General features: G+C 64.4%; 57 protein-coding genes (2 of these 57 only partly in view). 34 read left to right on the forward strand and 23 right to left on the reverse strand.

Features of this window, described 5'->3' with window-relative positions; all coding sequences use genetic code 11:
• On the forward strand, positions 1-230 hold the end of the coding sequence (locus CH286_RS14785; RefSeq protein ID WP_032401941.1) for a DNA-directed RNA polymerase subunit beta'. 3727 nt of this gene lie to the left of the window's left edge; the window shows 230 of its 3957 coding nt (coding positions 3728-3957); its start codon lies beyond the left edge, outside the window; its stop codon occupies positions 228-230.
• A 200-nt stretch (positions 231-430) separates the two neighbouring features.
• On the forward strand, positions 431-820 hold the full coding sequence (locus tag CH286_RS14790) for a VOC family protein (protein WP_094609538.1): 390 nt from the start codon (positions 431-433) through the stop codon (positions 818-820).
• 4 nt (positions 821-824) lie between these two features.
• On the opposite strand, the gene CH286_RS14795 is transcribed toward CH286_RS14790, so the two are convergent.
• The gene (locus CH286_RS14795; protein WP_094609539.1) at positions 825-1196 is read right to left on the reverse strand and encodes a nuclear transport factor 2 family protein; all 372 of its coding nucleotides are present in this window, start codon (positions 1194-1196) and stop codon (positions 825-827) included.
• Between the two features lie 74 nt (positions 1197-1270).
• Here CH286_RS14795 and CH286_RS14800 point away from each other — a divergent pair, with 74 nt between their 5' ends.
• Positions 1271-1768: a MarR family winged helix-turn-helix transcriptional regulator gene (locus CH286_RS14800; RefSeq protein WP_032401944.1), complete on the forward strand. Its 498-nt coding sequence runs from the start codon at positions 1271-1273 to the stop codon at positions 1766-1768.
• Positions 1769-1817: 49 nt separating this feature from the next.
• Here the strand turns inward: CH286_RS14800 and CH286_RS14805 are convergent, their stop codons facing one another.
• Together CH286_RS14805 and CH286_RS14810 are read right to left on the reverse strand one after the other, a co-directional pair.
• Positions 1818-2240, reverse strand: a complete 423-nt coding sequence (locus CH286_RS14805) for a VOC family protein (protein WP_094609540.1) — start codon at positions 2238-2240, stop codon at positions 1818-1820.
• 64 nt (positions 2241-2304) lie between these two features.
• Positions 2305-3690 carry an MFS transporter gene (locus tag CH286_RS14810; protein ID WP_094609541.1) on the reverse strand — a complete coding sequence of 462 codons (1386 nt, stop codon included), beginning with the start codon at positions 3688-3690 and terminating at the stop codon, positions 2305-2307.
• A gap of 67 nt (positions 3691-3757) precedes the next feature.
• Here CH286_RS14810 and soxR point away from each other — a divergent pair, with 67 nt between their 5' ends.
• Together soxR and CH286_RS14820 are read left to right on the forward strand one after the other, a co-directional pair.
• Positions 3758-4195: a redox-sensitive transcriptional activator SoxR gene (gene soxR / locus CH286_RS14815; protein WP_217902931.1), complete on the forward strand. Its 438-nt coding sequence runs from the start codon at positions 3758-3760 to the stop codon at positions 4193-4195.
• Positions 4196-4268: 73 nt separating this feature from the next.
• Positions 4269-5882: an alkaline phosphatase D family protein gene (locus tag CH286_RS14820; protein WP_094609543.1), complete on the forward strand. Its 1614-nt coding sequence runs from the start codon at positions 4269-4271 to the stop codon at positions 5880-5882.
• 10 nt (positions 5883-5892) lie between these two features.
• Here CH286_RS14820 and CH286_RS14825 read toward each other — a convergent pair whose 3' ends face one another.
• Positions 5893-7533: a GMC oxidoreductase gene (locus CH286_RS14825; RefSeq protein ID WP_032402119.1), complete on the reverse strand. Its 1641-nt coding sequence runs from the start codon at positions 7531-7533 to the stop codon at positions 5893-5895.
• A 133-nt stretch (positions 7534-7666) separates the two neighbouring features.
• On the opposite strand from CH286_RS14825, the gene CH286_RS14830 reads away from it, so the two are divergent.
• Positions 7667-8602: an endonuclease/exonuclease/phosphatase family protein gene (locus tag CH286_RS14830; protein ID WP_176458242.1), complete on the forward strand. Its 936-nt coding sequence runs from the start codon at positions 7667-7669 to the stop codon at positions 8600-8602.
• Here the strand turns inward: CH286_RS14830 and CH286_RS14835 are convergent.
• Together CH286_RS14835 and CH286_RS14840 are read right to left on the reverse strand one after the other, a co-directional pair.
• Complete coding sequence (locus tag CH286_RS14835) at positions 8599-8973, reverse strand: VOC family protein (RefSeq protein ID WP_094609545.1); 375 nt, start codon at positions 8971-8973, stop codon at positions 8599-8601. The two genes, CH286_RS14830 and CH286_RS14835, sit on opposite strands and share 4 nt — an antisense overlap.
• A 39-nt stretch (positions 8974-9012) precedes the next feature.
• On the reverse strand, positions 9013-9660 hold the full coding sequence (locus tag CH286_RS14840; protein WP_094609546.1) for a type 1 glutamine amidotransferase: 648 nt from the start codon (positions 9658-9660) through the stop codon (positions 9013-9015).
• Here CH286_RS14840 and CH286_RS14845 point away from each other — a divergent pair.
• On the forward strand, positions 9659-10699 hold the full coding sequence (locus CH286_RS14845; protein WP_441347119.1) for an MsnO8 family LLM class oxidoreductase: 1041 nt from the start codon (positions 9659-9661) through the stop codon (positions 10697-10699). The genes CH286_RS14840 and CH286_RS14845 overlap by 2 nt on opposite strands.
• Here the strand turns inward: CH286_RS14845 and CH286_RS14850 are convergent.
• Positions 10639-11574 (reverse strand): LysR substrate-binding domain-containing protein, encoded by a 936-nt coding sequence (locus tag CH286_RS14850; protein WP_094609548.1) that lies wholly within the window; start codon positions 11572-11574, stop codon positions 10639-10641. The genes CH286_RS14845 and CH286_RS14850 overlap by 61 nt on opposite strands.
• Before the next feature lie 131 nt (positions 11575-11705).
• Here CH286_RS14850 and CH286_RS14855 point away from each other — a divergent pair, with 131 nt between their 5' ends.
• Positions 11706-13028 carry an NAD(P)/FAD-dependent oxidoreductase gene (locus CH286_RS14855; RefSeq protein ID WP_094609549.1) on the forward strand — a complete coding sequence of 441 codons (1323 nt, stop codon included), beginning with the start codon at positions 11706-11708 and terminating at the stop codon, positions 13026-13028.
• On the opposite strand, the gene CH286_RS14860 is transcribed toward CH286_RS14855, so the two are convergent.
• From CH286_RS14860 to CH286_RS14870, 3 genes are read right to left on the reverse strand one after another with little or no spacing between them, the layout of a single operon-like run.
• Complete coding sequence (locus CH286_RS14860) at positions 13025-13678, reverse strand: response regulator (RefSeq protein ID WP_094609550.1); 654 nt, start codon at positions 13676-13678, stop codon at positions 13025-13027. The two genes, CH286_RS14855 and CH286_RS14860, sit on opposite strands and share 4 nt — an antisense overlap.
• 13 nt (positions 13679-13691) lie before the next feature.
• Positions 13692-14966 (reverse strand): histidine kinase, encoded by a 1275-nt coding sequence (locus CH286_RS14865; protein WP_176458243.1) that lies wholly within the window; start codon positions 14964-14966, stop codon positions 13692-13694.
• Between the two features lie 53 nt (positions 14967-15019).
• Complete coding sequence (locus CH286_RS14870; RefSeq protein ID WP_037153599.1) at positions 15020-15610, reverse strand: hypothetical protein; 591 nt, start codon at positions 15608-15610, stop codon at positions 15020-15022.
• Between the two features lie 166 nt (positions 15611-15776).
• Here CH286_RS14870 and CH286_RS14875 point away from each other — a divergent pair, with 166 nt between their 5' ends.
• Positions 15777-15977 (forward strand): membrane protein, encoded by a 201-nt coding sequence (locus CH286_RS14875; protein WP_027498199.1) that lies wholly within the window; start codon positions 15777-15779, stop codon positions 15975-15977.
• A 34-nt stretch (positions 15978-16011) separates the two neighbouring features.
• Here the strand turns inward: CH286_RS14875 and CH286_RS14880 are convergent, their stop codons facing one another.
• The 3 genes from CH286_RS14880 to CH286_RS14890 are packed head-to-tail and all read right to left on the reverse strand — an operon-like array spanning position 16012 to position 17731.
• A complete protein-coding gene (locus CH286_RS14880) occupies positions 16012-16536 on the reverse strand; it encodes a SixA phosphatase family protein (protein WP_094609636.1) in 525 nt (174 codons plus the stop codon).
• A complete protein-coding gene (locus tag CH286_RS14885) occupies positions 16523-17065 on the reverse strand; it encodes a GtrA family protein (protein WP_032380483.1) in 543 nt (180 codons plus the stop codon). The genes CH286_RS14880 and CH286_RS14885 overlap by 14 nt, the downstream gene beginning before the upstream one ends.
• Before the next feature lie 60 nt (positions 17066-17125).
• Positions 17126-17731 carry a TetR/AcrR family transcriptional regulator gene (locus tag CH286_RS14890; protein ID WP_094609552.1) on the reverse strand — a complete coding sequence of 202 codons (606 nt, stop codon included), beginning with the start codon at positions 17729-17731 and terminating at the stop codon, positions 17126-17128.
• A 66-nt stretch (positions 17732-17797) separates the two neighbouring features.
• On the opposite strand from CH286_RS14890, the gene CH286_RS14895 reads away from it, so the two are divergent.
• The 3 genes from CH286_RS14895 to CH286_RS14905 all read left to right on the forward strand — a co-directional run bounded on the left by CH286_RS14895 (position 17798) and on the right by CH286_RS14905 (position 19817).
• A complete protein-coding gene (locus CH286_RS14895; protein ID WP_094609553.1) occupies positions 17798-18454 on the forward strand; it encodes a GAP family protein in 657 nt (218 codons plus the stop codon).
• A 35-nt stretch (positions 18455-18489) separates the two neighbouring features.
• On the forward strand, positions 18490-18756 hold the full coding sequence (locus tag CH286_RS14900) for a hypothetical protein (protein ID WP_094609554.1): 267 nt from the start codon (positions 18490-18492) through the stop codon (positions 18754-18756).
• A 113-nt stretch (positions 18757-18869) separates the two neighbouring features.
• A complete protein-coding gene (locus CH286_RS14905) occupies positions 18870-19817 on the forward strand; it encodes a CPBP family intramembrane glutamic endopeptidase (protein ID WP_176458244.1) in 948 nt (315 codons plus the stop codon).
• A 25-nt stretch (positions 19818-19842) separates the two neighbouring features.
• On the opposite strand, the gene CH286_RS14910 is transcribed toward CH286_RS14905, so the two are convergent.
• Positions 19843-20424, reverse strand: coding sequence for a TetR/AcrR family transcriptional regulator (locus CH286_RS14910; protein WP_094609638.1), 582 nt, complete (start codon positions 20422-20424; stop codon positions 19843-19845).
• 74 nt (positions 20425-20498) lie between these two features.
• On the opposite strand from CH286_RS14910, the gene CH286_RS14915 reads away from it, so the two are divergent.
• From CH286_RS14915 to CH286_RS14950, 8 genes are all read left to right on the forward strand, one after another.
• Entirely contained in the window at positions 20499-21338 is an 840-nt protein-coding gene (locus CH286_RS14915; protein ID WP_094609555.1) for an alpha/beta fold hydrolase, read from the forward strand.
• 113 nt (positions 21339-21451) lie between these two features.
• The gene (locus CH286_RS14920) at positions 21452-23659 is read left to right on the forward strand and encodes an HNH endonuclease signature motif containing protein (protein ID WP_094609556.1); all 2208 of its coding nucleotides are present in this window, start codon (positions 21452-21454) and stop codon (positions 23657-23659) included.
• A 154-nt stretch (positions 23660-23813) separates the two neighbouring features.
• Positions 23814-24365 carry a biotin transporter BioY gene (locus CH286_RS14925; RefSeq protein ID WP_170944753.1) on the forward strand — a complete coding sequence of 184 codons (552 nt, stop codon included), beginning with the start codon at positions 23814-23816 and terminating at the stop codon, positions 24363-24365.
• Positions 24362-25498, forward strand: coding sequence for an AMP-binding protein (locus tag CH286_RS14930; RefSeq protein WP_094609557.1), 1137 nt, complete (start codon positions 24362-24364; stop codon positions 25496-25498). The genes CH286_RS14925 and CH286_RS14930 overlap by 4 nt, the downstream gene beginning before the upstream one ends.
• Positions 25495-26613 carry a thiolase family protein gene (locus tag CH286_RS14935; protein WP_094609558.1) on the forward strand — a complete coding sequence of 373 codons (1119 nt, stop codon included), beginning with the start codon at positions 25495-25497 and terminating at the stop codon, positions 26611-26613. Before CH286_RS14930 ends, CH286_RS14935 begins: the two co-directional genes overlap by 4 nt.
• On the forward strand, positions 26610-27290 hold the full coding sequence (locus CH286_RS14940; RefSeq protein ID WP_094609559.1) for an energy-coupling factor ABC transporter ATP-binding protein: 681 nt from the start codon (positions 26610-26612) through the stop codon (positions 27288-27290). The genes CH286_RS14935 and CH286_RS14940 overlap by 4 nt, the downstream gene beginning before the upstream one ends.
• Positions 27287-27928, forward strand: a complete 642-nt coding sequence (locus tag CH286_RS14945) for an energy-coupling factor transporter transmembrane component T family protein (RefSeq protein ID WP_094609560.1) — start codon at positions 27287-27289, stop codon at positions 27926-27928. Before CH286_RS14940 ends, CH286_RS14945 begins: the two co-directional genes overlap by 4 nt.
• A complete protein-coding gene (locus tag CH286_RS14950; protein WP_255182659.1) occupies positions 27897-29381 on the forward strand; it encodes an AMP-binding protein in 1485 nt (494 codons plus the stop codon). The genes CH286_RS14945 and CH286_RS14950 overlap by 32 nt, the downstream gene beginning before the upstream one ends.
• Here CH286_RS14950 and CH286_RS14955 read toward each other — a convergent pair.
• The 5 genes from CH286_RS14955 to aroQ form a co-directional block, all read right to left on the reverse strand.
• Positions 29285-30076, reverse strand: coding sequence for an acyl-[acyl-carrier-protein] thioesterase (locus CH286_RS14955; protein WP_080737168.1), 792 nt, complete (start codon positions 30074-30076; stop codon positions 29285-29287). The genes CH286_RS14950 and CH286_RS14955 overlap by 97 nt on opposite strands.
• Before the next feature lie 21 nt (positions 30077-30097).
• On the reverse strand, positions 30098-31594 hold the full coding sequence (locus CH286_RS14960; protein WP_094609561.1) for a C40 family peptidase: 1497 nt from the start codon (positions 31592-31594) through the stop codon (positions 30098-30100).
• Between the two features lie 166 nt (positions 31595-31760).
• The gene (locus CH286_RS14965; protein WP_094609562.1) at positions 31761-32333 is read right to left on the reverse strand and encodes a vitamin K epoxide reductase family protein; all 573 of its coding nucleotides are present in this window, start codon (positions 32331-32333) and stop codon (positions 31761-31763) included.
• Between the two features lie 20 nt (positions 32334-32353).
• Positions 32354-33106, reverse strand: a complete 753-nt coding sequence (locus tag CH286_RS14970) for a DsbA family protein (RefSeq protein ID WP_242640202.1) — start codon at positions 33104-33106, stop codon at positions 32354-32356.
• 63 nt (positions 33107-33169) lie between these two features.
• Positions 33170-33604, reverse strand: coding sequence for a type II 3-dehydroquinate dehydratase (aroQ, locus tag CH286_RS14975; RefSeq protein WP_170944754.1), 435 nt, complete (start codon positions 33602-33604; stop codon positions 33170-33172).
• 91 nt (positions 33605-33695) lie between these two features.
• Here aroQ and CH286_RS14980 point away from each other — a divergent pair, with 91 nt between their 5' ends.
• Entirely contained in the window at positions 33696-34967 is a 1272-nt protein-coding gene (locus CH286_RS14980) for an MFS transporter (RefSeq protein WP_176458257.1), read from the forward strand.
• A 92-nt stretch (positions 34968-35059) separates the two neighbouring features.
• Complete coding sequence (locus tag CH286_RS14985; protein WP_037153574.1) at positions 35060-36751, forward strand: MDR family MFS transporter; 1692 nt, start codon at positions 35060-35062, stop codon at positions 36749-36751.
• A gap of 252 nt (positions 36752-37003) precedes the next feature.
• Here CH286_RS14985 and CH286_RS14990 read toward each other — a convergent pair whose 3' ends face one another.
• On the reverse strand, positions 37004-37687 hold the full coding sequence (locus CH286_RS14990) for a TetR/AcrR family transcriptional regulator C-terminal domain-containing protein (RefSeq protein WP_052058688.1): 684 nt from the start codon (positions 37685-37687) through the stop codon (positions 37004-37006).
• Positions 37688-38089: 402 nt separating this feature from the next.
• Here CH286_RS14990 and CH286_RS14995 point away from each other — a divergent pair, with 402 nt between their 5' ends.
• From CH286_RS14995 to CH286_RS15005, 3 genes are all read left to right on the forward strand, one after another.
• Complete coding sequence (locus CH286_RS14995; protein ID WP_094609565.1) at positions 38090-39556, forward strand: ice-binding family protein; 1467 nt, start codon at positions 38090-38092, stop codon at positions 39554-39556.
• Between the two features lie 180 nt (positions 39557-39736).
• Positions 39737-40243: a class F sortase gene (locus CH286_RS15000; RefSeq protein ID WP_052058662.1), complete on the forward strand. Its 507-nt coding sequence runs from the start codon at positions 39737-39739 to the stop codon at positions 40241-40243.
• A 102-nt stretch (positions 40244-40345) separates the two neighbouring features.
• Positions 40346-42478, forward strand: a complete 2133-nt coding sequence (locus CH286_RS15005) for a glycosyltransferase family 39 protein (protein WP_176458245.1) — start codon at positions 40346-40348, stop codon at positions 42476-42478.
• A 92-nt stretch (positions 42479-42570) separates the two neighbouring features.
• Here CH286_RS15005 and CH286_RS15010 read toward each other — a convergent pair whose 3' ends face one another.
• Positions 42571-44406 carry an HNH endonuclease signature motif containing protein gene (locus tag CH286_RS15010; protein ID WP_094609643.1) on the reverse strand — a complete coding sequence of 612 codons (1836 nt, stop codon included), beginning with the start codon at positions 44404-44406 and terminating at the stop codon, positions 42571-42573.
• A 189-nt stretch (positions 44407-44595) separates the two neighbouring features.
• Between CH286_RS15010 and CH286_RS15015 the strand changes: the two genes are divergently transcribed.
• On the forward strand, positions 44596-45111 hold the full coding sequence (locus CH286_RS15015) for a VOC family protein (RefSeq protein WP_094609566.1): 516 nt from the start codon (positions 44596-44598) through the stop codon (positions 45109-45111).
• A 2-nt stretch (positions 45112-45113) separates the two neighbouring features.
• Here the strand turns inward: CH286_RS15015 and CH286_RS15020 are convergent, their stop codons facing one another.
• Both CH286_RS15020 and CH286_RS15025 read right to left on the reverse strand, forming a co-directional pair.
• A complete protein-coding gene (locus tag CH286_RS15020; RefSeq protein ID WP_094609567.1) occupies positions 45114-45512 on the reverse strand; it encodes an ASCH domain-containing protein in 399 nt (132 codons plus the stop codon).
• Positions 45513-45519: 7 nt separating this feature from the next.
• Complete coding sequence (locus tag CH286_RS15025; RefSeq protein WP_094609568.1) at positions 45520-46587, reverse strand: endonuclease/exonuclease/phosphatase family protein; 1068 nt, start codon at positions 46585-46587, stop codon at positions 45520-45522.
• Positions 46588-46687: 100 nt separating this feature from the next.
• On the opposite strand from CH286_RS15025, the gene CH286_RS15030 reads away from it, so the two are divergent.
• The 8 genes in view from CH286_RS15030 to CH286_RS15065 are tightly spaced (at most 25 nt apart) and all read left to right on the forward strand, a layout consistent with a single transcriptional unit that may run on beyond the window.
• The gene (locus tag CH286_RS15030) at positions 46688-47485 is read left to right on the forward strand and encodes a TIGR03084 family metal-binding protein (RefSeq protein WP_094609569.1); all 798 of its coding nucleotides are present in this window, start codon (positions 46688-46690) and stop codon (positions 47483-47485) included.
• Positions 47482-49176 (forward strand): acyclic terpene utilization AtuA family protein, encoded by a 1695-nt coding sequence (locus tag CH286_RS15035; RefSeq protein ID WP_037153570.1) that lies wholly within the window; start codon positions 47482-47484, stop codon positions 49174-49176. The genes CH286_RS15030 and CH286_RS15035 overlap by 4 nt, the downstream gene beginning before the upstream one ends.
• Positions 49173-50321 (forward strand): acyl-CoA dehydrogenase family protein, encoded by a 1149-nt coding sequence (locus CH286_RS15040; RefSeq protein WP_032401973.1) that lies wholly within the window; start codon positions 49173-49175, stop codon positions 50319-50321. Before CH286_RS15035 ends, CH286_RS15040 begins: the two co-directional genes overlap by 4 nt.
• Positions 50318-51916, forward strand: coding sequence for an acyl-CoA carboxylase subunit beta (locus CH286_RS15045; protein ID WP_094609570.1), 1599 nt, complete (start codon positions 50318-50320; stop codon positions 51914-51916). Before CH286_RS15040 ends, CH286_RS15045 begins: the two co-directional genes overlap by 4 nt.
• A gap of 4 nt (positions 51917-51920) precedes the next feature.
• Complete coding sequence (locus tag CH286_RS15050) at positions 51921-53894, forward strand: acetyl/propionyl/methylcrotonyl-CoA carboxylase subunit alpha (protein ID WP_094609571.1); 1974 nt, start codon at positions 51921-51923, stop codon at positions 53892-53894.
• Positions 53891-55051 carry an acyl-CoA dehydrogenase family protein gene (locus CH286_RS15055; RefSeq protein WP_032401976.1) on the forward strand — a complete coding sequence of 387 codons (1161 nt, stop codon included), beginning with the start codon at positions 53891-53893 and terminating at the stop codon, positions 55049-55051. The genes CH286_RS15050 and CH286_RS15055 overlap by 4 nt, the downstream gene beginning before the upstream one ends.
• On the forward strand, positions 55051-55803 hold the full coding sequence (locus tag CH286_RS15060) for an enoyl-CoA hydratase family protein (protein ID WP_094609572.1): 753 nt from the start codon (positions 55051-55053) through the stop codon (positions 55801-55803). Before CH286_RS15055 ends, CH286_RS15060 begins: the two co-directional genes overlap by 1 nt.
• Before the next feature lie 25 nt (positions 55804-55828).
• Positions 55829-56344: the 5' portion of a TetR/AcrR family transcriptional regulator gene (locus tag CH286_RS15065; RefSeq protein ID WP_032380839.1), read on the forward strand. Its footprint extends 111 nt past the window's final position; 516 of the gene's 627 nt are visible here — the first part of the coding sequence; the start codon lies at positions 55829-55831; the stop codon falls past the right edge of the window.

Here is a 56344-nt window from a genome sequence, read left to right on the forward strand (position 1 = left end):
ACAAGCTCATAGGTCTCAAGGAGAACGTCATCATCGGTAAGCTCATCCCGGCTGGTACCGGCATCAACCGGTACCGGAACATCACGGTGCAGCCGACCGAAGAGGCACGTGCCGCGGCATACGCGGTGCCGTCGTACGACGATCAGTACTACAGCCCGGACGGCTTCGGCCAGGGAACCGGTGCTGCAGTGCCGCTCGACGACTACGGTTTCTCCAACGAATACCGCTAGAGCGACTTCGTCGCACGTGCGCGGCTGAGTTGTGGGTCGTTCCGCAGGCTCCACTCCTGCCTCGTAGCCCACTACGAGTTTCCGCTCACGACGACAGAGCCTGCAGACACAAGCCCCGCATCGACTTCGGTCGGTGCGGGGCTTTGTTGTTGTGACTCTGGGAGCGATGAGTTTTCGATGCGCCTCGAGTCGTTACCGGTATGACCAACCAAACATCCAGCTCTGTCGTGAACATCGGCGTGGCCATGTTCTCCGTGGCCGATCAGGATGCGGCTCTCGATTTCTACTCGCGTGTGCTCGGGTTCGAGGTTCGCGGTGATTCGCGTTTCGGCCCCGAGGGTGAGTACCGGTGGCTGGAGGTGGCACCGCCCGGTTCGACCGCGCGGCTCGCCCTCAACCCGCCGATGGGAGGCACGCCCGGCGGTGGGTCCATCGGTGTCGAGACAGCTGATGTCGCGTCCGAGCATGCGCGGCTCAGCGCCCTCGGCGGCGTCGATCTCGACGACTTGATGGAAGAAGTGGACGGCGTACCGCCCATGTTTGCGCTGCGAGATCCCGACGGCAATTCGGTGTGGGTCGTGCAAGCCTGACGGGTCAGCCGGGCTGTTTCTGATCGACGAACGTGTATAGCTCGGCGATCGTGCCGTCCTTGACGACGGCGAAGTCCTGGCCGGTGACGACGGCCGGGGCGTTGGGCGGCGAGAGTGCCCAGGAGATGCGGGCAACGTCGCCCAGCACGGCGGGTTCGACGGTGACGGAGAAGGACAGGCCTGCGGAGTCCGCGAGGAGCGCGGTGATGGCGTCGATGACGGCTTCGCGTCCGGTCGCGGTGTGCTCGGCGTCGTAGAACACCGCGTCCGGGTGGTACATAGCTTCGATCAGCTCGCGTCGTAGTTCGGCGTCGGTGGCGTTGAACACCTCGACGACGTTGCGACGTACCAACTCGGTATGAGACGTGCGATCCATTTGTGCCCCTAAGGTTGGTTATCGGGGTCTACTGCGTCTGCACCCCGGATCAAGCATCTCAGAAAGAACATGACATGTCACGTAATCGGTCGACGGCCGACTCTCCCTGGCTGACGCCGTCCCAGGAATCGGCGTGGCGCGCCTACATGGGGCTGTCGCTGCAGATGACCTTCGAGATGAACCGCCAGCTGACCGAGGATCACGGTCTATCCCTGGCCGACTACTCGGTGCTCGTCGCGCTGGCGGACAGTCCCGATGGACGTCGCCGGGTGACCGACCTGGCCGCCGAGATCGGCTGGGAGCGCAGCAGGGCCTCTCACCACCTCGCCCGGATGTCCGCACGAGGGCTGACCGATCGCACGGTCTCGACTACCGACGCGCGCGCCACCGATGCAGTTCTCACCGAAGCAGGCAGGGCAGCTCTGGACGCGTCGGCAGCGGGTCACGTCGACGTGGTGCGTCGATTGTTCTTCGACGGGCTTGCACCCGACGAAGTCTCCACTCTCGAATCGATTCTCACGCGTCTGCGTGACCACATCCGAATCAACGGGACACTGCCTCAACCGCAGTGACTGCCCCGACCGCAGCGACGACCTCCACCTCGGACTACGACAACGTCGTTCATCCGTGGTGACAGACAGCCTCGAGGTCTATGCCGTTGAGGTCCCGCACGAAAGATCCGTAGTACGTCGCGTGGTATTCGGGCTGTAGTCCTGGAGGTCGGAGTTCGATCGCTCCTGCCGACAGCGCTGCGGTGTGGAAGGCATCGACCGTGGCGCGGTCCGGGGCACTGAACGCGAGATGGGTGTGCGGTCCGACGGCCGACCCCGGGGCGTCGACGATCCAGAAGAAGGGCTTCACTTCCTCCCAACCGAAGGCGATCATGGCGAGCTGGTTCGCCTCGGGGGTGTGCGGTACTCGCATGATCTCGGTGATCCCGAGCGGTGCGAGTGCAGCGCCGTAGAACTCGGCGCTGGCGGCGAGATCGGCGACGCCGATGTTGAGGTGGTCGATTTGGGATCCTGTGCGGTCGGTGTTCGTCATGACTGTGAGCTTCGTCGAGATCGCGGACGGCTTCGGTCCTGAATCGGATGGATCCGCCCCGCACCTATGCCCGCTGCGATCGCGCCGCCGCTGCCACGCCGATCAGTGCCACGGCTGCGAAGGTGAACAGCAGCAACTGAGCCGATCGCAGCGTCGACGATTCCCCGAGGTTCACCAGCACTCCCGCAAGGGCTGCGCCGAAAGCGTTGGCTATCAGTTGGACGGTATTGATGGCGGCCGAGGCTCGTGCGCCTTCACCCGGTTCGGTGACCGATGTCATGGCACCCACCGCCAGGTGCGGCCATGCGATTCCTATTCCTACTCCCGCAATGATCAGGCCCACCACCCACACGGTGATCAGGCCGGCACCTGCTCGATCGGTGAGAAACGTTGCCATGGTGCACAATCCGACAGCGACGAGTATCGGTCCGCCGATGACGATGCGTCGTACGATGCGTGGAGCCGTGGCCGACGCGCTCGGTATCTCGCCGAGAGTCCAGCCCAATGCCAGTGCGGCTCCGAGGAATCCGGCCGCCAACGGTGCCAATCCGGCAAGTCGTTGGCCGAACAGTGGGATGAACGTTTCCACTGTCGATGCAACGGCGAGGACGACGATGGTCAGGTACACCCATTTCAGGGACGACGCGCTGAAGGTCGACGGCGGGAGGACGCCGTACCGTGCGCGACGGTCCGCTGCGACGAAGGCGATCAGCAGCAGCACTCCTGCCGCAACCATGGCTGCAGTGATCGCTAGACTCGGCATCACGCCGGCCACGCTCACCAGCAGTGCGGCCGTGGTCAGCAGGGTCAGCGACCATGTCGGTACCGGGCTGGAGTCGGTGGGCTCGCTGGTGTGGGCGGGAAGCGCCTTGGGGACGAGGGTGGCCACCGCGAGTGCTGCGACGACGAGCACGCCGAAAGCCCACCGCCAGGCTTCGAATTGAGCGAATATGCCACCGATCGCCGGGCCTGCGAACGTTCCCACGCCCCACATGGCGGAGACCAGCGCAGCTCCGTGAGTCCAGAGATGCTGCGGCAGAGCTGCATTGATGACGGCGTAACCGAGTCCGGCCAGTAGTCCACCTCCCGAACCCTGGATCGTTCGGCCCACCAGTAGGAGTTCCATCGTGGGGCTGACGGCGCACACCACGGTTCCGAGGGCGAAGATCGTCAGGCCGATGAGGTATGCACCGCGAGGTCCGCGGGCAGCCAGAACATTGCTGACCAGCATCGAAGAAATGACGGACGCAATCAGGAAAACCGTTGCAGTCCAAGCGTAGTAGCGTTGGCCGCCGATCTCGTCGATGGCGGTGGGCAGCAGGCTCGTGGTGAGATAGACGTTCGTGGCGTACAGCGCTACGCCGCCGGCGAGGACAGTTGCGGTGCCGACGTAGCGGGCGCTGAGCAACTGTCGCCAGGTTCCGGTCGTGGGTTCGGTGGAGGGGTGCATGTTGACGAAGGTTAAGATCTAAAGTGCACTTTAGGTCAAATCGATGGACCCGCTGGGAGGCAGCATGATCCGCATCAGCGATGAGCTGCTCTCGATCGGTGAGGTCGCGGCCAGAACCGGTGCCGCGGTGTCCGCGGTCCGGTACTACGAGACCCTCGGTCTCGTTCCCGCCGAGCGGACGGCCGGCAACGTACGAAAGTTCCCCCGTCACGCGATTCGTCGGATCTCGCTGATTCAGGTGGCGGTGCGGTTCGGAATACCGCTTTCCGAAGTGGCCGAGGTCTTTGCGTCCCTGCCGTCGGGCCGCACCCCGAACAAACGTGACTGGGCAAAGATCTCGGCGGCATGGAACCAGAGGCTGGAGGATCGCAAGCAGTCGATTGCGCGGATGCAGGAGGAACTGACCGGCTGCATCGGTTGTGGATGTCTTTCGCTCAGCGGGTGCACCTTGCTCAACCCCGGCGACGAGCTGGGCAAGGCGGGCCCAGGAGCTCGACGCATCTGAAGGCCGCATCGTGTTCACCTCTGTGTCGAGTCGATGACGGGCGCAGTTTGCCCGGGCACGACAGTCTCGACCAATGGTGAGACGGGGTAATGAGATTCGGATCGGTCAGGACATCTCCTTGCGGGCGGGGGCCACGCGCCGACAGTTTCTGACGTGGAGTGCGTTGGTAGGGGCGCTCGCCTTCACTCCTGGACTCGCGGGAACCACGGCGCACGCACAGTCCGTCGTGACCCCCGACTACCCCTTCCGTCTCGGCGTGGCCTCCGGGGATCCATTGCCCGATTCGGTGGTGCTGTGGACGAGGCTCGCCACCGATCCCTTTGCGCCGGTGGGCGGAATGACGCCGGGCGTGGTGCCGGTGCGGTGGCAGATTGCGGCCGATGAGCACTTCGCACACATGAGCCGTGAGGGCATCGAGCTCGCCACCGAGTTCGACGGCTGGTCGATTCATGTCGACGTCCGCGGGCTGGAGCCGGCCCGCGAATACTTCTATCGCTTCCTCGTCGGCCCACACGCGAGCCCGGTCGGACGTACCAAAACTGCGCCGGCAGTGGGTCAGTCGCCGAGCAAGCTCGATTTCGCCTGGGCGTCGTGCCAGAAATGGGAGGACGGGTTCTTCGGCGCTTACCAGGACTTGGCGGCCTCGAATCTCGACGTGGTGTTCTTTCTGGGCGACTACATATACGAGTACGCGATCAAGGACGAGGGTGCACGAAAGGGCGAGCCACGTACCGAGTCGGCGGCTCGAGAAACCATGGTGCTCAGCGACTATCGCGACCGATACGCGATGTACAAGGCAGACGAGAATCTGGCTGTCGCGCATGCGTCGGCACCGTTCGTCTCGACGTTCGACGACCATGAAGTGGACAACAACTGGGCCTCGCAGATCAGTCAGGACGACGACGATCCGCGAGAGTTCCTGTTGCGCAGAGCCGATGCGTTCAAGGCGTGGTGGGAGAACACTCCGGTGCGCGCAAATCTGAAGCCCGTCGGCCCGGACATGAAGGTCTATCGACGGTTCTCGTTCGGTGATCTGGTGGACTTCTCGGTACTGGACACCCGGCAGTACCGCAGCGATCAGGCGCACGGAGACGGCGAGCATGCTCAGGATGCCGAGACGGCCGATCCGTCGCGCACCATCACCGGTGCGGCACAGGAACAATGGATCCTCGACGGGTTCGCGTCACCGTCGAAGTGGAACTTTCTGGCGCACCAGACGGTCATCGCCGATCTCGCGCGTGGGCAGGGCAACGATCGCAAGGTCGGTATGGATCCATGGAGCGGGTACGAGGCCTCGCGTCATCGCATCCTCGACGGAGCCAGGGATCGCGGCACGAAGAACGTGGCGTCGATCGTCGGCGACATTCACCGCACGATCGTGTCGGAACTGCGTCGCGATTACCAGGATCAAGTGTCGCCGATCCAAGGTGTCGAGATCGCGACCACATCCATAGCGTCGGGCAAGGACGGTGCCGATGTCGACTCCACCGGAGCCGCCATCGCCGACGGTTCGCCGCATGTGAAGTACGGCAACGCTCGTCGCGGCTATCTTCGCAGCACGCTGACCAACACAGAATGGCGTTCGGAGGTAAGGGTTCTCGACCGCGTTTCCGCACCGGGCGCATCGGTGCGAACCGCAGCAACGGTCACCGTCCCCGAAGGCCGCCCCGAGATCCAGCTCGGCTAGCGCCCGTGTCTCAGCGCCCGTCGGCGATGATCTGTGCGACGTTGCGTTCGGCCAGTGCGGTGATGGTCAATGACGGGTTGGCCGCTCCGGTGCTTCCCGGGATCAGTGCACCGTCGACGACGTAGAGACCGGGGTGACCCTTCACGCGGCCGTAGTCGTCGGTGGCGTCGCCCAGTACCGCGCCGCCGAGGGGATGGGCGGTGAAGGTGTCGTCGACGTCACGGGTGAACGGTTCGGCTGCAACGATGGTGCCGCCGGCCTGCGCCATCCGATTCTGCACTGCGCGTAGGGCTTCGACGGTGTCGCGGCTGCCACCCTTGGGCCAGTTCAGGGTCAATTTGTTTGCGGCGGAATCGAATCCGAAGTTTCCGCGCAGTGGGTCGATGGTCATGCCGAGGGATCCGATGAATCCGAGGTTCACGGGAACGCCTGGCACGTACCAGTTCTCGACGGTCAGGGGCAGCCCGGAGTCGTCGACGATGCGGGATGCGCAGGGCGCACCCTGCGGTCCGGCGGACATCGGCCCGAGCGACCGCGTCATCGAGGCGTCGCCGTTGGTACCCCAGCCGGTGCCGACGAACTCGTTGAGATTCGCCAGTGCTCCGGTGGTGCGGGCGCGCATCAGCAGTTCGGTGGTACCGATGGATCCGGCCCCGAGAACGAGGGTGTCGCAGGTGACGGTGCGAGTCTCGACGACGTTGCCGAACGGGTCGAGGCGTTCGATCTCGACGCGGTAGCGGCCGCCGGATTCGGTGCCGATCGCCGCGACGCGGTGGCTGTGGCAGACGGCCGCGCGGCCGGTGGCCTCTGCCTGGGGGATGTAGTTCTGAGTCAGGTCGTGCTTGGCACCGTTGGAGTTGCCGAACGTGCTCGCGCCGACGGTCGCGGACGGCCGAGACCGGCCGGCGATCTCGTCGCGCACGACGTTCCAGTTCCAGTTTCCGTCGACCGCTTCCGGGGTGAATCCTGCCCGTCGGGCGTGGTCGTCCCAGGTGCGCGAGTGCGCGAAGTTCGGGCTGTTGTACACGTCCTCGGGCATCGCCGACGGCCGGAGCATCGAACGGGCCTTGGGGTACCAGGTGGCGGCCATCTCGTCGTAGCTCAGGCGTCCGCCGAAGGAGAGGTCGAAGAATTTCTTGTCCGGTGCGATGGTCACACCGGTGTACACGATCGAGCCGCCGCCGACGGCCGCTCCGCGCCACACCGAGAGGTTCTCGTAGCGGGTGGTGTCGAGGACTCCGCCGAAGAGGTCGACCGGTCCGACGGGCATGCCGGTGATGTTGGTGAACGAGCTCTGCTGCCACAGGCCGCGTCCGTCGGCGGTCATGTCGGCGGTGAAGATCTCGCGCCAGGGGTCTCGTGGCCAGCGCAGTCCGCGCTCGAGCACGGTCACCTGGGTGCCGGCCTGGGCCATACGCAGCGCGGCGGCGCTGGCACCGAATCCGGAGCCGACCACGATGACGGACGAGTGGTCCGGTGGGCGCGGCGGGTCCGCGAACAGTTCGGGAACGAGTGACCGGATTCGGTCGGCACCGAGGGGGAGTGCGCCGGCGGGGGCGGAACCCGGCAGGCCGGCGGAGCTCAGGGCCGGAGCGGCGGCAGCGCCGAGCATTCCGGCAGCGGCCAACCGCAGCAATTGCCTTCGGTTCACGGAAAGTCCCCCTACTTGACTCACGGACAGCGTTGTCGATTCTGTCGTGTTTGCCGCGAGAAAGCGAACGGTTCGGTCGGTCTCGAGGATGCTTCCCAGCTCGGCCTCAGGTTTGCCTGTCAGACTTCCGCTCATGGTTTCGGCTTCGGTGGCTCTGTTGTTGCTTGTCACGGCGGTGGTCGGCATCGCGGCGCACCTCCTCGACTCGCGAGGACAGGGGATGCTCGTGGCCGCTGCGTTGGCACATGTCCTCATGCTCGCCGCTGTGCCCGGCACCGTGGTCGCAGGTTTCGCGTTCGGTTGGTGGGGTGTGGCGGCCGGCGCGGCGATAATGGCGAGCGCCGCCGCAACGCAGATGCCCCTACTGCGGCGAAGATCGACAACGAACTCCGACGCCTCGATTCTGACAGTGCTGCATGCCAACATCTGGCTGGGGCAGGCCGATCTCGACGCGGTGGTCGCGCTGGTCGACGAGCACCGCCCCGATGTGCTCACCCTCGTCGAGTTGACGCCCGAGGCGGACGCGCAACTTCGCCCCAGGCTCGCGGGGTCGTTGCCGCATACGTACGTGAGCGCTGCCGCGGGCGGCGACGGAACCGGCATCTACAGCCGCTTCCCGCTCGTGGACCAGCAGCGCCACGACGGCTTCGTGACCGAGTTGCTCTCGGCGCGCGTGGAGATGCCGGGCCGCCCGCTCGTGTTCGCGGTGCATCCCGTGCCGCCGTGGCCGCGGGAACCGTCCGAATGGGTCCGCGAGCTGGGGCTGCTGCAGCAATTGCTGGCCAAGATTCCCGCAGACGACGGTCCCGTGGTGGTGGCGGGCGATTTCAATGCGACGCAGGATCATCGGCGATATCGAGACCTGCAGGACGGGCGTTTCGTCGATGCCGCGGTGGCCACCGGAGCCGGCATGCTCAGGACGTACCCGGCGCACACCTGGCACCCGCCGGTCATTGCCATCGATCACGTTCTGGTGGCCGACATGGCGGTGCGTTCGGTCGAGGCCGTGACGATTCCCGGCTCCGACCACCGCGGCATCCTGGCTCGGCTGGCCTTCGGTCCCAATTAGGGCTGTGCGGGCAACTGCTGCACCGACCACTTGTTGCCGTCGGGGTCGGCGAAGTACACGAACGTCCCCCAGCCCTCGTCCTTGGGCGGGTCGATGGTCAGTCCGGCCGCGGTGAGGTGTTCGTAGGCGTCCTGGACGCTGTCCACGACCATCAGGATTCCGGCTCCCTTGCCCGGTTCGGCATCGGTGATGTTCTCGCCGATCGCGATGGAACACCCCGAGCCCGGGGGAGTGAGCTGGACGTACCGGATGCCGTCCCAGGGCCGCGCATCGTGGTCGGCATTGAAACCGATCGAGACGTAGAAGTCCTTGGCACGGTCCACGTCGGTGACGGCGAGGGTGACGAGTTCGATCTTCATGGTGAGGTTCATGAAGCAATGATGAGCGCCATTGCGGACGTATTCGGTCCGCTATGACGCCTCGTCGAAGAATGTTCCGAGAATTCTTCGCCCGCCCTCGGCGACGCGACCGAGGACCTGTGCGTTCGGTGCCGTTCCCGCAGGCATGTGTGCGTCGAGCATCGTCTGTTCGGCAGGTGTGAGCTCGACGTGGAACTGCAGGCCGAGACCGCTGCCGAACCGGAACGCCTGATTGCGGTAGAGATTCGAGCTCGCCAGGAGCACCGCCCCGGCGGGCAGGTCGAAGGTATCGGTATGCCAGTGCACCACCGAGACCGAATCTGCTCCGAAGAGCGATACACCGGCATCGGTTGCGGTGACCTCTCCGGCACCCAGCTCCGCGACAGGACCCCGGTACACCGCACATCCCTGCGAGGCCGCGAGTAGTTGCGCACCGAGACACACCCCGAGCACGGGAATGTTCCGGCGCAGACACTCGGCAATCAGTTCCCGTTCGGTCCGCACGTGAGGGTGAGCGACATCGCCCCACGCGTCCATGGGTCCGCCCATCACGATCAACCCCGTGACCGCATCGGCTGTGGGCAACGAGTCCCCACTTCCCACCGCGGCCACCGTGTACTCGATTCCGCGCTCGGCCATGATCGTCCCGATCAGCGCCGGACCCTCGACATCGACGTGCGTCAACACCCACCAACTCATGACGAGAAATATGCCCGACGCCCCGGCGGTTGTCCTAGCTGTGCTGCTTTCCCTTCTCGACAGATCCCGCACTCGATCCGGTACGGACGACGCCTCGGCGCTGCGTCATACCGTCGAACGGGCGGTGCACGCGGAGAAGACAGGGCTGCATCGGTTCTGGGTGGCCGAGCATCACGGTGTACCCGGCATCGCGTCGGGCGCTCCGGCGGTACTGGCTGCGGCGGTGGCGTCGCACACCTCACGCATCCGCGTCGGATCCGGGGGAGTGATGCTGCCCAACCATCAGCCTCTGATCGTTGCCGAGCAATTCCTGATGTTGGAGTCCCTCTTTCCCGGCCGGATCGATCTCGGCGTCGGCCGTTCGCTCGGGTTCACCGAACCGGTACGCGCAGCTCTACGCAGCGCGCACGCCGATACCTTCGATACCGACATCGCCGAATTGCGTTCGTATCTGGACGGTTCGGCATCGGTGACCGCGCGCCCCGTCGCCGCGCCTCCGCCGGTGTTCGTTCTCGCGACCGGTGCGGGCCTCGAGGTTGCCGCCCGCGCCGGTCTTCCAGTCGTCGTCGGTGGACCGGTGTTGCACAAGACCGACCCATTGGCGATGTATCGCAAGAGTTTTCGACCCTCGCCCGCCAATCCTGAACCGTACGTGATCATCTCGCTCGATGTGACGATCGCAGCCGATACCGCCGACGCGCGCAGGCTCGCGTTGCCGGAGGCGTGGGCCATGGCCAGGTCGCGGCGCGAGGGCGAATTTCCGGCCCTGGAGCCGGCGTCGGCCATCGACGACTCGCAGTGGACGCCGCGGACGAGGGGCCGCATCGAGGACTCGCTCGCGTCGACGATTCTCGGCACCGCGGGGGAGGTGCGTCCGCGGCTGGAGGAGTTGATCGATCGCACAGGCGCGAACGAGATCATGGCTTCGACATCGACGTACGATCGCGCCGAGTTGTTCGATGCGGACGCCGCTTTCGCTCAGCTCGCCGGTCTCTTGGGTTCAACAGGTGTCGTTGGTTCAACAGGTGCCGTCGGCTGAACCGGTGCCGTCGCCGCCAGGGCTGCCACGAGGTCGCGTTGGACGTCGGTGACTGGCTCGGTGGCGTCGACCACCGCCGAGACCGGTAGTTGCAGTCTTCGGTCGGCCTCGGTGCGGAAGACGAGACCGGTCTTGGGAGTGCTGTCGGCGGTGCTGGCGTACAGAATCGTCCAACACTGCGGATGGTTGAGCAGTTCGGCGCTTGCGGTGTGATCCGATGCGACAGGCGGCCCGAACGTCAGTGGAAGCCCGCTGCGTTTCATCTCGCGTTCGATCACCCGGTGCAGCAGGATCTGTTCGCTGCGTTTGGGCAGCAGTAGCGGGTAGTCGGCGAGTTGGCTCAGGCTCGGATTGTCCTCGACGGCCAGCGGATGACCCTCGGCGAGCGCGACGACGAGGTCCTCGGTCCACAGTTCGGTCACGTGCAGTCCCGAACGTTCGACGCTGCCGCGAATGAGCGCCACCTGACAGTCTCCGGACGTCACCGCTTCGATCTGTTCTGCGAATCGTTTCAGCACGAAGTCGATCTCGGCGTCGGGATGGTGTTCGCGCACCGAGACGATGGCGGCGATGGCGTTCGCGGCGAAGGTCATGTTTCCGGTGAGGCGTAGTTGGTTTCGGCGGCGCGCCGTCAATGCCAGGGCGGCTTGCTCGAGCTCCACCATGTGCCGCGCGATGGAGACCAATTGTGCTCCCACAACGGTCAATCGAACGACGCGTGAGGTTCGCTCGAACAGCGGCTCGCCGATTTCTCGTTCCAGCTTGCCGATCTGCAGACTGATCGCGGACTGCGAGACGTAGCAGCGCTCGGCGGCACGCGAGAAGTTCAGTTCTTCCCCGACCGCGAGGAAGTACTTCAGCTGTCGCAGTTCCACGCGCGTCTCCAATCATGAGTTCTACTCATGGATGCTATTCCAACTTTCGCGTTGATAGACCACCGAGGTCGGAGTTTCATGGAGGTAGTTCTTCGTTTGGGAAAGGACTTGGGCTCAGAAAGGGATGTGCTGTGAAAACGTACGACGTCGTCATCGTGGGATCGGGATTCGGAGCGTTGGCTGCTGCCAAGTCTCTGGGCAAGGCCGGTGTGACGTTCTCGCTCATCTCCAGCACCACCGAGCACCTCTTTCAGCCGCTGCTCTACCAGGCCGCAACCGGAATGCTCTCGACGGGTGAGATCGCCCCGCCGATCCGACGCATCCTCGCGCAGTACGACTCCGCCGACGTCCGTCTGGGTCGCGTCGTCGACGTCGATCCCGAGGCACACCAGGTCACCTACATCGGTGCCGGGCAGAGCCACACCATCGGCTTCGGTCGGCTCATCGTCGCAACGGGTGCCACGCAGGCGTACTTCGGTCGCGACGAATTCAAGGACCGCACGTTCGCGCTCAAGACCGTGGACGACGCGATTGCGCTCCGTGAGCAGATCTTGAGCTGCTACGAGACCGCGCACATGACGACCGATCCCGCCGCCCGCAAGGAGCTGTTGAGCTTCGTCGTCGTCGGTGCAGGCGCGACGGGCGTCGAATTGGCCGGCCAGATCAGGGATCTCGCGCACCGCTACTTCGCCGGCTCGTTCCCCGACATCGAACCGGGCGACGTCACGGTCACCCTCGTCGACGGTGTGAAGGAAGTATTGCCCGCATTCGGCGGCAAGCTCAGCGCGTACGCCCGCACGAAGCTCGAGAAGTCGGGTGTCGACGTCGTCACCGGGGCCATGGTCACCGACATCGCCGATGACGTCGTGACGGTGCAGGACGTCGACACCAAGACGTCGCGTACCTACCCGGCCAAGACCGTCATCTGGTCGGCCGGCGTTCAGGCGAGCGAGTTGGCGGCCACGATCGCCGAGCGGACCGGATGCGAAACCGACCGTGCCGGACGCCTTCTCGTACACGAGGATTTGACGGTCGGCTCGGCGAAGGACATCTACGCGATCGGCGACGTGACGTCGTTGAACAAGCTCCCCGGACAGTCACCCGTGGCGATGCAGCAGGGCAGGCACGTCGCGAAGATGATCATCGGGAAGGTCGACGCCGGGACGCCGTTCAAATACACCGACAAGGGCAGCATGTCGATCGTCGGCCGATTCAGTGCTGTGGCACGGCTGTTCGGCAAGGTCGACATGTCCGGGCCCATCGCCTGGCTCATGTGGCTCGCGGTGCACCTGATGTACCTGGTCGGCTTCCGAAACCGCTACGTTGCTGTGGTGTCGTGGATGACCTCGTACATCGGCGACAAGCGACCACACTTCCAGTACACCGACCACTCGGCCTCGCTGGTCGAGCGCGCCGATGAGACTGTGGACGACGAGGAGCGGAAGGCAGCCTAGCTGCTCACCAGGCCGTTGCGGTAGGCCCAGATCACCACGTGGACTCGGGTGTTGACGTCGAGTTTGCGACAGATGTTCCCGACGTGAGTTTTCACCGTGCTCTGTTCGAGGTGCAGGGCCCGGGCAATCTCGTTGTTGCCCAGGCCCTGCGCCAACAGTTGCACCACTTCCATTTCGCGCAGACTCAGATCATGTTGCGGTGCAACGGAAGTAGGTGGACGCGGGGTGCCCCGGCGGGCGAACTCCGTCATCAGACGCGGAGTCAGGCGGGGTGAGAGCACCGCACCGCCGCCGGCCACGGTGACCACCGCGTCGGCGAGCTCGTCCGGATCGGTGTCCTTGAGCAGAAAGCCGGATGCACCGCTGTCGAGCGCCGCGAACACGTACTCGTCGAGGTCGAACGTGGTGACGACGATGACGCGTACGGTGTCGAACCGCGCCAGAATCTCCCGTGTTGCTGTCAGTCCGTCTCCGTTCGGCATCCTGATGTCCATCAGTACGACGTCGGGGCGAAGGTCCGTAACCTGTTGCACGGCATGCTTGCCCGAGGTTGCCTGTCCGATGACGTGGATGTCGGGATGGCCGGCCAGGAACAGCTCGAACCCCTGTCGAACCACGGGCTGATCGTCGGCGATCAGGACGGTGATCATGCCGGCACCTCGATCATGCAATCAGCTCTGTGGGTCGGGAGATCTTTCCGCCGACAGGCAGCCGAGCGCGTACCGACCATGTGGTTCCGTCGGCCGACAATCCGGCGTCGAGGGTTCCTCCGAGCAGTGCGGCTCGCTCCTGCATTCCCGGGATGCCGAAACCCTGCCCCGCCGATTCACGCCGGCCGGAGGCGTCCGAGGTGATCGTGTTGCTGACGGTCACCTCGATGACCGACGAACGATCGGATACCTGCACGGTCACATCGCAGTTGGGCGCATGGCGTCGGGCATTGGACAACGCCTCCTGAACGATGCGGTAGCACGTCAATTGCACAGCGCTGTCGGTGTCGCCTGTGTCTCCGGCGGTGTTTACCCCGATGTCTACCGTGATGGACGCGAACGACATTCGTGATTGCTCGATCAGACCGGGGATGTCGGCGATCATCGGCTGCGGTGCGTTCTGGTCGGTGGTGCTCGGGCGCAGGATGCCGACGATCTGGCGCAGGCTGTCGAGGGTGCGCTGGCCGTGTCCGATTGCACCGGTGAGCAGTTCGCGTGCCTGCTCGGGGTCGCTCGTGATGAGAGTCTTGGAAGCCTTGGCTTGGATGAGCATTCCGGTCAGGTGGTGGGCAGCGACGTCATGGAGCTCGCGAGCCATGGTTCTTCGCTCGTTGTCGAGTGCCGCATCCAGTTGTTGCCGGTGTTCGAGTTCGGCTCGGTCCAGTGCCGCCTCGTTCTCGAGTTCTTGGGCCCGGTTGCGCGCGATGTATTTTCCGAGTGCGATGAGCACCGTGTAGTTGATGATCAGATTCGCCACCTGCTCGGCCACCACGCCGATCGTTCCACCGGGGCCTGCTGTGGCATCCGGGAAAGACAGGCGGGTGTCGACGCTGACGGCGATTTCGAGGATCAGCCCGACTGTGAGGGGTGCGAACAGGCGTAGCCCGGTCACCCGAATTGCCAACGCGGCGATGGCAAACCAGTACAGCGGGGTGAATCCGAGAGTGCGGTCGGGCAGAACCAGAATCAGCGCCACACTGATGGCTACCACCGTCAGATAGGACGTGACGGGAAACGACCGGCGTGCACACGTCACAGCAGTCATAGCGATGATGGCAACGACACTCACCGCGATCAGGGCTGGGCTGCCGACGAGTTCGTCCCTGGTGTCACCGACCATGCCCGTGGAGAGCTGGAACCCGGCATAGACAACGGTGGCAAGCAGCATTTCGATCGGCAGTACGGCGGGATTGAGCGGCCGCCACGCGGGTCTGAACCTGCGCAGCATCGTGGAACCAGCTAGCATCGTGGAACCGGCCGGCACCCGCGAACCTCCCAGCATCAGTGTCGACTCCGTTCTCCTGCAGTATCTTTCGAGCTCGCATCTTTCGAGTCTGTGTTCTTGGAACCCAGCACCCACAGTGGTCCGGTCACGAACCAGAAGAACGTGATGACGCCGAGTGGTTGGATCACGGTCTTCAGCGCTGCTGCCTGCTCCGAGTCTGCCACGGTGTATGCGAGTCCGTAGGTGATCGCCAGAGCGATCGCCGCTGCGCACAGCCACTTCACGAATCCTCGGATCTCGTTGCGGTAGGCCTGTGGGCCGCTCTTGGGAGGCTTCACCGGTGCGGGGCCGCCGGCGAATCGGTGCGCGAATCGCACATCGAGCCAAGCCACGGTGGAGTGTGCAAATACGACGGTCCAGCCGAGGTAGATGCCGGCGAGGCGGTGGGCGAATTCGACCTCGCCGCCGCGATGTAGATCCAGGGCCACCGCCGCGACGAGGACAAGATCGAGTACCGGGAGGAGGGCGAGCGTGATCGTGCTGGCGCGTCTCATGCGTGCCAGGTAGCGCAGGCTCAGTCCGCCGATCACCAGTACCCAGAAGCCGACTTCGCAGACCGCGATCGTGAGCAGAATCGGATTGTTCATGGACCCGATCTCACCGCAGCCGACGTGCGCGCGATACCCCCGCAGTGGCGTCGTAGCTGGTGGTTCGGCCGAAGGTACGACGCTGCGCTCCACCGAAAGTCGTAGCCGAACGCGCTACTGTGGAATCACGCATACAGGACACGTAGGCAATACCAGGGAGTCCGCCATGGCAGGCAAGAAGATCGACAGAGTGCACGCACAGTCCGCGTTGGAGACGGTTCGTGAGAATCCCGGCATCGCATTGATCGCCGCGGCACCTGCACTGGTGGTGCTGGCAGTGGTGTGGTGGCTGCTCGGGTTCCCCGCCGCGTTGATTCTGCTGATCGCAGCAGGCGGTGCCGGCTATCTGTACCTCAGGAACCGCTGACTACCGATAAACACTGACTACCGATTGACACTGACTACTGATCAGCGCGGGGGATGCAGAACTCGGTGATCGTGGCCGAGCTTGCTGAGATCTCTGCCCACGTTTTTTCGGTGGTGAGCACTGCTATCGCAGAAGTGGGGAAGCGGTGCCGAACCTCGCGGGCGACGTCGGTGTCGTCGTCTGCCGCCAATTCGAGTGCAGTCCAAGGGATTCCGGGCTCGTGCCCGACGACCAGCAAGGTCGTTACCGTGACGTCGTCGAAGTACGTGTCGGCGAGGCGGATTTCGTCGATGATCTCGTCGGCGGATCCGCCGTAGATGTCGCGCTCGAAGCGGGTGGGAGCATCGCCCAGACCGGTGGCGGCGAGGGTCTCGCGAGTGCGCAGGGCCGTCGAACACAGCACGGCGTCGACGCGGCCGACGTGCTCGGCAATCCAGGCTCCGGCAAGGCCCGCCTCGCGTTCGCCGCGCGGCGCCAATGGTCGCTCGTGGTCGGGAACGCCGTCGGGGTAGCCGGATTTGCCGTGCCGCATCAGCACGAGGGTCCTAGAGGTCGCCATGCCGTCCACCGTAAACGGTCAGAGGCGCAGAATCGGGGACAACATTCACCGGTTCTGGGAAGACGAACTTGCGCATTGCCCACCATCGGAACGCGGTCGCCAGCAGTGTGCCGATGATCGAGCCGCTGACGAAGTCGGCGATGTTTTCGGTGAGGAAGGACACGTTCGGGGCGCGCAGATCCAGCATGTAACTGGACACCCACAGCGGTAGCTGGTTGATTGCCAGGCCGGTTCCGGCGACGGCGAAGAACAGCGCTGCCTCGTGGTGCCGGCGACGTCCTCCGCGGGCGGTGAAGGACCATTCCCGGTTGAGGATGTACGACACGATCGTCGCGATCAGCACCGCCAGAACGTTCGCTGTCACCGGCTTGTCCTGCAGGATCGTCCACTTCAGGCCGAAGAACAGTACGACGGTGACGACGAAGGTGATCGCTCCGACGATGAGGAACTTGAGGGCCTCGGCGTGCTTGACGAGGGGCTCGAGCCATCGCTCGGGAACGTGGTCGGTGAGACGGTCGGACACATGCATCCCATCGACGTTACCTCGAGTAACGGATCTGGCCGGATTCGTCGCGGCTGCGAAGACCGGCTAGAGCCGCGTCGTCAGGTAGTACCGCAGCAGTCGGCGCACCTCGTCGGATGGGAGTTGTTCGGGATACGTCACTGCGTGCAGCGTGAGCCCGTCGACGTAGATGTGTAGTTCGGCGACGGCGTTCTCGTCCGCGTCGCTTCCGAACGAGAATTGCGGCGAGTTCGGCAGATCCAGATCGCGTAGGTGCGCCCACGCGAGTCGGCACAGGTACCGGCTCCCGAACCATCCCGCGGTCTTGAGGGCGGCCAACCGGTCGTCGAATCGGGCTCGGGCGATCGCCTCGAGCCATACCGACGCCTCGACGCGGCGGTTCTCGTCGAGTGGGAGCATTTCTTCGAGGACTCGGACAGCGCGGGCCAGTCCGTCACCCTCGGTCGGGTGTGCTTCCAACCGATGCACGATGCGCTGCGTCATGGCCTCGGCTGCGAACAGCACCAGTTCTCCTTGGTCGGAGAAGTAGTACCGCAGTGATCCGGGGGAGACGCCGGCCTCGGCGGCGACGCTGCGCACGGTCGCCCCGTTCATCCCCGCTCGCTCGATCACGCGCCAGACGGCGGCGACGATCTCCGCTCGGCGAGCTTCGTGGTCGACGATCTTCGGCATCGGTCTGTTCTAGCACGTGTGGATTTTTCCGACACGGATGTGTGAAATAGATGTTATGGTACAGCTGTGTTTTTTAACGTGATCGGGCTGGCGCTGGTGGACAGCATCGGCGTCGGCACGCTCGTCGTCCCGCTGTTGATGATGGTGCGGCCGTCGTTCCGTGTTCGAGGGGTTTTGTTGCACCTGAGCGTGCTGGGGCTGCTGTATCTCGGAGTCGGGATCGCGCTGCTGACGGTGTCCGAAGATCTGAATTTTGGCTTTATTACCGATGCCGTACCCGGAAATGCGTGGGTGCGGATCACTGTGGGTGGTGTCGTTCTGCTCGCGGGGCTCGTCTGCGACCGACGGCGTCGACGCCCGAGTGGTGCGTGGTGGATGCGGGCACCGGCGAGTGCTCTAGGTGTGGTCCTCCTCGCTGTTGCAGTGGGCGCGGTCGAGGTGTCGACGATGCTGCCTTATTCAGCCGCGATCGACGCGGTGGCCGCGTCCGGACGGGGATGGGCATTCTCGGTCTCGATTCTGGCGGTCTACGTACTCATCACCCTGCTACCGGCTCTGGTTCTGCTCACCGCCAGAGTCGCTGCATCGCAACTCGTTTCGTCACTTCTCTGGCGTCTGATGCACCGCGCCGAACGCTGGAGCCAGGACGTGGTGGGAACGGTACTGATCGTCGTGGGTGCGCTGCTGGTCGCAGATGCGGCCATCGAGATGAACCTGGTGTGACGTCGGCCCCGGTCGACCCGAGGAAAGGATGCGTCATGAGGGCCGGAAAATTTCGGGCAACCGATGCGCGCAGCATAGTCATGATTGTTGTCGGCGCAGTGTTGGCGCTGTTCTTCTGGGACCTGCGGGTGTTCTGGTTCCAGGGCGGCCCACTCGGCTGTGTCCTGATGGTCCTCGCTGTGGTGGACGTATGGGACTCGCGGCGCGCCACCGACAGGCGCGGAATTGTCGGGGAATTACGCGACGACATTTTCGGACGCGAGGATTCGACCGACACGCCGGATCGCGATGGTCGACGGTGACCGACGTCGCTGCGACGGTACTGAATTTTCGGCCTCCGCATGATAAACAAGTCCGGGGGTCGACAGCTGTTCGATGACAGGCGATGCGGTGCTGAGTGGATGGTGGTGACCTGGTGGCGAGCAGTCTGGATGCGAATGCCGCGGCTCATTCGCGTCGACGTGGCTTGACCGCAGTCGGCACGGCCGTGTCGATTCTGGCTCTGGTAGCCGGATGGGGCGTCGTCTACTTCGTCGGTCTGGTGGGTGCGCTGTGGCGTTTCCGCGAGCCGAATGCGCCTGCGCCCGTACTCACACTGTCGGATCAATGGATGGACCTTGCGGTCGGCGTGGTTCAGGTGGCGATCGGGGCGGCGGCGATCGCTGCGGTGTATTTCGTTCGGCGTCGCACGTTGCCCGCGGTATGGCCGATGCGTCGCGGTACTGCGCTCGAGGCGGCGATCACCTGGTGCGCTGCGATCGGTGCTGCGTCGGCATTGCTGCTCGTGCTTTCTCGGATGGATGTGCTCCGCTTCAGCTTCTCGGTTCCGGCGTCGGTCGAATCCGATTGGCTTGCAGTGGTTTCCGCGCTGGCCGTCGGTCTGCGTGAGGAGCCGATCCTGGTGGCGCTTCCGGTGTTGCTGCTCGTGGGCAGGTTGCCGATCTGGGCAATCATGGCGTTGTCGGCGACGATGCGGGGCTTCCTCTATCTGTACTTCGGCGGTGGCGGTTTTCTCTGGGCGCTGTGCTGGGGTGCGGCGGCGGTGTGGGTGTTCTATCGCTACCGACGGCTGTGGGTGTTGATCGCAGTGCACGGTCTGGTGATGAATGTGCAGGTGTTCGATCGAGTGATTCCGTCCGACAATGCCGCAACGATCATGCAGTGGGTCAACATCCTGATCCTGTTCACCGCGCTGTTGTGGTGGCTGACCCCGAGGGCTCTGGAGGCGTTTCTGCCGAACACGGTGGCCGTTCGTTACGGCGATTCGACTGTCGAGACAACGCCGATGGTGGCCGAGGTCGTGCTCAATCCCGAGAAGCTCGATCCGGATACACCCAGAAGAAACCCGCCCGTCAAGCCCTGACCCGTACAACCTTGACCCGTACGAACTAGGTATCCGCGTGCACAGCGGCGCGCGTTCGATCCTGGACGGCCAGGCCGGCGGCGATCATCGGTTCTGTGGACCGCAAGCTGCGGCACAACACGAAGGCACCTTCGAGGCTCGTCAGGCATCCCAGTGCCAGGCTCCGACATACTTCGTTCGGCAAGCCGGTTGCGGTGAACCACTGTGTGAGGCTGTCGATCCAGCCGGTGAACACGGCTTCGGTTGCGAGACGCAATCGTTCGTTGGTACTGGCCACCTCGAGTGCGATGGTCTCGATGGAGCACGCCTCGGTGTAGTCGAGTTCGATCAACATCGTTGCTGCCGAGGCGAAGATCTCGGGTATCCCGTCCACCACATCGGTGACGGCGGCCAACTGACGGCCGACAAGGAGGCCATAGCGCACGCCCTCGGCATGGATGACTTCTTCGCTGATCTGTTCTTTGCCACCGGGGAAGTGGTGATAGATGGACCCGAATGGGGCGTTGGCCGCCGCGGCGATCTGTTTGAGTCCGGTCGCGGTCATCCCTTGACGCCGGTACAGCTCGGCGGTGGCTTCGAGTATTCGCGCGCGAGTGTCGTTGGCCATGAATTGTCCTTGCATCCGAGAAAGGCCCAGAGTACCTTCCGATTCACTAGAACGATCTATCCAGTGGAGGATCTGTGAAGCGAATCGACCTGGCGGCTGGACCGATCGACTACCTCGACACCGGCGGTGACGGTCCGGTGCTCGTCTTCGGGCACGGTCTACTCATGAACGAGACGCAGTGGCGCAAAGTAATCCCACTCCTCGGGGGATATCGCTGCATCGCTCCGACGCTGCCGTTGGGCGGACATCGGAGCGCGATGAAACCGGAGGCCGACCTCACGCAGCGCGGCATCGCCAGGATCATCGCCGACTTCCTCGAGGCGCTGGACCTCGCCGATGTCACGTTGGTGCTCAACGACAGCGGCGGCGGACAATTCATCGTCTCCGACGGTCGCGCCGATCGAGTCGGACGTTTGGTCCTTGCGTCATGTGAGGCCTTCGACAATTTTCCGCCGCTGCCTGCCCGGCCCGCAGCGGCGCTGTGCCGAGTGCCCGGGGGCACTTCGCTGTTCATGCGACTGCTGGCCACGAAGTTCGTTCGACACAACAAGCGCGCATGGGGCGGGCTCAGCAAGCACGGGATCCCCGACGAGGTGCTCGACGACTGGTTCGCGCCTGCAACGCGCAACGCGGAGATCCGCCGCGATCTGCGTAAGTTCGCCACCGGCACACCATCGCGAAAGACGTTGCTGGCGTGGGCCTCTCGGCTCTCTGAGTTCGATCGCCCGGTCCTCGTGATCTGGGCAACAGAGGACACGATGATGCCGCTCATCCATGCCGATCGGCTGCGAGAGTTGTTTGCCGATGCACGTCAGGTGCTCATCGACGACTCGTGGACACTCATTCCGGAAGACCAGCCCGAACGGTTCGCGGCTGCCCTGCGAGAGTTCGTCCGGCCGACCCGACACACGTGACCTCTCGGTGACTCCATGATTGCCGAGGCTGGGATTACGTTGTAGTCGTACCGATCCTGAGCCCGAATGCGCTTGAGATTTTCTTGTCGGACCCCTCTCGTAAGATCGAATACATGTTCGATACCGGGGGGTGGGGCGTGGCGGAAACGCCACCGGTCGATGACTGTATTGCGGGGTTTCTCGACGTCATCGCGCTCAACCGCGTCCACGAGAACCTTGCCAGGGCAGGGACCGTACTCGCGTACTGCGACGTACTCGAGATGCGACTGGAGGCTGCCGAAGCCGCCGGTGGCGATCCGGGCGAGACGGTCCGCGGCGCGTTGTGCGACTTGGCCGTGACGATGACCGGCACGCGTCGCGATGCGTCGGTGGTGCACGACGTCGCGGAGCGTCTACATCGAATGCCGTTGACGGCCTTGCGTTTCGTGACCGGAAGCTTCGACTGGTCGACGGTGGTCACCATCACCTCGGTGTTGCATCGCGCCACTGACGAGACCATCTCGAAAATCGAATACGAGGTCTGCGCGGCAGGGGGCAGAATGCGTCCGCAGGCCTTGCGGAACCGAATCTGGCGGTTGTGGATGAAGGCCGATCCGGACGGCGCTGCGCAGGCTCGCGAGACGGCGAAGTCGGAGGAAGTCGGAGTGCGGATCGTGCGAACCGGTCCTGGCGGTATTTCGTCGCTCATCGCGAAGATCACGGATCTGGAATCGGCCGAAGCAGATGCACTCATCGTCGAGATCGTCGGCACGGTCTGCAAGGACGATCCGCGGTCGACGGGGATGCTGCGGGCCGCCGGACTGATGGCGTTGCTGCACGGCGAGCATTCGCTCGTCTGTCAGTGCGATCTCGGTGACGAGTGCCCGGTTGCCGGTGCCGCCGACGATCTCCCACCGAGGCGCGGACATCTCCTGCAGATCGTGGTGGCGGTGGAGACGCTGCTGGGACTGTCCGCGGAGCCCGCGACCTTGGCGGACGGAACTCCGATCGATCCCGAGGTGGCGCGCATCGTCGCCGCCGACGCGAAGTGGCAGGCAATGCTGACCGAGCTGGTCGGCATGCTGAAGCCCGAGCACGGCAGCCCCGACGAGCGCTGCCCGAAGGATAAGAGCCCGAACGACGAGAGCCCGAACGACGAGAGCCCGAAGGGCGAGAGCCCGAACGACGACGATCCGGATGAAGACACCCCGGATGACGACAGTCCGGACGATGACGGCCGGGACGGCGATGGCCCGGACGCCGATGGCCCGGACGACTACAACCTGGACGACGACGGCCCGAATGATGACGGCCCGGACGACGACGGCGGTTCTGGCGACGATGGGCCCGGCGGTTCTGGCGACGATGGGCCCGGCGGTTCTGGCGACGATGGGCCCGGCGGTTCTGGCGACGATGGGCCCGGCGGTCCTGGCGACGATAGGCCCGGCGGTCCTGGCGACGATGGACTCGGCGATTCTGGCGACGATCGACCCGGCGATGAGGGCGGTGGTTCCACCGGAGGCAATGCCCCGGTCGGTCCGTCTCCACCCGGCTTCCGTCTGTTGCGCACAGTGGTGGGCATCGGCCGGGTGCGCAGTGCCGCTCAGCTTCCGCCGATGCGCGGCGCATGCGCCCAAGGTTGTCGGCCGGCCGATCAGATTCTGGGGGAGGAGTCTGTCCGCGATGGGCTTGTCGCACGCTGGCTCGGTTGGATTGCCGAACAGCCCGAGCGTGCGCGCGGGATTTTTCCCGACGGCCATGGCGGCGAATGTGTTCAGTCGCGAGCCGCGGTGACCTATCGGCCGAGCGCGCGCGTTGCCGCTGTCGTGCGGGCGGCCTATCGCACGTGCACGTTCCCCAACTGTGACGTGCCCTCGGCCCGGTGCCAGATCGATCATGTGGTCCCGTTCGACAAGGACGATCCGGGGCGTGGCGGCTGGACGATCGTGACCAATCTTCAACCGGTGTGCGTATTTCACCATCAGGCGAAGACCTCGAAAGCGTGGTCGGCCGTGATGCTCGCCGGAGGGGCAATTCTGTGGTCGAACTCTCTCGGTCTACGCGCGGTCACACTGCCGGAGTTCTCGATCGCGTCTCCTCCTCGACGTCGCCGTCGCCGGAAGAAGTCGGCCGACAATGCGCTGTCTCCGTTCGAACCCACCCGATGGGAGCTCGAGTACAGCGGCTCTGCACCGCCGACACTCGCGGATTTCCGTTCTGCGTCATCGGACATTGCACGGAAGAAACTGGCGGATAAGAGACGTGCCTACCTCGACCACTGCCGCGTCGTACACATGCGCATTCGACTCGACCGGAGCAGATACGATCCCGCCCCCTTTTGAACAAAAGACCGTCCAGGGTGTGGTCAGAACCGCACACCTGCTACCTTGAACGCCGTTCAAGTCTCTGGGGCAGGTGACCGCCCCACTCCTCGAGGAGCCACCCGTGTCAGATGTCGACAGCAGTACCCGTCCGCCGAGCCGTAAGGTCAGCCGAATGAACGTCTCCGCCCGCGACATGGCGCAGATCGCAGTGTTCGCAGCGCTCATCGCTGCGCTCGGCCTGCCGGGATCGATCACGGTCGGCTTCTCCGGCGTCCCCATCACCTTGCAGACCCTCGGCATCATTCTGTCCGGCGCGATCCTCGGTGCCAGGAAAGGCACTGCTGCGGTCCTGGTGTTTCTCGCGCTGACGATGATCGGCCTCCCATTGCTGGCGGGTGGACGTACCGGTCTGTCTGCGATGGCCGGGCCCACCGTCGGGTACCTCATCGGCTGGATACCGGCAGCATTGCTGATCGGCTGGCTCACCGCCCGCATCCTGCCGAAGTACTCGATCGCGCTCGGTCTTGCGATCAATGCCGTCGGCGGCATCGTGGTGGTGTACGTCTTCGGGATCATCGGCCTGATCCTGCGTACCGACGTCGGAGTCTGGGCTGCGATCACGTCCAACGGCCCGTTCCTGCCCGGTGACATCGCCAAGGTCGTCGTCGCGACCGTGGTCGCCAAGAGCGTGCACCGTGCATACCCGGGCCTGATCAAGGCGTGACTCTCGAGCTGGGAGGTCGAGGCGGCGACAACGGCAGCGTAAATGACCGGGCCGACAACCCGGCCATCGTCTGGTCGGGTCGTACGCTCACCTACGCCGACCTCGACGCAGCCGTCGAGCAATGGCCTCACCTCCCGGTGCACGACGCCTCAGCGCTCGAGCTACCCGAGGCGCTGATCTGCGTTTTTGCGGCGGCGCGGCAGGGAAGTGCGGTGCGAGTCGAGGATCCGGCCACCAGGCCGGATCGTGCGGAGGGGCCGAGTCCCGACGCTTTCCTGCTGGTCGCGACCTCCGGCTCCACCGGACGCCCCAAGCCGCTCGAACGCACTGCCGCGTCGTGGGTCGACAGCTTTCCCGAGTTCACCGAGATCACCGACATCCGCCCCACCGATTCGGTGCTGATCGCCGGACCACTGCACGCCACGATGCACCTGTTCGCCGCCGTGCACGCACTGTGGCTGGGGGCCTGCGTCACCGACGACCCGGCCGAGGCCACGGCGGTGCATGCGGTACCTGCGGTGCTTCGCGACACGGTCTGTCGGATGCCCGGTGCGCGGGTGGCGGTCGCAGCTGGTGCCGGACTCGATCTCGCAGCAGCGCAGACGATCTCGGCCATGGGTGTCAGGTTGGTGGAGTACTACGGATCGGCGGAACTGTCGTTGGTGGCGGCACGGGTGACAGGCGAGCACGCGGCACTGCGATTGCTCCGCGATGTCGAGGCGCGTACCGAAGACGGGTATCTGGTCGTCCGTTCGCCGTACTCGGCACTCGGCACCACTGGCTGGTGCGGCGTCGGCGATCTGGCCGAGCTCAGCGGCCGCGAACTGCTCGTCCACGGTCGGGGGGATGCGGCGATCAATGTCGGCGGCACCACCGTCGTCGCAGAGGACGTCGAGCGAATCCTGACCGCACTCGACGGTGTTCGAGCCGCGGCTGCCATCGGATCTCCCCATGCGGTGTTGGGTGAAACGGTCTCTGCCGTCATCGAACTCGACGGATCCCGCGATCTCGACCGCATCCGCGCCGACGCCCGCTCGATCATGACCAAGGAGGCACTGCCGCGACGGTGGACGGTGGTGCAGCAGCTGCCCCGTACCTCGAGCGGCAAAATCGCCCGGAAAGCCCTGCTATGAGTACTCCCGTGATCGTTGCGGCCAAACGAACCGCGATCGGTATCGCTGGTCACGGCTTCGCCGATGTGACCGCCCCGAACCTCGCTGCACCGGTGCTGAAAGCTGTTGCAGCAGCAGTTAGTTCGCTCGGACTCCCGATCGACGACGTGATCCTCGGCAACTGTCTCGGCCCCGGCGGCGACGTTGCGCGTGTGTCGGCCCTGCTCGCGGGACTCGGTGTCGACGTCCCCGGCGTTACCGTCGACCGCCAGTGTGGATCCGGACTCGACGCCGTCATGCAGGCTGCGTCGCGCATCCGCAGTGGCGACGAGACGTTGATTCTCGCTGGTGGCGTCGAATCGGCCAGTACGAGTCCGTGGCGGTTCTGGCCGCCGGTCGACGGCGGCGAACCGGTTCGATACACCCGAGCGCCGTTCGCTCCCGAGGGTTTCGCCGATCCTGACATGGGCGTTGCGGCAGACGATCTCGCGCGTAGGCGTGGAATCGACCGGCAGCGGCAGGACGAGTACGCCGCACGGTCCTTCGCACGAGCTGCGGCACACGACTTCTCCGCCGAAATCGTCCCGATCGGAGAGCTGAGCGCAGACGAACGCATCCGCCCCAACATGACTGCCCAGCGCCTGGGCAGACTGCGTCCCACGTTCACCTCCGCCGGCACCGTCACCGCCGGCAATTCCTGCGGAATCTCCGACGGTGCCGCAGTTCTGGCGGTCACCACGGCCGAACGTGCTGCCGGTATGCCGGCACTGCGCATTCTCGGCAGCGCGGTGGCCGGGTCCGATCCGGCACTTCCCGGTCTGGGCCCGGTACCTGCGATCGAGAAGCTACTCACGCGTACCGGTGTGTCACTCCACGACATCGGGGTCATCGAGATCACCGAGGCGTTCGCATCGGTGGTGCTCGCGGTCTCGGATGCACTGGGCATCGACGAAGCGCGCATCTGCCCGGACGGTGGGGCCATCGCGATGGGTCACCCGTGGGGCGCATCGGGCGCAATTCTGCTGGTGCGATTGGCGTCTCGAATGCTGCAACCGAGTGGTCCAGCGTTGGGATTGGCGGCCTGCGCCATCGGCGGCGGGCAAGGAATAGCGATGTTGGTGGAGCGAGTGACATGAGCAGCATCAAGTTCGAGAACATTTCCCACTCCTTCGGGGAGCGGCAGGTACTGCATGACATCGACATCGAATTCGACGAGCGACGCATCGGCATCATCGGATCGAACGGGTCGGGGAAGTCGACGCTGGCTCGGATGATCAACGGTCTGATCAAGCCCGACTCCGGCCGCGTCACCGTCGACGGCGTCGACGCGGCGAAGAAGGGTGCGCAGGTTCGCAAGAAGGTCGGGTTCGTCTTCACCGACCCCGATTCGCAGATCGTCATGCCGACTGTCGCCGAGGATCTCGCGTTCTCTCTGCGTAGGTCCGGGCTGAGCAAAAGAGAGGTGGCCGACCGCGTCGACGAAATTCTCGTCCGCTTTCGACTGGATCAGCATCGCGATCACCCGGCGCATCTGCTTTCCGGTGGGCAGAAGCAATTGCTCGCGATCGGTGCCGTACTGATCAGGCGGCCGGAGGTGGTTGTTGCGGACGAGCCGACCACGTTGCTCGATCTGCGCAACGGACGCGTCGTCGCTCAGGCTCTGGATTCGATGGATCAGCAAGTCGTCGTTGTGACTCATCAGCTCGCTCTGCTGGACAGCTTCGAGCGTGTCATCGTCATCGACGACGGCCGCGTCGCGTTCGACGGTGCCCCCGCCGCAGCGGTTCCGGCGTATCGGGAGCTGATCGGGTGATCGGTCTCTACCGCCCCGGTACATCGCCGCTGCACCGAATGAGCCCGGGCTGGAAACTGTTGTCGCTCATAGTTGCAATTGTGGCGACCGTGATCTTCGCGCGCACCCCGCTCGAGGTCGGCGTGGTGGCTCTGGTGGTCGCCGCCCTGTTCGCTGTGGCCGGTATTCCGGCGAAAGTCGCTCTGGCGCAACTTCGTCCGGTGCTCTGGATGTTGCTGATCATCGGCGTGTTCCAGATACTGATCACCACGTGGCAACGCGCGGTGGTGGTGTGCGGGGTGCTGGTGATCTCCGTTGCCCTGGCGGCACTGGTCACGCTGACCACCCGGGTGACCGACATGCTCGACACCGTCACGAGAGCACTCGGGCCGATCCGACGCTTCGGCGTCGACCCGGATCGCATCGGGCTGCTTCTGGCCCTTGCCATTCGGTGCATCCCGCTGCTGGCGTCCATCGTCCAAGAGGTGTCCCAGGCTCGCAAAGCCCGCGGACTGCAGTGGTCCATGACGGCTCTGGCAACCCCGGTTCTGGTGCGCGCCCTCCGCACTGCGGATGCGATGGGTGATGCCCTCGTCGCGCGCGGTGTGGACGACGACGGTGAAGACGATGGTGAAGACGAACCACGCGATGACCAGTGAGCTTCTTGCCGCCCGAACAGCGCGGCATTCCGACCGCGAAGACATCGCAATCGTCGATGCGACCGACCGAATCACGTACCGTGAATTCTGGGATCGGGTGATATGCGCGGCGACCGCATTGGCAGGGAAGCGTCGCATCGCGGTACTGCCGACGTCGGACATCGGGTCGCTGGTCGTGGTTCTGGCGGCAATGCATGCCGGTGTGAGTGTCGTTCTGCTGCATCGACATCTGTTGGCTCGAGAATTCGCCGATGTCACGGCGGTGTGTGAGCCCTCGCTGGTTGTCGCGCATCCGCGCCAGCACGCACGAGTGCATCGTTGGGGTGCCGACACAGTGCTGGCACCCGAGGAGCTCACCACCGGCCGTGCCGCGCCGCTCGATCCACCCGCACGCAGCGCTGAACTCCTGGTCGGCATCACCTCGGGGACGACCGGACCACCCAAATTGTTCGTTCGAGATCAGGCGTCCTGGGCTGCCACGCTGGACCGGTCCGATGCACTGTTCGAGCTCGGGCCGGGCGATCGAGTGTCTGCATCCGGCACCCTCGATCACACGCACTTTCTCTACGGTGCGTTGCACGGGCTCACCCGCGGTGCGACGGTGGATCTACGGAAGGCGGCGGTCGCTCTCGAAGATGATCCGACACATCTCTATTCGGTACCGACCATTGCCTGGGACATCGCTCGCTCCAACGCCCGGTATCCCTGCGTCCGCGAGGTGCTCTCGTCTGCGGCGCGATGGCCGCAGTCTGCCCGCACGGCATTGGCGACAGTGTTCCCGAACGCAACCATGACGCACTTCTACGGTGCATCGGAACTGAGCTTCGTCTCGTACGACCGTCGAACTCCTGGCGGCACGGGCGTCGAGGCAGCGAGTGTGGAGGGCGCGTTGTTCGGCGGGGTGGAGGTGGAGACCAGGAACGAACTGCTGCACGTGCGCAGCGACATGCTGTTCGACGGTTACCTGAGCCGAGTCGGCGACCACACCACCCTGACGAACGGGCCCGTCGACGGGTGGATGACGGTCGGCGATCGCGGCAGTGTCGACGAGGGTCGACTGACGTTGCTCGGCCGCGGCAGCGAGACGATCGTTCGAGCCGGGCTCACGGTCGAGCTGGCCCCGATCGAGGCGGCACTGTTGTCGATCCCTGGTGTTCTCGATGCCGGAGTTGTCGGCGTTCCCGACGATCGCACCGGTGAGGTGCCGGCAGCGGGAGTGGTTGTAGCCCAGCAGAACTCACCCACAGTGGCGCAGATACGTCGGCGCGTTCGCTCGATGTTGCCGAGCCCGAGCCTGCCCGTGGTGATCGCCGTCGTGCACGCCTTACCGCGCACCCCGCGCGGCAAGCTCGACCATCAGGCCTTGGGTGCCACCTTGGCCACGGTACGCACCGTCGGCTCGCCCGATGCGCCGGTGACAACGAACCAGACGGTCAACGCGCCGCCTTCGTAGCGGTGGCGCAGAGTCACGCGTTCGCCTGCCAGCACAGGGCTCAGGTACTCGATCACGGCGCGGTGCGGCGACGCGGCCAGCGCGGGTACGTCGACCAACAACTCCTCGATCGCATGCCAGTAGGCCGCATTGTTGAGGTGGTTGAAGGGGTCGATATCGGTTGCGCGCAAAGGGAACTGAAGGTCGGTGTGCGATTCCGCGGGCACCGGCTCGGTCAGCCATGCCTTCCATCGCAACCGGTGTTGATCGGTGGTTCGGGCCAGCATTTCCAGTGCGCCGTCGCTGATGCGGGTCGGCATTCCGGTGTCCTTGCTGATGTTGATCCAGAAGCCCTCGGTTTCGATGCGACCACCCTTCGGGGTCGTCAGTGCCACGCGCATGTTCGACCACCGCGTCGACATCGACGAACACCACCGACGCATGTGCACATGGTCCGGAAAGTGGATGGGCTCGAAGACGTCGATGACGGTGCGCCGCACGATCCACATCGGATCGGTCTTGCCCAGCGGCGTGGCATCGAGGTTGTCGGTACCGATGTCCTGCAGGTAGCGGGCGACTCCGTCGAACCGCAGTCGGTTGGTCGGATCGATGTCGCCCGTCCGCACCGGCCAGTTGTTCTCGAAGCCCTCACCGGGCGGCGGCTCCGGTGCCAGCTCGTCGTCGAAGCCGGCCGGTTCCACGCGTGCATTGGTCACGTTCGCACTGTACGCGCGCACCTAGACGATGTGACGGGCGCGCATACCGTCGAACACCGGTGCCACTCGAACCACGTCACCGGTGGTGGGAGCATGCACCATCTGGCCGTTCCCCATGTAGATCGCCACGTGTCCGGGTCCCGCAGGTCCCCAGTTCCCGAACAGCAGATCGCCGGGCTGCGCCAGTTCCATCGGAACCTCGGTGCCGACGTTCCATTGTGTTTCGGAGGTCCGGGGCAGCGTCACCTTCCCGCCCGAGGCCTTGAACAGGGCGTACGACGTCAGACCGGAGCAATCGAATCCACCACCGGACGGACCGTTGATGTTTCCGCCACCCCATACGTAGGGCAGCCCCAGGTAGTCCATCGCCAATTGCACTGCCCGGCCGCCCATTCCGGTGAGGTCGAGCCCCGCGAACGGGGTCAGTATCGAGGCGAACTGCGCCTCGGTCGCCCTGATGCGGGCCACATACGGCTTGGTCTGTGTCTCGTAATCGACTGTGCCCGAGGGCATACCGCCTGATCGCAGCACCGCTCCCGCGCCCGCGTTGTATCCGGCGAGGGTCAGGTCGAGTGTGTCACCGGAGACCTTGCCCTCTCGCTTCCAGCCGTCGACCTGCCCGTAGATGTCGCACAGCATCGTGCCCGACGCCATTACTGCGTCTCCGACGCTGTTGACGTCGACCACGCCGTTGCCGTCGTAGTCCTTGCCGTAGGTCGCCCACGTGCCCGGCATGAATTGCCCCGGTCCCTGTGCGCCGGTGCTCGAGACAGGCGCCGTCGGACCGTACCGAAAGCCGTTCTCGGCGGCATAGAGTGCGGCGATCGTGGTGCCTTTGACGCCTCCGCAGATGTTGCCTGCTTTCTGCAGCCACGGCACGAAGGCGGTGATGGCTCCCACCGCCCCCAAGCCGATCGGGCCCACATTGATACCGGTGAACGTAACGGGCAGCCCGGGAAAGAGTGCGCGCCGAATGGCCTCGGCCGACGCCATGAACGCCGTCTGGGTGGCGATATCGGCTGCGGTGTACGTGCGGCCGGCGAACTGGACTGCACCGGCACCGAGTGCGGCTGCAGTTGACGAGAGAGCACTCGGCGCGAACACGCTGAACGGAAGTGGGGCAGACGGGGAGCCGGCAGCAGGTACAGCCGCAGCGGCAGTGGGGAGGGCAGCCAGTGCATCTTCCGCCGCGGTCGGCACCGCTACATCCTCGGCCGCCTCGATGTCTTCCACCGTCGGAAGGTTCGGGAGCATCGGCTCGACGGCAGTGTGCAGGCCGTCCGCGGCGTCGGACAACGTGCGATCGGCGATGTCGGCGGCAGGCTCGGGCATGGTGCCCAGGAGTTCAGTCCACTGATCGCTCATCGTCTTCGCCTGATCCTCGGCGTTGGCGGCAATTTCTGCGGCCTGATCCGTCACTGCCTGATCGGGAATCGGAGCCGGGGCGTCGGTTCCGGCGACAACACCGGCGGCGGACACGATGACGGCAACGATGACTGCGAATGGATCGCCTGCCATGTATCGACTCCTGCTACTCGAACGATCTTCCCCGAGCCAGGAGCTGTGATCAGTCTCACTCGGGTGCTGTACCCATCATGCACGGTGCAGTCGATCGACTCATGAGTTTTGCGAAACTGTCGGAGCGGCGAAACTCAGAGCGGCGAAACTGTCAGAGCAGCGAAACTCAGAGCAACGAGGTCCAGTAGTCCGAGAAGCGGATTCCGATGAGCGCGATGACGATTGCGTACCACACGGCGAGCAGCGTCCACCGCCATTCGAGGAAAAGACGGCCGATCGTGCCACCGTCGTTCGGGCCGGTGCTGATCAGGCGGCTCAGAGCCAGCACGAACAGCGGCATCGTCACGGCCCACACCACCATGCAGTAAGGGCACAGTGCGCCGATCTCGTACAGGCTCTGGACTATCAGCCAATGCACGAACACTTCACCGAGCAGCAGGCCGCCACTCATGCCGAGCCAGAACCAGTGCGGCAGTTCGACGCGGCCGAGCCACAGCACCCCGGCGACGAGCGCAACCGAGAACGCGACGATGCCCAGGATGGGGTTCGGGAAGCCGAAGAGCGCAGCCTGTTTCGTCACCATCACCGATCCGCACGAGAGCACCGGATTGAGGCTGCACGACGGTACGTACGACGCGTCCTCGAGCAACTTGAATCGCTCGATCGTCAGGGTCAGCGCAGCGAGTAGCCCGATCGCGCTGAAGACGGTGAAGACTGCGGCACCGACGCGGGTCCTCATGCTCTGGTACCGGCTGCCGCTCAGTTACCGGCTGCTGCAGCGGCGGAGAGGATGTTCTCCGGAGTCGGGTTGGAGACGTCGGTACCGTTGACGCGCACGCTCGGCGTTCCGTTGATGCCTTCGCCGATGACGGACTGCGTCTGGCTGGTGACCCAATCGGTGTAGCTGCCGTCGGTGATGCACGACGCGGTGGCGGGGGAGTCGGCACCGGCGGAGGTGGCGATCTCGACGAGCTTGTCGTCGGTCAATCCGGTGCCGTTCTCCGCGGGCTGCTCCGCGAACATGGAGTTGTGCCAGTCCATCCAGCTGTCCCGGTCGTTTTCGGCGACGCAGATCGAGGCGCTCGCGGCACGCGTCGAGTACATCGTGCCGTTCGAGAAGCGGTCGAGAATTGAGATGGGTCGGTAATCCACCGCGACGTTGCCCGCGTCGGCCAGCTGCTGCAACGTCGACCCGCTGATGGACTCGAAGTTCTTGCACGCCGGGCACTGGAAGTCCTCGACGACACTGATGACGGTGGTGGCGTCGGGATTACCGAAGCGGATGGCACCGGTGTCGGTCAACGACGTGGGCGTCAGCTGCTGGCCCGGTGACGAGCTCGTGGCGGGAGATGCCTCACCCGACGTCGAGTTCCTGTTGACGATGAACAAGGCAATTGCTGCAACGAGCGCGATGAGAACCACAGCCACGACGATCTGGATCAGCGTTCGGCGATTCTTGTCGCCGTTCTGCATAGCCCTGATGTCTTTCGATGCCTTGTTGCTGGTGTTCACGGCGACCAGTTTATGCAGGGCAACCTGAGTGTCAGATGAGAGCAGTGTCGGAGAAGGGCTGTGTCAGATGAGAGCAGCCAGTCGTTCGATGGCGAAGCGGTATCCGTCGATGCCGAGTCCGGCGATGACGCCACTGGCGATAGGCGACACGAAGGAGTGGTGTCGAAACTCCTCACGGGCGTGCACGTTGGAAATGTGCACCTCGATGATCGGGACCTCCGGGATGACGAGTGCGTCGCGCAGCGCCACCGAGGTGTGCGTCAGTCCACCGGGGTTGATGACGATGCCCGACGCCACCCCGCGGGCCTCGTGGATCCAGTCGATGATCTGACCCTCGTGGTTGGACTGTTCTGCTTTCACGGTGAGTCCGAGGTCGGCGGCGGTCTTCTCGCACAGGGCGACGACATCGGCGAGGGTGGCGTGGCCGTACACCTCGGGCTGCCTGGTGCCGAGCATGTTGAGATTCGGACCGTTGAGCACCAACAGCTGCTTGGCCATGACGTCACTCACTTTCTTGCTCCACGAACTACCGGGTCTGATCATTCCACAGCGTGGTTGACACAATCGTCTCGTGACTACAGGGAGAACCGTGTGGGTGGTGTGGGGCATCGGTGTCTTCGCCTACATCATCGGGGTGCTGCATCGCACGTCGTTCGGAGTCGCTGGTCTCAGTGCGGCGGATCGGTTCTCGGTGTCGCCGTCTCTGCTGTCGTCGTTCGTGGTGTTGCAGGTGATCGTGTATGCGGCGATGCAGATCCCGGCCGGCGTGCTGTTGGATCGGATCGGTTCGCGCAGGATGATCGCCGCGGGCGCGCTGATCATGGCGTCGGCTCAGATCACCCTCGCACTCACCGAGTCGCTCCCGGTCGCGGTGGCCGCTCGCGCGTTCGTCGGCGTGGGCGACGCTCTCACCTTCATTTCGGTCTTGCGGTTGGTGCCGCGCTGGTTCTCCCCGCGGCGGGTGCCGATCGTCTCGCAGCTGACAGGTCTGCTCGGCCAACTCGGTCAGGTGCTCTCGGCGGTCCCGTTCCTGATTCTGTTGAACGGGCCGGGTTGGACGGTCGCATTCGGCAGCGCGGCGGCATTGGGGCTGCTTGCTGTTGTGCTCGTGATCGCGCTGGTTCGAGATCGCCCCGGTGACAGCATCACTCCCGATACCGAGCCCACGTCACTGCGGCAGACCATCGCGTCCATCGCGGAGGTGTGGCGACGCCCCGGCACCCGCCTCGGATTCTTCTCCCACATGGGCACCCAGTTCTCGATCACGGTGTTCGCGTTGCTGTGGGGTGTGCCGTATCTGACGTCGGCGCAGGGCCTGTCCGCGTCGACGGCCGGAGCGTTGTTGACGGTGTCGGTGGCGGCCGCGGTGGTGTCGGGCATCGTGGTCGGTCTCCTCACCGGGCGCTATCCGATGCGACGGTCGTGGCTGGTGCTGGCGATCATGATCAGCAATGCCACGATGTGGGCCATCGTGCTGTCGCTTCCCGGGCCTGCGCCGCTGTGGTTGCTGGTGCTGCTCGTGGTGGTGATCTCGGTGGGAGGTCCGGGTTCGGTGATCGGTTTCGATCTCGCCCGCACGTTCAATCCGAGTGCAAATCTGGGGACGGCTCAGGGGATGGTGAACATCGGCGGGTTCCTGGCGTCGCTGTTGGTGATAGCGGGGATCGGTTGGATTCTCGACGCCATGGGCGGCTACACGTTCGACGGTTTCCGGGTCGCCTTGCTCGTGCAGTTCCCGGTGTGGATCGTCGCGATCACCGGCGTTCTGCTGACGCGCCGCAAGACCAGACGAGTGCTCGCGGCGGAGGGAATTCATCCGCACACGATGCGTGAGGTGCGAGACAGGATTCGTCGCAAATAAACCTTTGCTTAGACAGCTTTCTGCGAGCATGCTGGTGGTCCGAATAATGTTGTAGGACACAAGCAAACGCTACGTAAAGGTGCACTAAAGAGATGGTAACCGAGCGAGAAGTGACTCCCGCCAGCGGCGAGTATTCGCACCGCGAGATCATGACCATTCTGTCGGGCCTGATGATGGGCATGTTCCTTGCTGCCCTCGACCAGACCATCGTGTCGACGTCTGTGCGTACCATCGCCGACGATCTCAACGGGTTCTCGGTTCTGGCCTGGGTGACAACGGCCTACCTCATCACCTCCACGGTCTCGACCCCGCTCTACGGCAAGCTCTCCGATCTGTACGGGCGCAAGCCGTTCTTCATGACGGCCATCTCGATCTTCGTCGTCGGGTCCATGCTGTGCGGCATCGCGACGTCGATGTACGAGCTCGCCGCCTTCCGCGCTATCCAGGGCCTGGGTGCGGGTGGTCTGATGTCGATGGCGCTGGCCATCATCGGGGATATCGTGCCGCCGCGTGAGCGCGCCAAGTACCAGGGCTACTTCCTGGCCGTCTTCGGTACCTCGAGTGTGCTCGGGCCGGTCATCGGTGGGCTGCTCGCCGGGCAATCGTCGATCCTCGGAATCACCGGCTGGCGTTGGGTTTTCTACATCAACGTGCCGCTCGGCATCATCGCACTCGTCGTCGTGTGGCGGGTGCTGAACCTGCCGGTGTACCGACGCGAAGCGCGCGTCGACTGGTGGGGCGCAGTGCTTCTCAGCGTAGGCCTCGTGCCGCTGCTCATCATCGCCGAGCAGGGTCGTGTGTGGGGCTGGAGCTCGCCACGCGCGTTGCTGTGCTTCGGAATCGGCATCGTCGGCGTCATCGCCTTCGTGCTCGCCGAGATCAAGATGGGCGACGACGCCCTGATCCCCATGCGATTCTTCCGAAACCCGTTGTTCTCGTTGTGTATTGCCGTCAGCGTCATCGCCGGCGCAGCAATGTTCGGTGGCATCTCGCTGCTGCCGCAGTACCTGCAGGTGGTCAAGGGATCCTCGCCCACTCTGGCCGGCTACCAAACCCTGCCGCTCGTGGGTGCACTGATGATCGCGTCGATCGTCTCGGGCCGGATGATCTCGAAGACGGGGCGCTACAAGATCTTTCCGATCGTCGGTACCGCGTTGATGGCGATCGCGATGTTCACGTTCCACTACGTGCACGCCGATACTCCGCTGTGGCAGACCATGGTCGTGATGGGCGTGTTCGGTCTCGGTCTCGGTTCGATGATGCAGCCGCTGACGCTCGCCATCCAGAACGCGATGCCGCCCAAGGACATGGGTGTATCGACCTCTGCCGCCACGTTCTTCCGCCAGATCGGTGCGACGGTGGGTGTGGCGGTGTTCCTGTCGATGCTCTTCACTCAGCTGACCCCGAAGACGGGCGATGCACTGATCGCCGCGAGCTCGACGCCGGCCTTCCAGCAAGCGGTGCAGACTGCGGCAAGCAGTTCCGATCCACTGGAATCCGGGTTCGCCCGGGCCATTGCGTCGGGTGACGCCTCGGTCGCCGGGAGTGCGCTGCAGGACAGCTCGTTCATTCAGAAGCTCGAACCCGCACTTGCCGAACCGTTCCGGATCGGCTTCTCGGATGCCATGGACTACGTGTTCCTGGCCGTATCGATCCTGATGGTCATCGGGTTCGTGCTGGTGCTCTTCCTGAAAGAGGTGCCGCTGCGCACGATGTCGGGGCTGGCTGCAGCGCAGCAGCAGCGAGACGAAGAGAAGGCGAACGAGACCGGGCCTGTGCTGTAAGTGCGGTGACTTCGGATGCGGTGACTCATGGACACGGACACCATCGCGTTCATCGAGCAAATGGTCGGCGAACCGACAAGGCTGACGGGATGCAGAGACGGCGGCGTGGTGACTCTACTGGTTGCGCTGTAGCGACCGGATCCGGTGGAGCGCTTCGTCCGTGCGTCGCGATCCTGCTCGACTTCACCTGAGACGCCGCACAGGCTCTTGCGCCCATTCGCCGGGTCCGAGCTGTGATGTCGTGGGTCGGAGTCAGGTGTTCGGGATGTGGCGCAGGCCGTTGAACAGGATGTCCAATCCACGGTTCAGTTCGTGGGCACCGTCGTATTCCGTGATGAGCGGGGGGATGACGGACATGATGGGAAAGTCTTCGATCGGCAGTCTGCGCAGCGCGAGGCGCAATCTGTCCCCTGTCTCGTCCGGGTGTTCTGTTGTTTCTTGGGTCTCGCTGAGCACGTGCCCGCGTAGTAAGGACATCAGCAGCCGGTAGGCCGAGAGTGCTTCGGGGACGGTGAAACCGCCAGTGGCCAGTAAACCGAGGATGCCTTCGAGTGACACCAGCGACCTCGTGGTGCCCAGTCCGAGTGGCGTAGCCCGCGGCCGCGTCGCCAGAAGAACTGCCGCCCGCGGGTGTTCGAGGGCGAGCTCGCGGTAATGCCGAGCGAAGATAGTCAGCTGACGTCTCCAGTCGGTGTCGGACTCGTCGACCGCTACAAGGCCTCCGAGGATCGAATCGGCGACCGCGTCCAGCAGGGCCTCTTTGGTCGGAACGTAACGGTAGATGGTCATCGGGTCGCGATCGATCGACGCGGCCAGGCTGCGGATGGTCAGGCTGTCGAGTCCGGTGCCATCGATGATGGCCAACGCGGCTGATACGACGTATTCACGATCGATCTTGTCGCGGGGAAGTTGATCGGAACGGTCCGAGGGTGTCATGAAGTGCTTCACCATTTTCGGTAAATCAAGGTAAGCGGCACGCCAGTCGGCTTTCGGTCCACAAACAAACTTGTTGTTCATCAACGCTTTTCGCTTGACCCATGACCATACACGTGGTCAGCTGTAGCTCTACACCGTAGAGATACGGGGAAACTCTTTGTTGCGGAGTGGGCCATGAGCCTCCGCTGGTCTTCCATCTCATTCGCTCGGTTGCAGACAGTCGGCCGGCGATCCACCGAACTACGGACTCTGCGAGACCTCGACGCCCCTGGTGAAATCCAGTGAACATCGTCGACCGTCGCGGAATCTCACAGTCGACTCTCGTCGGGGGAATCGATACCCATAATTCGCTGTGCGACAACAAGTCTCACTCGAACTTCCTCCATCAGATCGGTACACAACATGTACGTTCCGCAAGACCGTCCTGCGCCGTCCACATCCCGACGCAAGGGCTCTGCGTTGATTCCTCTCGTCGGCACCGTCGCGCTGGCCACCAGCGCGCTTATGCTGGTCAATGCCCCTCTGGCCCTCGCTCAGCCCACAACCGTCGAACTCGGCACCGCCGAGAGCTATGCCGTACTGGCCGGTTCCAAGATCACGAACACCGGACCGTCGAGCATCAGCGGCAACGTCGGAGTGAGCCCAGGCGTCGGTGTCGAACCGTTCATCACAGGATTCCCACCGGGAGAGCTCACCAGCGGAGTCATAAATGACCGCAATTCGGTTGCAGCGCAAGCAAAAGCGGACCTGAGTACCGGATACGACGACGCGGCCGGACGCCCGGGAGCAACCTCGACCGGAGTCGAACTCGGCGGGCAGACTCTGCTGGCCGGGTTGTACGGTTCTGGCACGCTCGGCCTCACCGGAACACTGACACTCGATGCGCAGGGCCGATCCGATGCCGTGTTCATCTTCCAAGCTGCATCCACGTTGATCACGGCGTCCGACAGCAGTGTCTCGCTGATCAACGGGGCCAACCCCTGCAATGTGTTCTGGCAGGTCGGAAGCTCGGCCACTCTCGGTACCAACACCGATTTCGTGGGCACGATCATGGCGCGGGCGTCGATCACCGCGACCACGAATGCCGATGTACAGGGACGGCTACTGGCTCTGGATGGTGCCGTCACCCTCGACTCGAACACGATCACCAACCCGGGTTGCGGAACCACAGAGCCTCCCGTCACCACTACTCCTCCGGTGACCACGACTCCGCCGGTGACCACTACTCCGCCGGTGACCACCACGCCTCCGGTGACCACTACTCCGCCCGTGACCACGACGCCTCCGGGTGATGGTGGCGGTTCCCCGGGTGATGGTGGCGGTACCCCGGGCACTCCGGGCGATGGTGGCGGTACGCCGCCGATTGTCATCGAAGTGCCCCCGATTCCGGGCCTACCCCCGATCCCCGGCATCACGATCCCGCCGATCCCCGGTGTCCCGAACGTGCCGAATCAGCCGAACGTGCCGAATCAGCCGAACGTGCCGAATCAGCCGAACGTGCCGAATCAGCCGAACGTGCCGAATCAGCCGAACGTGCCGAATCAGCCGAACGTCCCGAACCAGCCGAACGTCCCGAACCAGCCCAACGTCCCGAACCAGCCCAACGTCCCGAACCAGCCGAACGTGCCCGATCAGCCGAACACGCCCGGTGTTCCGAATCAGCCGAACACTCCCTCCGGCCCGGATCAGCCGGGTACGTACAACCCGGGTGGGCAGATCACGCAGATTCCTAACGGTGGCGTCGATACCGGTGACGGCAGCACGGTCACGCAGTCGACCAGTGCGTCGGCCGTGACGATGTGGACTCTTCTCGCTCTGCTCACGGTCGGGGCAGTATCGGTCACGATGATGACCCGACGTCGGCGCTGATCTGTGAGATCCGCAGTCACGGAGTGCGCACCTCCGGCTGAATCTGCTCGCACCGCGACCCTTTCCCGGGTCGCGGTGCGAGCAGTGGCCGCTGCCTGCTTCATGCTCCTGTTGCTTCTCACCGGTTGTGCAACGCCTTCGGACGAAGCGCCTACGGAACGCACTTCAGCGTCTCCGGCCGTGTCCACTCAGGCACCCGATACTTCTACCGGTGATGTTGCAGCGCAAACGAACTCACCGGCGGCCGGATCACCTCCCGCCCGCATCGACATTCCAGCGATCGACGTCGGTTCCGACGTGATGGGTCTCGGTCTACGTTCGGACGGTTCGATGGAAGTTCCGCCGGGTGGTTTTCCCGCAGGCTGGTACACGGGGTCGCCGATTCCGGGCCAGTTGGGGCCGTCGATCGTTGCCGGACACGTGGATTGGGGTGGCAGCCCGGGAGTCTTCTATCGACTTCGGGATCTCGCGCAGGGTGACGAGGTTACCGTCACGGACCAGGAGGGCGGTACCGTCCGCTTCGTCGTCAGCGCGGTGGAGCAGTATCCGAAAGACGCGTTTCCCACCGACAAGGTGTACGGCGACATCGATCATGCCGGTCTGCGCCTGATCACCTGTGGCGGCGAGTTCGACTCGGACATCTCCAGCTACGACGACAACATCGTCGTGTACGCCGATCGCGTCTGACCGAGCCCACGCGTTCACAGCAACCTCGCAGGCTGCTCCCAGCCGGGCCGACGGTCCATCGCACACTCTCGTAGTCGACAACTTCGACGAACAGGACTTGCGATGACTGCCCAAATCGACCGACCGGCCGCGATACCCCCGTCGCACGCCCGCCAGCCGTCCTGGCAGGACACGTGGTGGTATCGCCGCCGGCACCTGCTCGGGCTGCTGATTCTGCTCGCGGCCACCGCAACCCTGTATTTGTGGAATCTGACCGCAAGTGGTTACGCGAACACGTTCTACGCCGCGGCGGTGCAGGCAGGCACCAAGGACTGGACGGCGTGGTTCTTCGGATCACTCGATTCCGAGAACTTCATCACCGTGGACAAGCCACCGGCCGCACTGTGGGTGATGGGACTGTCGGCCCGTCTGTTCGGGTTCTCGAGCTTCAGCTTGCTTCTTCCGCAAGCCTTGATGGGTGTCGCCGCAGTGGCGACGGTGTATGCCGCGGTCAAGCGGGTCGCAAATCCCACTGCCGGCTTGCTCGCCGGCTTCACTCTGGCGTCCGTTCCTGCCGCCGCGCTGATGTTCGACTTCGACAATCCCGACGCGTTGCTGGTGCTGCTCATGACTCTCGGCGGCTACTTCGTCGTGCGCTCTCTGCAGACATCGGCCGGTCGACGGGCCGCGATGTGGCTGGCCTTCGCCGGCGTGGCGCTCGGGTTCGCGTTCCTGACGAAGATGTTGCAGGGGCTGCTGGTGTTGCCGGCGTTCGGTCTCACATATCTGGTTGCTGGACAGGCACAATTGCGCGCAAGACTGCTGCATCTGGTCGGTGCGTTCGCGGCATTGGTCGCCGCCGCCGGCTGGTGGGTGGTGACGGTTCAGCTGTGGTCGGAAAGTGCGCGCCCGTACATCGGCGGGTCCACCGACAACACCGTGATGGATCTGGTGCTCGGCTACAACGGGCTCGGTCGTATCTTCGGTAACACCGGTGGAGGCGGCATGGAGGCTCCAGCCGGAATGAGCGCGGGGGCAGCGGGATCGAGCTTCGGAGGGTCGACCGGCCTGGACCGCCTGTTCGGCAGTGAAATGGGAATCCAGATTTCGTGGCTGATCCCTGCTGCTCTGGTGGCGCTGGTCTTCGGTCTGATTGCTCGTGGTCGAGCGCCGCGGACCGACCTGCTGCGTGCGTCCCTGATTCTGTGGGGCGGTTGGTTCTTGGTGACGGCGCTGATCTTCAGCTATATGTCCGGCACAATCCACCCGTACTACACGGTCGCGCTCGCCCCTGCACTTGCGGGCATGATCGGAACCGGCGGCTACGCACTGTGGCTTCGACGCGAATCCATTTGGGGCAGAGCGGGTATGGCGGCGATGATGATTGCGGCCGGCACCTGGAGTTGGGTGCTGCTGCACCGCAACGCGGATTGGCTGCCGGCGTTGAAGTGGATTCTGTTGACGGGAACCATCGTTGCGGCCGTGATGATTCTGCTCGCCGGGCGGTACCGAAAGCTCACTGCCGCTGCGTTGATCCTCGGAGCCGTGGCCGGTCTCGGCGGTGGCGCTTCCTATGCGATCGCCACGACGACGAATGCGCACAGTGGATCGGTTCCGACCGCGGGCCCGACAGGTGCTGTCGCCGACGGCGGTATGGGGGGCATGGATGGCGGAATGCCGCCCGGCGGAATGCCGGACGGTGCTGCGGCTGACGGTGCTGCGGCTGACGGTGCTGCGATGCCGGACGGTGCTGCGGCTGATGGTGCGATGCCGGGTGCTCCTGCAGCTGATGGTGCAGCGGACGCGCCTGCCGGTGCGGCGGATCTGCCGGCCGGATTCGGCGCCGGTGATGCCGGCACAGGTGGCACGGGCAGCACGGGCGGTATGGCCAGTATGGGCGGCATGGGCGGTGAGTCCAACGAGGAGTTGACGGCTCTGCTCGAGTCCACGACCACGAGGTGGTCCGCTGCGGTGAACGGTTCGATGTCTGCAGCCGGATACGAGTTGGCGTCGGATACGGCAGTGATGGCGATCGGTGGATGGAGCGGCGATCCTGCCCCGACTCTCGACGAGTTCATCGACTACGTGTCCAACCACGAAGTGGCGTACTATGTCTCGGGCGGAATGGGTCGTGGGGGAATGGGCGGCGACTCGACGAGCACTTCCTCGCAGATCCAGGAATGGGTCGAGGCGAACTTCACCGCCAGCACCGTCGGTAGCGCGACGGTGTACGACCTCAGCACCTACACAGGCTGACGCCGCGACACCCGACAGAGAAGGCGCACAGTCGTTCCGCCGCAGACATATCGACTGCGGTGGAACTTCTGTATGCGATCCTCTGGTACCCGTCAAAAGGGTGGAGAATCGTCGTCGGGTGCTGCCATCGGTACCGGATTCGGTTGCGGTTCGGCACGTTCGAGGGTGGCTGTATCAGGCTCGAGCGCTTGGCCTTTGGGTCTGCGATGGACGGACGGCAGGTGGCTCAGGTCTGCGAGTTGGGTGGTGCCGGGAACCGTGATCGCTGTGGTGCCGCCGTTCGAGACCCAGAACTCGACGCCGTCGGCGAGCATCACCGGTGTCCACAGCCCCATGGTCTTGAGGCTGTGATGGTAGCGGCACAGACAGTGCAGGTTGGTGTCGATGGTCCAGCCACCGGTCGCAGGATCGCGATGAAAATACGGCACGACGTGGTCGATCTCGCACTGCTGAGCCGCGACATCGCAGCCCGGGTGCCGACAAGTGCGGTCGCGGTATCGAACACGTTCTGCGAGTGCGGTACTGGGCCGATAGACGAGCGCTCCGGGTGGCGGCAGCACGAGACCGCCGTGACCGTCCGGATGCAGCGCGAGCCCGAGGGTGGGATTGGCGGCGATTGCCGCTTCGAGTTCTGCAACAAAGGTGTATGTGCCGCGATACGGAGTGGCGACACAGCTGTTCCGCGGTGGACGCGGGGCATTCTGCGAGCGCGGCGGTCGAGGAACAGAACCGCCGACACGTCGACGACCGGGCCCAAGTGGATGAAACACCATGTGCGACCTGCTGCCCTCGGACCTGCTGTTCTTTGTCTTACGTGCCTTCGATCCTCTGAACTTCTTCTGGTCACCTCTCGATCCGCTGTGGTTCGTCCTGCTGCTGCCGCTGTCAGCCCTGCTTTCTGCACCCTTGTCGCCAGTGCCAGTGCCAGTGTCGGTGTCGATGAGCGACTCCAGGTCTTCGCCGTAACCGAGCTTCTCCGCCAGATTGCGGGCTTCGGTGAGGAGGACCTCCCAATGCAAGTTGTCGGCAAGTTCGCGGGCGTATTCGGCATCGATGGTGCCGTGCCCGGCAAGGTGGGCAGGATTGGACAGCAGACCGGCGAGCGTGGCGAGGTCGACCGTGATCACCGTCAGTGGGGCGCGTCGATCGGGCCGCGCGGTATCGGCCGTGCACGGATTGTCGTCATCGGGTTCGCACATGCATGCCATCGATGACTCCTGATGCAGCAGAGCAACATACGCGGCCGCACGCTTCTGTCCTCGGGTACGCGGATCACGTCGGTAGACGGTAGCGGCCATCTCGTTGATCAACTGCCACGCAGCTGCGGCATCGACGGCGGTGAGATCGGCTTTGAGCGTCGAGAGCACGTCCTTGTCGGTGTAGGTGACGTTGGTATGCCGTTCCAGGTCCTTGCGTAAAGCGGCCGCTTGCTCGGGTGCGATGCGGTACATGATCGACCAGGTCTCGGTCGCGAGCGGTCCGGGCGACAGGCGTCGGGCAGCCAGTAGAACCTCGCCTTGGACGGCGGCAGCCGCGTCCTGTGTCAGGTTGTGGGTACAGCGGTAGATCGCGCGGACGCGAGGCAGATCGAGTTCGCCGGCCTCGAACGCAGCTGCGACCGCAGGAAGCCGGAGCCGCAGGTCCATGCCGATCTCGGCGTACGTGTTCGCGACGGACTTCGAGCAACCCAGAACGTGCGCGATCTCGGAAGCCGCATAGTTGCCCGCGTCCTGAACGACATCACCGACGAGCACGTTCTGTTGGATGCACGAATCCCAGATGGCTGCGGCCACAGCTACTTTCCGTGCACATGCCTGATTCTCCAGCGTCGCGACATCTCGAATCTCGGTGAGAGAAACAGCCTCGATGTACGGCTTCGGTTGCGGCCCGAGATAAGCCGCGAATCGACTGCGCGTAGATGTGGTCACTGTGTTTTCGCCCCCCGGCGGATCGTCCAACAAGACATAGAACGTATGTTCGATGTTACCGATACGCGAACTGGCCGTCAACCCCAATCAGGTTGCAGTGAATAAGAATTGGACATCGAATGTCCATACACCCGCCCACCGACAATACTGTTTGACCCTGACGCCGCGTCAGGCTTCAGGATGGTTGACATGACCGAGAACCACCCCGCCTTCGATGTGAGCCCCGTGCCGATTCCGGGCCCGGACGCCACCGCACCCCCACTGTTTCGTGGCCTGTACGGAATGCCCATGTTCGTCACCATCCCCACCGCAAATCTCGCGCAGTCAACCGAATTCTGGATCGAAGCCCTGGGCTTCTTCGAGCTCTTCGCGATCCCAGGTCGATTGGTTCACCTGCGCCGCTGGGCGTTCCAAGATGTTCTGCTTGTACCCGCGGACCGATCGGTCCCTCTGCCCGAGATGACTGTGAGCTTCGCCTGTGTTCTCGACCAGCTCGACGCCGTATTCGAAGCCTGCACACAAATTCGACCCGGCTCGGTTACCGGGCCGCACACTCGACCATGGAATTCCGTCGAGCTCGAGATCCACACTCCGGAGAATGTGCGGGTCATCATGACAGCGGCACGGCCGTACGATCCGGACAGCGCAGAAGCTGCAACCCTCCGAGCAGTAGGCATCGAACCGACGGAACACAGCGGGTCATGAGTTCACACGAGTACGAATCGCTCCAGTACCACCTGAGTGTCGTTGTTCACCGAGAAATGTGGATCGCCCAGTTCCTCGCGGACCTCGGCCGAGTGCCAGAATTTTTCGTGTCCTGCTCGCCACTGCGCCACATCGGCGTAACCTTCACCCTCGTCGAGGGCGTGTTGCAGCGAAACATCCTTCAGTGCAACGACATCGACGGCAATGGTTTCGATGGTTCCGACCACGACTCCCGCCGAATCCACCACCGCGCCGCGTTCGCCGACTCGCGGCAGCTCTTCGTCGGTGTACTGCACCAGCAGGCTTGCCGTGCTGGTCTTCGCACCGGACAGCACGGCTGCAACCAGCTTGTCCCGAAGGGGACCCGGGTAGGCGAACTCGACAATCGGTAGATCGGTCACACACCCATCATATTTCGAGGTCGGCCCACACCAGTCGGTGGTCCGAGGGGTGCTCGGCCTGATTGGGCCAGTACACCTGCGAATCGACCACCGTCAGATCGTCCGACGGCAGTACGTAGTCCACCCGAAGGTCACCGGGAGTCGGGTCGGCGAAATCGGCTGTGTCCGTACCGTGTTCAGCCGAGGTAGGTGCAGGATCCTGGACCCGCGGAAGGTCGAGTACCTGCGCGATGGCACCCGCAACCGAATCTCCGTCGACCGGATCGCTGTTCTGGTCACCCAGCATGACGAACGACGCTCCTTCTTCGAGTCCGCCGCGCACGCCCTTGTCGTCGTACAGGTAATCCGCGCCCGAGATGTAGTCGGCACTGAGCCGGATCTCGTCGTGATTGCGTGTGCCGTTGCGGTTCTCGGGTCCGTCGAAGGACGGGGGAGTGGGGTGCGAGGCCAGTACGTGCAGCGTCTTGCCGTTCACGTCGATCGGCACGTCCCAATGCGATTTGCTGGACAGCCGCAGAGCGTCGGACACCTCTCCGTAGTAGTCGCGCGGCAGTAGTGAATCCGGCATGTCCTTCCACAGGAAGTTCTGGAACGTGCGTACCGATTCGGTGTCGATCGGATACTTCGAGTACACGACCATGCCGTACTGGCCTGGGAATTGCCCGAAACCCCAGGCATCGCCCGGACCGCCGAGCGCGCCGTCCATGTCCAGGTCGAGTCCCGAGTCGACGCCGGTGTTCACGGGCGCAGTGAAGGAGTACGGGTACTGCTTGTCCAGGTAGTTGTCGTTGAACAGCCTCACCGCATCGTCACCCGAGTAATCGAACTCGTTGACCAACAACACATCCGGTGAGTTCGCGGAGATCACATCGGCCGCCGCGCGGGCCTGAGCATTCTCGCCCTGCAGGTCGGTCACCAACTGCCCGGCTGCCGATCGATTGAGGCTCGCATTGAACGTCGCGACCCGAATGCTCGACGGTCCCTCGGGGGCCGAGTCCGCAGCGGTTGGATTCACAGGGGAGCAACCGGCGGCCATGAAAGCAAGGGTAACGGTGACGGCTGCGAGTCTCGACATTTTCACAGTCGTCACCGTAGGGACGGCAAGCGAACGTAAGGTTACGAATTAACAAGCAAGCGTGCTTGCTTTTTTCTCGTGCCTTTGTGAAGCTGGACCCATGGCAGACCTCGACACACTCGTCGGCGACCTCCGTGCCGAGGGCGACGACCTCGATGCGCTCGTCGCAGAATTGACATCAGAGCAGTGGGCGGCACCGACACCGGCCGAGGGCTGGACGATCGCACACCAGATCGCACATCTGTCCTGGACCGACCACGTGGCCGAGCGCACCACGTCCGCGGCATCGGGCGATACCGCGGCCAAGGAGGAGTTCGCTCTCACTCTGAAGACAGCGTGGGAGAACCCCACCGGTTTTGTCGACGAGGCTGCGGAGGAAGAAGCCCGCAATCCCGAACTACTGAGCATTTGGCGTACCCGACGCCACGCCATGACCGATGCTCTGGTCCAGGTGCCGGCCGGAATCAAGATCGACTGGTTCGGACCGCCGATGAGTGCCGCGTCCATGGCGACCGCGCGGCTGATGGAGACCTGGGCCCACGGCCAGGATGTCGCCGACGCACTGGGCGTCTCACGCCTGCCCACCGACCGAATCCGCGGCGTCGCTCATATCGGTGTGCGTACGAGAGATTTCGCCTACGCGGTCAATGAGCAGACCCCTCCTGCCGATCCGTTCCGCATCGAGCTCACCGCGCCCTCGGGTGAGCTGTGGTCCTGGGGCCCCGAAGACGCCGCCCAACGCGTGAGCGGATCGGCGCTCGACTTCTGCCTCCTCGTGACCCAGCGCGCTCATCGCGACAACCTCGACATCAGTGCCGAGGGACCAGACGCCGCGCACTGGCTCACCATCGCCCAAGCCTTCGCAGGCCCTCCAGGATCGGGACGAGTGAAAGCATGACCGTACGAATCGGCAACTGTTCGGGCTTCTACGGAGACCGCCTGTCGGCCATGCGCGAGATGCTCGAGGGCGGCGAACTCGACTACCTCACCGGTGATTACCTCGCCGAGCTCACGATGCTCATCCTCGGCCGCGACCGGATGAAGGATGCGACCCGTGGCTACGCCAAAACCTTTCTGCGCCAGGCCGAGGACTGCCTGGGACTGGCACTGGACAAAGGTGTCAAGATCGTCGCCAACGCCGGTGGTCTGAATCCACGTGGCTTGGCCGAGGCGCTGGAGAAGCTCGACTCCGGTGCCAAAATCGCGTACGTCGATGGCGACGACCTTCTCGGCAGGGCGGCCGAACTAGGCCTCGGCAATCCGCTGACCGCAAATGCCTACCTCGGCGCGTGGGGCATCGTGGAATGCCTGAACTCCGGTGCTGACGTCGTGGTCACCGGGCGCGTCACCGATGCCAGCGTGATCGTGGGACCCGCTGCGGCGCACTTCGGTTGGACGCCGACCGATTACGACGCCCTGGCCGGAGCCGTGATCGCCGGGCACGTCATCGAATGCGGAACCCAGGCGACCGGCGGCAACTACTCCTTCTTCACCGAGATCGCAGACATGTCTCGACCAGGCTTCCCCATCGCCGAGATCGAGTCCGACGGGTCGTCCGTCATCACCAAGCACGAGGGCACCGGTGGGGCTGTCAGCGTCGGCACAGTGACCGCTCAGCTGCTGTACGAAATCACCGGCGGCCGCTACGCGAACCCCGACGTCACCGCACGGATCGACTCAGCGATCCTCACGCAGGAATCCAGCGATCGGGTGTCCATCACCGGCGTGACCGGCGAAGCGCCGCCGCCCACCTACAAGGTCTCGCTCAATGCGCTCGGCGGCTTCCGCAACGAATTCACGATGGTGCTCACCGGCCTCGACATCGAGGCCAAAGCGGCACTGGCACAACGTCAATTCGAGTCCTGGCTCGCGGCCCGTCCCACCGAGTTGGACTGGACCCTGGTACGTACCGACAAGCCGGACGCCGAGACGGAAGAGACGGCCAGCGCCTTGCTGCGCTGCGTGGCCCGCGACAGCAACCCCGACGCCGTCGGACGTCAGTTCTCTGCGGTTGCAGTCGAACTCGCACTGGCCAGCTACCCCGGATTCTCGGTGACCGCACCGCCGGGAAACGGAGCGCCGTACGGAGTGTTCACGGCAGGTTTCGTCGACGCGGCCCAGGTGCCGCACGTTGCGCATCTCGCCGACGGCACCGAAAGCGCCATCGCACCGTCGACGGACACGCGGGCGTTGGAAGCCCTCGATGAACCGACACTCCCAGCACCGAGAGCAGACGAAGCGACCATCCGGCTTCCGCTCGGAACCATCGCCGCGGCCCGGAGCGGCGACAAGGGCGGCAATGCCAACGTCGGAGTCTGGGTCCGCACCGACGACGAATTCTCCTGGCTCGTCCACGCATTGACGGTCGAGGCCCTGAAGAAGATGTTGCCCGAGGCCGACAAGCTCACCGTCACCCGGCACGTGCTGCCGAATCTGCGGGCCGTGAACTTCGTCATCGAGGGCATCCTCGGCCGAGGCGTGGCATCGCAGGCCAGGTTCGATCCACAGGCCAAGGGGCTCGGTGAATGGCTGCGGTCGCGGCACATCGACATTCCCGAAACGATTGCTTACAAAGGAGAACTCGGATGAGTATCTGGACTACGCCCGAGCGTCAGCAGCTTCGCAAGACCGTCCGTAGCTTCGTCGAGCAGGACATTGCGCCGCACATGAATCAGTGGGAGGCCGACGGCGAGATCCCGCGCGATCTGCACAAGAAGGCGGCAGCTCTCGGTTTGATCGGTGCCGGCTTTCCCGAGGAGGTCGGCGGGGACGGTGGAGATCTGGCCGACGCGGTCGTGATCTGCGAGGAGATGCATCAGGCCGGTGCGTCCGGCGGGCTTTTCGCGTCGCTGTTCACCAGCGGAATCGCGTTGCCCCACTTGGTTGCAGCCGGCGACGCCGACCAGATCGAGAAGTGGGTGCGGCCCACGCTGGCCGGCGAGAAGATCGGATCGCTCGCGATCACCGAGCCGGGCGGTGGTTCCGACGTCGGCCACCTCAGGACGAAGGCTGTCAGGGATGGCGAGCACTACGTCGTCAACGGATCGAAGACGTACATCACCTCGGGGTGCCGAGCCGATTTTGTCGTCACCGCGGTTCGCACCGGTGGCGACGGTGCCGCCGGCGTCTCGCTGCTCGTCATCGAGAAGGGCACACCCGGGTTCGAGGTCACCAGCAAGCTCGACAAGATGGGATGGCGCGCATCCGATACCGCTGAGCTCTCGTTCGTCGACGCTCGCGTGCCGGTGAGCAACCTGGTCGGTGCCGAGAACAGTGGCTTCGCGCAGATCGCGCAGGCGTTTCTCACCGAGCGCATCGCCCTCGCCGCCCAGGCCTACGCCAGTGCGCAACGGTGCCTCGATCTCACTCTGCAGTGGGTCCGCGATCGAGAGACATTCGGAAAGCCGCTCATCGCACGGCAATCCGTACAGAACACCGTCACCGAGATGGCGCGGAAGATCGATATCGCGCGCGTCTACACCCGCTCCCTCGTCGAGCGGTCCATGCAGGAGAACCAGGACTTCATCGCCGAGGTCTGCTTCGCGAAGAACACCGCCGTCGAGTCCGGAGAGTGGGTCGCCAATCAGGCGGTACAACTCTTCGGTGGACTCGGCTACATGCGCGAGAGCGAAGTCGAGCGTCAGTACCGCGACATGCGCATCCTCGGTATCGGCGGCGGGACCACCGAGATTCTCACCGGACTGGCAGCAAAACGATTGGGGTATCAGGCATGAGCGTGCTCAAGTCCACCCTCGACACCGCATCGGAACAGTTCACCGGTGCCACCGAGGCCATGAACACCAAACTCGCCGAGATCGACGCCGAACACGGCAAGGCTCTCCTCGGCGGCGGCGAAAAGTACGTGGCGCGGCACAAGAAGCGCGGCAAGCTACTTGCCCGCGAGCGTATCGAGCTGTTGATCGACGAGGACTCCGCGTTTCTCGAACTCTGCCCACTTGCAGCCTGGGGCAGCGACTTTCCTGTCGGGGCCAGCACCGTCATGGGCATCGGCGTCGTGTGCGGAGTCGAATGCCTCATCGTCGCCAACGATCCGACGGTCCGCGGTGGAGCCAGCAACCCGTGGACTCTCAAGAAGGGGTTCCGCGGTAACGACATAGCGACCCAGAACCGACTGCCCGTGATCTCCCTGGTCGAATCCGGCGGTGCCGATCTGCCGACCCAGAAGGAGGTGTTCATCCCCGGCGGACGCATGTTCCGCGACCTGACGCAGCTGTCGGCGGCGGGCATTCCCACGATCGCGTTGGTGTTCGGTAACTCCACTGCCGGCGGCGCATACATTCCCGGGATGTCCGATCACGTGGTCATGATCAAGGAACAATCCAAAGTGTTCCTCGCCGGCCCGCCGCTGGTGAAGATGGCCACCGGCGAGGACTCGGACGACGAGTCGCTCGGCGGGGCCGAGATGCACGCCCGAAAGTCTGGTCTCGCAGACTATTTCGCCGTCGACGAACAGGATGCCATCCGTATCGGACGCAGCATCGTCTCCCGGTTGAACTGGAAGAAGAAGGGCTCGGAGCCGCGCGCCGAGATCATCGAGCCGCTGGCCGACCCCGAGGATCTGCTCGGCATCGTCCCCACCGACCTGAAGATCCCGTTCGACCCCCGCGAGGTGATCGCCCGCATCGTCGACGGCTCCGATTTCGACGAGTTCAAGCCCATGTACGGCGGCTCGCTCGTCACCGGATGGGCCGAGCTGCACGGCTATCCCATCGGCATCCTGGCCAATGCACGCGGTGTGCTGTTCAGCGAGGAATCGCAGAAGGCGACGCAGTTCATCCAGCTCGCCAACCGGTCGAACACGCCACTGTTGTTCCTGCACAACACCACCGGTTACATGGTCGGCAAGGAATACGAGGAAGGCGGGATGATCAAGCACGGCTCGATGATGATCAACGCCGTCTCCAACTCGACGGTTCCGCACATCTCGATCCTGCTCGGTGCGTCCTACGGTGCCGGTCACTACGGAATGTGCGGCCGCGCCTTCGACCCGCGATTCCTGTTCGCCTGGCCGTCGAGCAAATCCGCCGTCATGGGCGGCGCGCAACTCGCCGGTGTCATCTCCATCGTCGGACGCGCCGCCGCCGAGGCCCGGGGCCAGGCTTTCGACGCGGAGGCCGATGCCGGAATGCGCGCGATGATCGAGGCGCAGATCGAAGCCGAGTCGCTACCCATGTTCCTCTCCGGACGCCTGTACGACGACGGCGTCATCGACCCTCGTGATACCCGCACGGTAGTGGGAATGTGCCTGTCGGCCATCGCCTCTGCCCCGATCGAAGGCACCGCCAACTTCGGTGTCTTCCGGATGTGAAGCCATGACCGTATCGTCCGTCCTCGTAGCCAACCGCGGCGAGATCGCCCGCCGCGTCTTCACCACCTGCCGCGCCGAAGGCATCGACACCGTCGCGGTGTTCTCCGACGCAGACGCCAATTCCCCGCACGTGCGCGAGGCGGACTCCGCTGTGCGCCTACCCGGCAACAGCTCGTCCGAGACCTATCTTCGTGGCGAGCTCGTCATCGCAGCGGCGGTACAGGCCGGGGCCGACGCTGTGCATCCGGGATACGGATTCCTCTCCGAGAACGCGGAATTCGCCCGACAGGTCCTCGACGCCGGTTTGACGTGGATCGGGCCGCCCGTCAAGGCCATCGAGCTGATGGGCTCGAAGGTCGAGTCCAAGAAGATGATGGCCGACGCCGGAGTGCCGGTACTGACGCAGCTCGATCCCGAGTCCGTCACCGAGAACGAACTCCCGGTGTTGATCAAGGCCTCCGCTGGTGGCGGTGGTCGCGGCATGCGGATCGTGCGCAGCCTCGACACGCTGCAGTCCGAAATCGAAGCTGCGGGGCGAGAAGCGCTGTCGGCGTTCGGTGACGGAACGGTGTTCGTCGAGCGCTACATCGAGACCGGCCGACACATCGAAGTTCAGGTCATGGCCGACCGGTTCGGCACCGTGTGGACAGTGGGCGAGCGTGAATGCTCGATCCAACGTCGTCACCAGAAGGTCGTCGAAGAAGCGCCGTCACCGCTCGTCGAACGCATCGATGGTATGCGCGAGAAACTCTTCGATGCAGCAACACTCGCCACCGAGGCCATCGGCTACGAAGGTGCGGGCACCGTCGAATTCCTCGCCGACGAGAAGGGCAACTTCTTCTTCCTCGAGATGAACACTCGTCTGCAGGTGGAGCACCCGGTCACCGAATGCACGACGGGTCTGGATCTGGTGGCGCTGCAGATTCGGGTGGCGGCGGGGGAGCGGTTGCCCGCCGAGCAGCCGGCGGCGCGCGGACACTCCATCGAAGTTCGCCTCTATGCGGAGGATCCGGCCCAGGACTGGCAGCCGCAGAGCGGTGCCGTACACCGCTTCGAAATCCCTGGCGCGCAGTTCGAGGTTCTCGCGAAGGCTGGAATCAGAGTCGATTCCGGCGTCGAGTCCGGCAGTGTGGTGAGCACGCATTACGACCCGATGCTCGCGAAGGTCATCTCGTTCGCACCGACGCGAGACCAGGCGGCGAATCTGCTGGCCAAAGCGTTGCAGCGAGCCACCATTCACGGACTGAAGACCAACCGAGATCTGCTGGTCAACATCCTGCGGCACCCGTCGTTTCTGGCCGGCGACACCGACACCGCATTCTTCGATACCCACGGCCTCGATGTGCTGTCGCTACCGATCGCGCAGGGTCGCGGCATGGAGCTGTCGTCGCTCGCCGCAGCGCTCGCGGACGCGGCGCACAACACGGCGCAGGCACGTGTGAACCGTGGACTGCCCGGCGGCTGGCGCAACCTCCGGTCGCAGCCGCAGCGAAAAACCTACGACGACAGAACGGTCGAATACTCGATCGGACGCAGTGGCCTGACTTCCTCGGTGGGCGGTGTCTCGCTGGACAGCGTCGAACTCGTCGAGTACGCACCCACATCGGTGACGCTCGACGACAACGGAATTCGTCGCATCTTCGAGGTGCACAGCTACGGTTCGGACGTGTTCGTCGATTCTGCGCTCGGGCCGGTCCGTCTGGTCCGGGCACCGCGGTTCACCGACCCCACCGACGAGGTGGCTGCGGGGTCGCTGCTGGCTCCGATGCCGGGCAGCGTCATCAGAATCGCTGCTGCGCAGGGCGATACCGTCATCGCCGGTCAACCGATCCTGTGGCTCGAGGCGATGAAGATGGAACACACAGTGACCGCACCTGCAGATGGTGTGCTCACCGAATTGAACGTCACAGAAGGTCAGCAAGTCGAAGTCGGTGCTGTTCTTGCCGTGGTCACAGAAAAGGGAGCGGAGCAATCATGAGTTTCATCGAGACCGAAGAGCAGAAGGGGCTGCGCAACGCAGTCTCGTCGCTGGGCAAGCGCTACAACTACATCGACTACGTTCTGCCCAAAGCGCGCAAGGGTGAGCCACTGACCGAACTGTGGAACGAGGCAGGCAAGCTTGGGTTCCTCGGCGTCAATCTGCCCGAGGAATACGGCGGTGGCGGCGCAGGCATCTACGAGCTCGCGCTCGTTCAGGAAGAGCTTGCTGCGCACGGTGCCGGTCTGCTGCTCGTCGTCGTCAGCCCGGCGATCTGCGGCACCATCATCGGCAAGTACGGCACGGCAGATCAGAAGCAGGAGTGGCTCACCGCTCTGGCCGACGGGTCCAAGATCATGGTCTTCGGGATCACCGAGCCCGACGCCGGATCCAACTCGCATCAGATCACCACTACCGCCCGCCGAGATGGCGACGAGTGGATTCTCAAGGGCAACAAGATCTATATCTCCGGTGTCGACCAGGCCGATGCGGTCTTGATCGTCGCGCGGACAGAGGATTCCAAGACCGGCAAGCTCAAGCCGGCCCTGTTCATCGTGCCCACCGACGCTCCGGGACTGCAGAAGACGCAGATGGAGATGGACATCGTCGAGCCCGATCACCAGTTCGTGCTGTTCCTCGACGACGTCCGGCTGCCCGCCGAGGCGCTCGTCGGTGAGGCCGATGCCGCTCTGATGCAGCTGTTCGCGGGCCTGAACCCCGAACGCATTCTCGGGGCCGCGATGGCCATCGGCATGGGCCGGTACGCCATCGACGCAGCGGTGAAGTATGCCAAGGAGCGCACGGTCTGGAAGACGCCGATCGGTGCGCACCAGGGTCTTTCTCATCCGTTGGCGCAGTGCAAGATCGAGCTCGAGCTCGCCAAGCTGATGATGCAGAAAGCGGCGGTGCTGTACGACTCCGGCGACGATTTCGGAGCGGCCGAGGCTGCGAACATGGCCAAGTACGCTGCCGCCGAGGCCAGCATCAAGGCGCTCGATCAGGCGATCCAGACCCACGGTGGGGCCGGCTTGAGCAGCGAGTACGGATTGGCTGCGATGCTCGGGGCCGCCCGTATCGCCCGTGTGGCTCCGGTGAGCAGGGAGATGATCCTCAACTTCGTGAGCCAGCACTCGCTCGGACTGCCCAGGAGCTACTGATGGCCGTTCTCGTCGAGTCGGGCAAAGACACAGCGTATTTGACGTTGGATTCGCCGCAGAACCGAAACGCGCTGTCGTCGGTGTTGGTCGAGGAGCTGACAGCGGGCCTCATCGCTGCGGCGCACGACGACGACGTCAGAACGATCGTGCTCGGCCACACCGGCACCACGTTCTGTGCCGGAGCCGACCTCCGAGAAGCCGGATCGTCACCGGAGCTGCGCACCCGGCAGATGCTCGACCTGATGCGGTTGATCATCGACACCCCTAAACCCGTCGTCGTGCAGATCGAAGGGCATGTGCGCGCAGGTGGAATGGGGCTCGTCGCGGCCTGCGATATTGCGGTCGCCGGACCCCAGAGTTCGTTCGCGCTGACGGAGGTTCGCCTCGGCCTGGCGGCATCGGTCATCTCCGTTGCTGTGCTGCCGCGGCTTTCGTCTCGTGCGGCGAGTCGCTACTTCCTCACCGGGGAGACGTTCGACGGTGCTACCGCCGAGGCGATCGGTCTGGTCACCGTGGCCGACGCCGTTCCCGCGGCAGCGGTGGCCGACTACATGATCATGTTTCGGAAGTGTTCGCCGCAGGGCCTGGCCGAGTCCAAACAGCTCACCACCGCGGCGATCCGACGCGAGATCGACGAGCGAGGGACGGCAGTTGCCGAGCAATCGGCCAGGTTGTTTGCATCGGACGAGGCCCGAGAGGGGATGATGTCCTTTCTGGAGAAGAGACCTCCGTCCTGGGCGGTCGAAAAGTAGGTCGAGAAGGAGCAGGGAGATGGTGATGGCGCGCGAACCCAAGCAGGACCGCAGCAGGGTGACGCGCCAGCGACTGCTCGAGGCGACGATCGACTCGCTCGCCGAGCAGGGCTGGGTCGCAACGACGGTCGGTGTCGTCGCCGAGCGCGCCGGGGTCTCGCGCGGTGCGACCCAACACCATTTCCCGACGCGTGAGGACCTCATCACCGGTGCCCTCGAGTACATGTTCGACACTCGTATGGACGACGCGCGGCGCGAAGCACAGGACATTCCGCCGGGGCCGGGGCGGACGAAGCTCGTCGTGGAGCGGCTCGTCGAGTACTACACCGGCCCGATGTTCAAAGCCGCACTGCAGGTGTGGACGGCCGCCTCGGCCGATCCCGAGTTGCGCGATCGAATAGTGCCCCTCGAAGAACGGTTCGGTCGCCGTGCCCACCAGATGGCCGTCGAGAACCTCGGGGTCGACGACAACGACCCCGTGACCCACCGCCTCGTGCAGGCGACGCTCGACCTCGCCCGTGGTCTCGGACTCGCCGATGTC

The sequence above is a fragment of the Rhodococcus sp. WWJCD1 genome (genome assembly GCF_002258735.1).
Taxonomy (GTDB): Bacteria; Actinomycetota; Actinomycetes; order Mycobacteriales; family Mycobacteriaceae; genus Rhodococcoides.

Coding starts and splice junctions, on each gene's coding strand:
- CH286_RS14940 (WP_094609559.1), top strand. CDS start 26,610: ATGAGCAGCATCAAGTTCGAGAACATTTCCCACTCCTTCGGGGAGCGG.
- CH286_RS14925 (WP_170944753.1), top strand. CDS start 23,814: ATGAACGTCTCCGCCCGCGACATGGCGCAGATCGCAGTGTTCGCAGCG.
- CH286_RS14910 (WP_094609638.1), bottom strand. CDS start 20,424: ATGGCCAACGACACTCGCGCGCGAATACTCGAAGCCACCGCCGAGCTG.
- CH286_RS14985 (WP_037153574.1), top strand. CDS start 35,060: ATGGTAACCGAGCGAGAAGTGACTCCCGCCAGCGGCGAGTATTCGCAC.
- CH286_RS14800 (WP_032401944.1), top strand. CDS start 1,271: ATGTCACGTAATCGGTCGACGGCCGACTCTCCCTGGCTGACGCCGTCC.
- CH286_RS14845 (WP_441347119.1), top strand. CDS start 9,659: ATGACGAGAAATATGCCCGACGCCCCGGCGGTTGTCCTAGCTGTGCTG.
- CH286_RS15025 (WP_094609568.1), bottom strand. CDS start 46,587: ATGTCGAGACTCGCAGCCGTCACCGTTACCCTTGCTTTCATGGCCGCC.
- CH286_RS15050 (WP_094609571.1), top strand. CDS start 51,921: ATGACCGTATCGTCCGTCCTCGTAGCCAACCGCGGCGAGATCGCCCGC.
- CH286_RS14835 (WP_094609545.1), bottom strand. CDS start 8,973: ATGAACCTCACCATGAAGATCGAACTCGTCACCCTCGCCGTCACCGAC.
- CH286_RS14870 (WP_037153599.1), bottom strand. CDS start 15,610: ATGAACAATCCGATTCTGCTCACGATCGCGGTCTGCGAAGTCGGCTTC.
- CH286_RS14795 (WP_094609539.1), bottom strand. CDS start 1,196: ATGGATCGCACGTCTCATACCGAGTTGGTACGTCGCAACGTCGTCGAG.
- CH286_RS15040 (WP_032401973.1), top strand. CDS start 49,173: ATGAGTATCTGGACTACGCCCGAGCGTCAGCAGCTTCGCAAGACCGTC.
- CH286_RS14830 (WP_176458242.1), top strand. CDS start 7,667: ATGGTTTCGGCTTCGGTGGCTCTGTTGTTGCTTGTCACGGCGGTGGTC.
- CH286_RS14885 (WP_032380483.1), bottom strand. CDS start 17,065: ATGCATGTGTCCGACCGTCTCACCGACCACGTTCCCGAGCGATGGCTC.
- CH286_RS14950 (WP_255182659.1), top strand. CDS start 27,897: ATGGTGAAGACGAACCACGCGATGACCAGTGAGCTTCTTGCCGCCCGA.
- CH286_RS14860 (WP_094609550.1), bottom strand. CDS start 13,678: ATGATCACCGTCCTGATCGCCGACGATCAGCCCGTGGTTCGACAGGGG.
- CH286_RS15045 (WP_094609570.1), top strand. CDS start 50,318: ATGAGCGTGCTCAAGTCCACCCTCGACACCGCATCGGAACAGTTCACC.
- CH286_RS14960 (WP_094609561.1), bottom strand. CDS start 31,594: ATGGCAGGCGATCCATTCGCAGTCATCGTTGCCGTCATCGTGTCCGCC.
- CH286_RS14900 (WP_094609554.1), top strand. CDS start 18,490: ATGAGGGCCGGAAAATTTCGGGCAACCGATGCGCGCAGCATAGTCATG.
- CH286_RS15005 (WP_176458245.1), top strand. CDS start 40,346: ATGACTGCCCAAATCGACCGACCGGCCGCGATACCCCCGTCGCACGCC.
- CH286_RS14920 (WP_094609556.1), top strand. CDS start 21,452: ATGTTCGATACCGGGGGGTGGGGCGTGGCGGAAACGCCACCGGTCGAT.
- CH286_RS15015 (WP_094609566.1), top strand. CDS start 44,596: ATGACCGAGAACCACCCCGCCTTCGATGTGAGCCCCGTGCCGATTCCG.
- CH286_RS14890 (WP_094609552.1), bottom strand. CDS start 17,731: ATGCCGAAGATCGTCGACCACGAAGCTCGCCGAGCGGAGATCGTCGCC.
- CH286_RS15060 (WP_094609572.1), top strand. CDS start 55,051: ATGGCCGTTCTCGTCGAGTCGGGCAAAGACACAGCGTATTTGACGTTG.
- CH286_RS14805 (WP_094609540.1), bottom strand. CDS start 2,240: ATGACGAACACCGACCGCACAGGATCCCAAATCGACCACCTCAACATC.
- CH286_RS14990 (WP_052058688.1), bottom strand. CDS start 37,687: ATGACACCCTCGGACCGTTCCGATCAACTTCCCCGCGACAAGATCGAT.
- CH286_RS14840 (WP_094609546.1), bottom strand. CDS start 9,660: ATGAGTTGGTGGGTGTTGACGCACGTCGATGTCGAGGGTCCGGCGCTG.
- CH286_RS15055 (WP_032401976.1), top strand. CDS start 53,891: ATGAGTTTCATCGAGACCGAAGAGCAGAAGGGGCTGCGCAACGCAGTC.
- CH286_RS14880 (WP_094609636.1), bottom strand. CDS start 16,536: ATGGCGACCTCTAGGACCCTCGTGCTGATGCGGCACGGCAAATCCGGC.
- aroQ (WP_170944754.1), bottom strand. CDS start 33,604: ATGGCCAAGCAGCTGTTGGTGCTCAACGGTCCGAATCTCAACATGCTC.
- CH286_RS14995 (WP_094609565.1), top strand. CDS start 38,090: ATGTACGTTCCGCAAGACCGTCCTGCGCCGTCCACATCCCGACGCAAG.
- CH286_RS14820 (WP_094609543.1), top strand. CDS start 4,269: ATGGTGAGACGGGGTAATGAGATTCGGATCGGTCAGGACATCTCCTTG.
- CH286_RS14790 (WP_094609538.1), top strand. CDS start 431: ATGACCAACCAAACATCCAGCTCTGTCGTGAACATCGGCGTGGCCATG.
- CH286_RS14965 (WP_094609562.1), bottom strand. CDS start 32,333: ATGAGGACCCGCGTCGGTGCCGCAGTCTTCACCGTCTTCAGCGCGATC.
- CH286_RS14935 (WP_094609558.1), top strand. CDS start 25,495: ATGAGTACTCCCGTGATCGTTGCGGCCAAACGAACCGCGATCGGTATC.
- CH286_RS15030 (WP_094609569.1), top strand. CDS start 46,688: ATGGCAGACCTCGACACACTCGTCGGCGACCTCCGTGCCGAGGGCGAC.
- CH286_RS15035 (WP_037153570.1), top strand. CDS start 47,482: ATGACCGTACGAATCGGCAACTGTTCGGGCTTCTACGGAGACCGCCTG.
- CH286_RS14875 (WP_027498199.1), top strand. CDS start 15,777: ATGGCAGGCAAGAAGATCGACAGAGTGCACGCACAGTCCGCGTTGGAG.
- CH286_RS14865 (WP_176458243.1), bottom strand. CDS start 14,966: ATGCTGCGCAGGTTCAGACCCGCGTGGCGGCCGCTCAATCCCGCCGTA.
- CH286_RS14810 (WP_094609541.1), bottom strand. CDS start 3,690: ATGCACCCCTCCACCGAACCCACGACCGGAACCTGGCGACAGTTGCTC.